The sequence below is a fragment of the Nocardioides sp. Z50_6 genome, from assembly GCF_058215755.1.
This window is the reverse complement of the sequence record NZ_JBZAJB010000002.1, coordinates 224594-279454: the sequence shown is the minus strand read 5'-3', so window position 1 is coordinate 279454 and position 54861 is coordinate 224594. Positions and strand designations below refer to the sequence as shown.

At 73.7% G+C, this 54861-nt stretch carries 55 protein-coding genes, 2 tRNA genes and 1 other RNA gene (2 of these 58 only partly in view); 30 read left to right on the top strand and 28 right to left on the bottom strand.

Annotated features, from left to right (window positions below; genetic code table 11):
* Together AC4BGE_RS06045 and AC4BGE_RS06040 are read right to left on the bottom strand one after the other, a co-directional pair.
* A protein-coding gene (locus AC4BGE_RS06045) for a GntR family transcriptional regulator (protein ID WP_490574672.1) crosses the window boundary here: on the bottom strand, window positions 1-138 show its 5' end (the start). Its footprint begins 225 nt before the window's first position; the window shows 138 of its 363 coding nt (coding positions 1-138); it begins with the start codon at window positions 136-138; the stop codon falls past the left edge of the window.
* 137 nt (window positions 139-275) lie between these two features.
* Window positions 276-364: transfer RNA gene (locus AC4BGE_RS06040), tRNA-Ser, on the bottom strand.
* 175 nt (window positions 365-539) lie between these two features.
* On the opposite strand from AC4BGE_RS06040, the gene ffs reads away from it, so the two are divergent.
* The 7 genes from ffs to AC4BGE_RS06005 all read left to right on the top strand — a co-directional run bounded on the left by ffs (window position 540) and on the right by AC4BGE_RS06005 (window position 7065).
* Window positions 540-629: signal recognition particle sRNA small type (gene ffs, locus AC4BGE_RS06035), an RNA gene on the top strand.
* A gap of 89 nt (window positions 630-718) precedes the next feature.
* Window positions 719-3037: a DNA polymerase III subunit gamma and tau gene (locus AC4BGE_RS06030; RefSeq protein ID WP_490574671.1), complete on the top strand. Its 2319-nt coding sequence runs from the start codon at window positions 719-721 to the stop codon at window positions 3035-3037.
* 76 nt (window positions 3038-3113) lie between these two features.
* Window positions 3114-3473 carry a YbaB/EbfC family nucleoid-associated protein gene (locus AC4BGE_RS06025; protein ID WP_490570585.1) on the top strand — a complete coding sequence of 120 codons (360 nt, stop codon included), beginning with the start codon at window positions 3114-3116 and terminating at the stop codon, window positions 3471-3473.
* Window positions 3474-3479: 6 nt separating this feature from the next.
* Window positions 3480-4079 (top strand): recombination mediator RecR, encoded by a 600-nt coding sequence (recR, locus tag AC4BGE_RS06020; protein WP_490570584.1) that lies wholly within the window; start codon window positions 3480-3482, stop codon window positions 4077-4079.
* A complete protein-coding gene (locus AC4BGE_RS06015; RefSeq protein WP_490570583.1) occupies window positions 4072-4695 on the top strand; it encodes a DUF5063 domain-containing protein in 624 nt (207 codons plus the stop codon). Before recR ends, AC4BGE_RS06015 begins: the two co-directional genes overlap by 8 nt.
* A gap of 64 nt (window positions 4696-4759) precedes the next feature.
* Window positions 4760-6031: an aspartate kinase gene (locus AC4BGE_RS06010; RefSeq protein ID WP_490570582.1), complete on the top strand. Its 1272-nt coding sequence runs from the start codon at window positions 4760-4762 to the stop codon at window positions 6029-6031.
* Complete coding sequence (locus tag AC4BGE_RS06005; protein ID WP_490574670.1) at window positions 6028-7065, top strand: aspartate-semialdehyde dehydrogenase; 1038 nt, start codon at window positions 6028-6030, stop codon at window positions 7063-7065. Before AC4BGE_RS06010 ends, AC4BGE_RS06005 begins: the two co-directional genes overlap by 4 nt.
* Window positions 7066-7245: 180 nt before the next feature.
* Here the strand turns inward: AC4BGE_RS06005 and AC4BGE_RS06000 are convergent.
* Together AC4BGE_RS06000 and AC4BGE_RS05995 are read right to left on the bottom strand one after the other, a co-directional pair.
* Window positions 7246-7319, bottom strand: a tRNA-Pro gene (locus AC4BGE_RS06000).
* Window positions 7320-7417: 98 nt separating this feature from the next.
* Window positions 7418-8341: a metallophosphoesterase gene (locus tag AC4BGE_RS05995; RefSeq protein WP_490574669.1), complete on the bottom strand. Its 924-nt coding sequence runs from the start codon at window positions 8339-8341 to the stop codon at window positions 7418-7420.
* Between the two features lie 26 nt (window positions 8342-8367).
* Here AC4BGE_RS05995 and AC4BGE_RS05990 point away from each other — a divergent pair, with 26 nt between their 5' ends.
* Window positions 8368-8826, top strand: a complete 459-nt coding sequence (locus tag AC4BGE_RS05990; RefSeq protein ID WP_490570579.1) for a GatB/YqeY domain-containing protein — start codon at window positions 8368-8370, stop codon at window positions 8824-8826.
* Between the two features lie 6 nt (window positions 8827-8832).
* On the opposite strand, the gene AC4BGE_RS05985 is transcribed toward AC4BGE_RS05990, so the two are convergent.
* Window positions 8833-11190 carry a transglycosylase domain-containing protein gene (locus tag AC4BGE_RS05985; protein WP_490574668.1) on the bottom strand — a complete coding sequence of 786 codons (2358 nt, stop codon included), beginning with the start codon at window positions 11188-11190 and terminating at the stop codon, window positions 8833-8835.
* A gap of 243 nt (window positions 11191-11433) precedes the next feature.
* On the opposite strand from AC4BGE_RS05985, the gene AC4BGE_RS05980 reads away from it, so the two are divergent.
* The gene (locus AC4BGE_RS05980; protein ID WP_490570577.1) at window positions 11434-11739 is read left to right on the top strand and encodes a WhiB family transcriptional regulator; all 306 of its coding nucleotides are present in this window, start codon (window positions 11434-11436) and stop codon (window positions 11737-11739) included.
* 9 nt (window positions 11740-11748) lie between these two features.
* Here the strand turns inward: AC4BGE_RS05980 and bagB are convergent, their stop codons facing one another.
* The 3 genes from bagB to AC4BGE_RS05965 all read right to left on the bottom strand — a co-directional run bounded on the left by bagB (window position 11749) and on the right by AC4BGE_RS05965 (window position 14957).
* Window positions 11749-12921, bottom strand: a complete 1173-nt coding sequence (bagB, locus tag AC4BGE_RS05975) for an ATPase BagB (protein ID WP_490570576.1) — start codon at window positions 12919-12921, stop codon at window positions 11749-11751.
* The gene (bagA, locus tag AC4BGE_RS05970) at window positions 12918-13961 is read right to left on the bottom strand and encodes an ATPase BagA (RefSeq protein WP_490574667.1); all 1044 of its coding nucleotides are present in this window, start codon (window positions 13959-13961) and stop codon (window positions 12918-12920) included. The genes bagB and bagA overlap by 4 nt, the downstream gene beginning before the upstream one ends.
* Before the next feature lie 213 nt (window positions 13962-14174).
* On the bottom strand, window positions 14175-14957 hold the full coding sequence (locus AC4BGE_RS05965; protein WP_490574666.1) for an IclR family transcriptional regulator: 783 nt from the start codon (window positions 14955-14957) through the stop codon (window positions 14175-14177).
* 129 nt (window positions 14958-15086) lie between these two features.
* On the opposite strand from AC4BGE_RS05965, the gene AC4BGE_RS05960 reads away from it, so the two are divergent.
* The 3 genes from AC4BGE_RS05960 (at window position 15087) to AC4BGE_RS05950 (ending at window position 17644) form a co-directional block, all read left to right on the top strand.
* Window positions 15087-15869, top strand: a complete 783-nt coding sequence (locus AC4BGE_RS05960) for a CoA transferase subunit A (RefSeq protein ID WP_490570573.1) — start codon at window positions 15087-15089, stop codon at window positions 15867-15869.
* Window positions 15869-16510: a CoA transferase subunit B gene (locus tag AC4BGE_RS05955; protein ID WP_490574665.1), complete on the top strand. Its 642-nt coding sequence runs from the start codon at window positions 15869-15871 to the stop codon at window positions 16508-16510. Before AC4BGE_RS05960 ends, AC4BGE_RS05955 begins: the two co-directional genes overlap by 1 nt.
* Before the next feature lie 177 nt (window positions 16511-16687).
* Entirely contained in the window at window positions 16688-17644 is a 957-nt protein-coding gene (locus AC4BGE_RS05950) for a hypothetical protein (protein ID WP_490574664.1), read from the top strand.
* A gap of 4 nt (window positions 17645-17648) precedes the next feature.
* Here AC4BGE_RS05950 and AC4BGE_RS05945 read toward each other — a convergent pair whose 3' ends face one another.
* From AC4BGE_RS05945 to AC4BGE_RS05925, 5 genes are read right to left on the bottom strand one after another with little or no spacing between them, the layout of a single operon-like run.
* Window positions 17649-19001, bottom strand: coding sequence for an MFS transporter (locus AC4BGE_RS05945; protein ID WP_490574663.1), 1353 nt, complete (start codon window positions 18999-19001; stop codon window positions 17649-17651).
* 45 nt (window positions 19002-19046) lie between these two features.
* The gene (gene ybaK / locus AC4BGE_RS05940; RefSeq protein WP_490574662.1) at window positions 19047-19544 is read right to left on the bottom strand and encodes a Cys-tRNA(Pro) deacylase; all 498 of its coding nucleotides are present in this window, start codon (window positions 19542-19544) and stop codon (window positions 19047-19049) included.
* Window positions 19545-19553: 9 nt separating this feature from the next.
* Window positions 19554-20054 carry a mycothiol transferase gene (locus tag AC4BGE_RS05935; protein WP_490574661.1) on the bottom strand — a complete coding sequence of 167 codons (501 nt, stop codon included), beginning with the start codon at window positions 20052-20054 and terminating at the stop codon, window positions 19554-19556.
* 50 nt (window positions 20055-20104) lie between these two features.
* Window positions 20105-22543: an ABC transporter permease gene (locus AC4BGE_RS05930; RefSeq protein WP_490574660.1), complete on the bottom strand. Its 2439-nt coding sequence runs from the start codon at window positions 22541-22543 to the stop codon at window positions 20105-20107.
* Complete coding sequence (locus tag AC4BGE_RS05925; protein WP_490574659.1) at window positions 22540-23310, bottom strand: ABC transporter ATP-binding protein; 771 nt, start codon at window positions 23308-23310, stop codon at window positions 22540-22542. Before AC4BGE_RS05925 ends, AC4BGE_RS05930 begins: the two co-directional genes overlap by 4 nt.
* Window positions 23311-23451: 141 nt before the next feature.
* Here AC4BGE_RS05925 and AC4BGE_RS05920 point away from each other — a divergent pair, with 141 nt between their 5' ends.
* Window positions 23452-23910 carry a hypothetical protein gene (locus AC4BGE_RS05920; protein ID WP_490570561.1) on the top strand — a complete coding sequence of 153 codons (459 nt, stop codon included), beginning with the start codon at window positions 23452-23454 and terminating at the stop codon, window positions 23908-23910.
* Window positions 23911-23913: 3 nt separating this feature from the next.
* Here the strand turns inward: AC4BGE_RS05920 and AC4BGE_RS05915 are convergent, their stop codons facing one another.
* From AC4BGE_RS05915 to AC4BGE_RS05905, 3 genes are read right to left on the bottom strand one after another with little or no spacing between them, the layout of a single operon-like run.
* Window positions 23914-24657: a hypothetical protein gene (locus AC4BGE_RS05915; protein WP_490574658.1), complete on the bottom strand. Its 744-nt coding sequence runs from the start codon at window positions 24655-24657 to the stop codon at window positions 23914-23916.
* A complete protein-coding gene (locus tag AC4BGE_RS05910) occupies window positions 24654-25340 on the bottom strand; it encodes a response regulator (RefSeq protein ID WP_490574657.1) in 687 nt (228 codons plus the stop codon). The genes AC4BGE_RS05915 and AC4BGE_RS05910 overlap by 4 nt, the downstream gene beginning before the upstream one ends.
* Window positions 25337-26494 (bottom strand): sensor histidine kinase, encoded by a 1158-nt coding sequence (locus tag AC4BGE_RS05905; RefSeq protein ID WP_490574656.1) that lies wholly within the window; start codon window positions 26492-26494, stop codon window positions 25337-25339. The genes AC4BGE_RS05910 and AC4BGE_RS05905 overlap by 4 nt, the downstream gene beginning before the upstream one ends.
* 75 nt (window positions 26495-26569) lie before the next feature.
* Between AC4BGE_RS05905 and sp36 the strand changes: the two genes are divergently transcribed.
* From sp36 to scpC, 6 genes are all read left to right on the top strand, one after another.
* Window positions 26570-26737: a Sp36 family protein gene (sp36, locus tag AC4BGE_RS05900; protein ID WP_490570557.1), complete on the top strand. Its 168-nt coding sequence runs from the start codon at window positions 26570-26572 to the stop codon at window positions 26735-26737.
* Window positions 26737-27192, top strand: coding sequence for a RidA family protein (locus AC4BGE_RS05895; protein WP_490570556.1), 456 nt, complete (start codon window positions 26737-26739; stop codon window positions 27190-27192). Before sp36 ends, AC4BGE_RS05895 begins: the two co-directional genes overlap by 1 nt.
* Before the next feature lie 3 nt (window positions 27193-27195).
* Entirely contained in the window at window positions 27196-28080 is an 885-nt protein-coding gene (locus tag AC4BGE_RS05890) for an NUDIX hydrolase (RefSeq protein ID WP_490570555.1), read from the top strand.
* On the top strand, window positions 28077-28922 hold the full coding sequence (locus AC4BGE_RS05885) for an MBL fold metallo-hydrolase (protein ID WP_490574655.1): 846 nt from the start codon (window positions 28077-28079) through the stop codon (window positions 28920-28922). Before AC4BGE_RS05890 ends, AC4BGE_RS05885 begins: the two co-directional genes overlap by 4 nt.
* A gap of 90 nt (window positions 28923-29012) precedes the next feature.
* Window positions 29013-29378, top strand: coding sequence for a VOC family protein (locus AC4BGE_RS05880; RefSeq protein WP_490570553.1), 366 nt, complete (start codon window positions 29013-29015; stop codon window positions 29376-29378).
* 42 nt (window positions 29379-29420) lie between these two features.
* Window positions 29421-30929, top strand: coding sequence for a succinyl-CoA:acetate CoA-transferase ScpC (scpC, locus tag AC4BGE_RS05875; RefSeq protein ID WP_490570552.1), 1509 nt, complete (start codon window positions 29421-29423; stop codon window positions 30927-30929).
* A 484-nt stretch (window positions 30930-31413) separates the two neighbouring features.
* Here scpC and AC4BGE_RS05870 read toward each other — a convergent pair whose 3' ends face one another.
* A complete protein-coding gene (locus AC4BGE_RS05870) occupies window positions 31414-32091 on the bottom strand; it encodes a Crp/Fnr family transcriptional regulator (RefSeq protein ID WP_490570551.1) in 678 nt (225 codons plus the stop codon).
* 180 nt (window positions 32092-32271) lie between these two features.
* Here AC4BGE_RS05870 and nth point away from each other — a divergent pair, with 180 nt between their 5' ends.
* From nth to AC4BGE_RS05850, 4 genes are read left to right on the top strand one after another with little or no spacing between them, the layout of a single operon-like run.
* Window positions 32272-32985, top strand: a complete 714-nt coding sequence (gene nth / locus AC4BGE_RS05865; protein WP_490574654.1) for an endonuclease III — start codon at window positions 32272-32274, stop codon at window positions 32983-32985.
* A complete protein-coding gene (locus tag AC4BGE_RS05860) occupies window positions 32982-33527 on the top strand; it encodes a TlpA family protein disulfide reductase (protein ID WP_490574653.1) in 546 nt (181 codons plus the stop codon). Before nth ends, AC4BGE_RS05860 begins: the two co-directional genes overlap by 4 nt.
* Window positions 33524-34240 (top strand): NUDIX hydrolase, encoded by a 717-nt coding sequence (locus AC4BGE_RS05855; RefSeq protein ID WP_490570548.1) that lies wholly within the window; start codon window positions 33524-33526, stop codon window positions 34238-34240. Before AC4BGE_RS05860 ends, AC4BGE_RS05855 begins: the two co-directional genes overlap by 4 nt.
* A gap of 4 nt (window positions 34241-34244) precedes the next feature.
* Window positions 34245-35420: a MarP family serine protease gene (locus AC4BGE_RS05850; RefSeq protein WP_490570547.1), complete on the top strand. Its 1176-nt coding sequence runs from the start codon at window positions 34245-34247 to the stop codon at window positions 35418-35420.
* Window positions 35421-35434: 14 nt separating this feature from the next.
* Here AC4BGE_RS05850 and AC4BGE_RS05845 read toward each other — a convergent pair whose 3' ends face one another.
* Window positions 35435-35836, bottom strand: a complete 402-nt coding sequence (locus tag AC4BGE_RS05845; RefSeq protein WP_490570546.1) for a phage holin family protein — start codon at window positions 35834-35836, stop codon at window positions 35435-35437.
* A 136-nt stretch (window positions 35837-35972) separates the two neighbouring features.
* On the opposite strand from AC4BGE_RS05845, the gene nhaA reads away from it, so the two are divergent.
* On the top strand, window positions 35973-37412 hold the full coding sequence (gene nhaA / locus AC4BGE_RS05840) for a Na+/H+ antiporter NhaA (protein WP_490574652.1): 1440 nt from the start codon (window positions 35973-35975) through the stop codon (window positions 37410-37412).
* 81 nt (window positions 37413-37493) lie between these two features.
* Here nhaA and acs read toward each other — a convergent pair whose 3' ends face one another.
* The 3 genes from acs to AC4BGE_RS05825 form a co-directional block, all read right to left on the bottom strand.
* Window positions 37494-39458 (bottom strand): acetate--CoA ligase, encoded by a 1965-nt coding sequence (acs, locus tag AC4BGE_RS05835; protein ID WP_490570544.1) that lies wholly within the window; start codon window positions 39456-39458, stop codon window positions 37494-37496.
* Between the two features lie 158 nt (window positions 39459-39616).
* Window positions 39617-41212, bottom strand: a complete 1596-nt coding sequence (locus tag AC4BGE_RS05830; protein WP_490574651.1) for a solute symporter family protein — start codon at window positions 41210-41212, stop codon at window positions 39617-39619.
* Complete coding sequence (locus tag AC4BGE_RS05825) at window positions 41212-41613, bottom strand: DUF485 domain-containing protein (protein ID WP_490570542.1); 402 nt, start codon at window positions 41611-41613, stop codon at window positions 41212-41214. Before AC4BGE_RS05825 ends, AC4BGE_RS05830 begins: the two co-directional genes overlap by 1 nt.
* Window positions 41614-41832: 219 nt before the next feature.
* Between AC4BGE_RS05825 and AC4BGE_RS05820 the strand changes: the two genes are divergently transcribed.
* Entirely contained in the window at window positions 41833-42933 is a 1101-nt protein-coding gene (locus tag AC4BGE_RS05820; RefSeq protein ID WP_490574650.1) for a PP2C family protein-serine/threonine phosphatase, read from the top strand.
* Window positions 42934-42966: 33 nt separating this feature from the next.
* Here AC4BGE_RS05820 and AC4BGE_RS05815 read toward each other — a convergent pair whose 3' ends face one another.
* From AC4BGE_RS05815 to AC4BGE_RS05790, 6 genes are all read right to left on the bottom strand, one after another.
* On the bottom strand, window positions 42967-44490 hold the full coding sequence (locus AC4BGE_RS05815) for a sodium/solute symporter (protein WP_490574649.1): 1524 nt from the start codon (window positions 44488-44490) through the stop codon (window positions 42967-42969).
* Window positions 44487-44879, bottom strand: coding sequence for a hypothetical protein (locus tag AC4BGE_RS05810; protein WP_490574648.1), 393 nt, complete (start codon window positions 44877-44879; stop codon window positions 44487-44489). Before AC4BGE_RS05810 ends, AC4BGE_RS05815 begins: the two co-directional genes overlap by 4 nt.
* Window positions 44876-45649, bottom strand: coding sequence for a LytR/AlgR family response regulator transcription factor (locus AC4BGE_RS05805; RefSeq protein WP_490570538.1), 774 nt, complete (start codon window positions 45647-45649; stop codon window positions 44876-44878). Before AC4BGE_RS05805 ends, AC4BGE_RS05810 begins: the two co-directional genes overlap by 4 nt.
* Window positions 45646-46770: a histidine kinase gene (locus tag AC4BGE_RS05800; protein ID WP_490574647.1), complete on the bottom strand. Its 1125-nt coding sequence runs from the start codon at window positions 46768-46770 to the stop codon at window positions 45646-45648. Before AC4BGE_RS05800 ends, AC4BGE_RS05805 begins: the two co-directional genes overlap by 4 nt.
* An 81-nt stretch (window positions 46771-46851) precedes the next feature.
* Complete coding sequence (locus AC4BGE_RS05795) at window positions 46852-48156, bottom strand: hypothetical protein (protein ID WP_490574646.1); 1305 nt, start codon at window positions 48154-48156, stop codon at window positions 46852-46854.
* A 70-nt stretch (window positions 48157-48226) separates the two neighbouring features.
* Window positions 48227-49198 (bottom strand): class I SAM-dependent methyltransferase, encoded by a 972-nt coding sequence (locus AC4BGE_RS05790; protein WP_490570535.1) that lies wholly within the window; start codon window positions 49196-49198, stop codon window positions 48227-48229.
* Window positions 49199-49225: 27 nt separating this feature from the next.
* Here AC4BGE_RS05790 and AC4BGE_RS05785 point away from each other — a divergent pair, with 27 nt between their 5' ends.
* On the top strand, window positions 49226-49954 hold the full coding sequence (locus AC4BGE_RS05785) for an oxidoreductase (RefSeq protein WP_490570534.1): 729 nt from the start codon (window positions 49226-49228) through the stop codon (window positions 49952-49954).
* 255 nt (window positions 49955-50209) lie between these two features.
* Here the strand turns inward: AC4BGE_RS05785 and AC4BGE_RS05780 are convergent, their stop codons facing one another.
* Window positions 50210-51004, bottom strand: a complete 795-nt coding sequence (locus tag AC4BGE_RS05780; RefSeq protein WP_490570533.1) for an HAD family hydrolase — start codon at window positions 51002-51004, stop codon at window positions 50210-50212.
* A 206-nt stretch (window positions 51005-51210) separates the two neighbouring features.
* Here AC4BGE_RS05780 and ssd point away from each other — a divergent pair, with 206 nt between their 5' ends.
* The 4 genes in view from ssd to AC4BGE_RS05760 are tightly spaced (each overlapping or abutting the next) and all read left to right on the top strand, a layout consistent with a single transcriptional unit that may run on beyond the window.
* A complete protein-coding gene (gene ssd / locus AC4BGE_RS05775; protein ID WP_490570532.1) occupies window positions 51211-52284 on the top strand; it encodes a septum site-determining protein Ssd in 1074 nt (357 codons plus the stop codon).
* Window positions 52281-53438 carry a TadA family conjugal transfer-associated ATPase gene (locus AC4BGE_RS05770; protein WP_490570531.1) on the top strand — a complete coding sequence of 386 codons (1158 nt, stop codon included), beginning with the start codon at window positions 52281-52283 and terminating at the stop codon, window positions 53436-53438. The genes ssd and AC4BGE_RS05770 overlap by 4 nt, the downstream gene beginning before the upstream one ends.
* The gene (locus AC4BGE_RS05765) at window positions 53435-54262 is read left to right on the top strand and encodes a type II secretion system F family protein (RefSeq protein WP_490574645.1); all 828 of its coding nucleotides are present in this window, start codon (window positions 53435-53437) and stop codon (window positions 54260-54262) included. Before AC4BGE_RS05770 ends, AC4BGE_RS05765 begins: the two co-directional genes overlap by 4 nt.
* A protein-coding gene (locus AC4BGE_RS05760) for a type II secretion system F family protein (RefSeq protein ID WP_490574644.1) crosses the window boundary here: on the top strand, window positions 54259-54861 show its 5' portion. It continues 159 nt past the right edge of the window; 603 of the gene's 762 nt are visible here — the first part of the coding sequence; its start codon is at window positions 54259-54261; its stop codon lies beyond the right edge, outside the window. The genes AC4BGE_RS05765 and AC4BGE_RS05760 overlap by 4 nt, the downstream gene beginning before the upstream one ends.

Here is a 54861-nt window from a genome sequence, read left to right as displayed (position 1 = left end):
GAGGCCCGCCGCGAGCTCCCGGGCCGGGGGCAGTCGCTCACCCGGGGCCAGGGTGCCGGAGGCGATCGCGCCGCGCACCTGCCCGGCGATCTGCTCAGCGAGGCCGGCGGGGCTGCCGGGGTCCAGACGGATCAACATAGTTTGCATCGTACTAGAACAATGCGTCTGAGGCGTCCGGCGGAGTCGCCGTGCTCCGCGTCGGGCCGCGACGGGGAGAAATGACGAACGCCGGGACGGTGAACCGTCCCGGCGTCCTGGGGCAGACGTGCTGCCGCTGGCGGAGGATAGGGGATTCGAACCCCTGAGGGCTGTTAACCCAACCCGCTTTCCAAGCGAGCGCCATAGGCCACTAGGCGAATCCTCCGCCGAGGAGGCTACCTGCACCCGGCCGGTCGCGGGAAATCGCCTCCCGCCTCCGGCGACCAGGGCGCCCCGCCGCCGGCCCGGCGTGGGTCCGGTGCCGCCCCGCTGCCGCCCGGTCCGCGGACGGCAGCGGCCCACGTTGGCGGCGTGAGGGCCCCTCACCTAGACTTTGCGCCAACCCCCCGTGCGGCGGCATCTCGTCGAATCCCCCAGGGCCGGAAGGCAGCAAGGGCAGATGAGCTCTGTCGGGTGCACGGGGGGCCTTTTCGTCCCCCGGTCGGTCCCGCCGGGAAGCGCGTCGGGCGGACTCCCCTCCGCGGTGGTCCCTGTCGGGTCTGGTGGTTAGGGTTCAGGCGTGGACTCCCCCCTCGCGCTCTACCGCCGCTACCGGCCGGAGACGTTCTCCCAGGTCATCGGGCAGGACCACGTCACCGAGCCGCTGCGCAACGCGCTCGCCGCCGACCGGGTGAACCACGCCTACCTGTTCTCCGGCCCGCGCGGGTGCGGCAAGACGACGTCGGCCCGGATCCTGGCGCGCACCCTCAACTGCGCCGCGGCGCCGGTGGCCGAGCCGTGCGGCAGCTGCGACAGCTGCCGCGAGCTGGCCACCGGGGGGAGCGGCTCGATCGACGTGATCGAGATCGACGCGGCCTCCCACGGCGGCGTCGACGACGCCCGCGACCTGCGCGAGAAGGCCTTCTTCGCGCCGGTGCGCGACCGCTACAAGATCTACATCATCGACGAGGCCCACATGGTCTCCAACCAGGGCTTCAACGCCCTGCTCAAGCTGGTCGAGGAGCCCCCGCCCCACCTGCGCTTCATCTTCGCCACCACCGAGCCGGAGAAGGTCATCGCGACCATCCGCTCCCGCACCCACCACTACCCGTTCCGGCTGATCCCGCCGCGGATGCTCAACGACTACGTCGTCGAGCTGTGCGCGCGGGAGGGGGTGGCGATCGAGCCGGCCGCCGTGCCGCTGGTGGTCCGGGCCGGGGCCGGCTCGGCCCGCGACACCCTCTCGGTGCTCGACCAGCTCATCGGGGGCTCCGGGCCCGAGGGCGTCACCCACCAGCTCGCGGTCAACCTCCTCGGCTTCACCCCCGACACCCTGCTCGACGAGGTGGTCGACGCCTTCGCCGCCGCCGACGGGGCCGCGGTCTTCGGGGTGGTCGACAAGGTCATCGAGTCCGGCCAGGACCCGCGCCGGTTCGCTGAGGACCTGCTGCGTCGCCTGCGCGACCTGGTGATCGTCGCGGCGGTGCCCGACGCGCCCGTGACAGGGCTGATCGACGTCTCCCAGGACCAGGGCGAGCGGCTGGTGGCCCAGGCCGCCCGCTTCGGCTCCACCGACCTCGCGCGCGCCGCCGACCTGGTCGCCACCGGGCTGATGGACATGAAGGGCGCCATCTCCCCGCGCCTGCTCCTCGAGCTCATCTGCGCCCGGGTGCTGCTCCCGGGTGCCGACCACGCCACCGAGGGCGTCCAGGCCCGCCTCGACAGGCTGGAGAAGCGCTTCGCCATCGTCGGCCCCGGCACCCCGGCCGCGGCGCTCTCCGCGCAGCCGGTGCTCCCGCCCGAGCGCACCGCGCCCGCCCAGCCCGACCCGCGGCCGGCCGCCCCCGCCCAGTTCGCACAGTCCGCCCGGCCCGACCAGCCCGTCGAGTCCGACCGGCCTGCCCCTCGCCCGGCCGCCGCCGACCGGCCCGCGCCCCCGGCGCCTGTCTCCACCCCCGCCCCTGCCGCCGCCCCTGCCCCTGCCGCCGCCCCTGCCGCCGCGCCGGCCCCCGCGCCGGCCCCCGCCGCAGTCCCCGCCGCCGGGCCGGCCACGGCTGAGGCGCCCCCCACCGCGGCGCCCGCCGAGCCGACTGGCTGGGAGCAGCCGGCCCGCCCCGGCGGCCCCGCCGGTCTCGCTGGCGCCGGGGCCCCGAGTGCTGCTGCTCCCGGTGCCGCCCCGGAGCCCCCTGCCGCAGCGCCCGCGCAGCCCAGTGACGCGCCCACCGCTCCACCCGGGGCCCCGTCCGGCGGGCTCTCGCTGGTCGACGTCCGTCGGCTGTGGCCGGACGTGGTGGAGGCGGTCAAGGGCCGTCGGCGGCTGGCCTGGATCCTGCTCACCCAGAACGCCCAGGTCAACGGGGTCGACGACCGCACCCTCACCGTGGGCTTCAACAACCCCGGCGCGCGCGACTCGTTCGTCTCGGGCGGCAACGACGAGATCCTGCGACAGGCGGCGATCGACGCGGTCGGCGTCGAGTGGCGGATCGAGTGCGTGGTCGACGCGGGGGTCCAGCCGCCCGGGTCCATCGCCGCCTCCCACCAGGTGCGCCAGCCCGCGGTCGAGAGCCGCCCCGCCGAGCCCCCCGCGCCCCAGCAGCCGCCCCAGCAGCCCGGTCAGCCCCAGCAGCCGGCGCAGCCGGCGCAGGAGCCGGGGAGCGACGGCGCGGCCGGTGCCCCCCAGGCGGGCGGGGCGGACCCCCAGGGCCTGGCCGCCGCCCGCGGCGCGATCCAGCAGACCCGCACGGGCGGGCGCACCGCGCCCGACACCGACCAGCGGGCCCTGGCCGACGCGGCCGCCCACCCGGACGACCCCGATGCCGACTCCCAGGGCATGGACAGCGCCGAGCTGCTGCGCCGCACCCTGGGGGCCGAGGTGATCGAGGAGATCGAGCACCGATGACCCCGGCCGCGCCCAGCCGGGCGACGGCCGCCACGACCGCACACCCCCACCCCACACCCGGAACGAGGACCACGCGATGACCCAGAACCCCTTCGACGCTCTCGGCGGGGCCGGCGGCTTCGACATGAACGCCCTGCTCGCCCAGGCCCAGCAGATGCAGGAGCAGCTCGCCTCCGCCCAGGAGCGGCTCCAGGAGGTGCGCGTCGACGGCACGGTCGCCGGCGGCTCCGTCACCGTGACCCTGAGCGGCTCCGGCGAGCTGGTCGCCGTCGCCATCAGGGCCGGCGAGTTCGACGGCAACGAGCCCGACGAGCTCGAGGACCTCGGCGACATGATCGTCGCGGCGTTCCGTGACGCCAAGGCCAAGGCCGACGCGATCGCCGCCGAGGCGCTCGGTCCGCTGGCCGGTGGCGGCGGCATCCCCGGACTGGGCTGACTCCCTTTGTACGAGGGCGTCGTCCAGGACCTCATCGACGAGCTCGGCCGGCTGCCGGGCGTCGGTCCCAAGAGCGCGCAGCGGATCGCGTTCCACCTGCTCCAGGCCGAGCCGGCCGACGTCCGCCGTCTCGCCGACGTGCTGATCGAGGTCAAGGCCAAGGTCAAGTTCTGCTCCGTGTGCTTCAACGTCTCCCAGGACGACCAGTGCCGGATCTGCCGCGACCCGCGTCGTGACCCCTCGGTGCTGTGCTGCGTCGAGGAGTACAAGGATGTGGTGGCGATCGAGCGGACCCGTGAGTTCCGCGGTCGCTACCACGTCCTAGGCGGCGCGATCTCGCCGATCGACGGGATCGGGCCCGACCAGCTCCGGATCCGGGAGCTGATGGTCCGCCTGGCCGACGGCACCGTCCAGGAGGTGATCCTGGCCACCGACCCCAACCTCGAGGGCGAGGCCACCGCGACCTACCTGACTCGGATGCTGCGGCCGATGGGGTTGCGCGTGACGCGACTTGCGAGTGGACTGCCAGTGGGCGGTGACCTGGAGTACGCCGACGAGGTCACCCTGGGCAGGGCTTTCGCTGGAAGGCGGTCCGCTGATGACTGACACGTCCGGAACGACCGGGGCCGACACGACCTCGCCCCTGACGGGCGACCTGGCGGAGCTCGCCGGACAGATCGCCGCGCAGGTGGAGACCTTCCTGGTCGCCCTCCAGGCGGTCGCGGCGGAGGAGGACGGCGGCCTGGCGATCCCGGTGCTGCTGCTCGAGACCGCGCAGATCTCCCTGGCCGGGGCCCGGCTGGGCGCGCAGGTCGACTTCCACCCCCGGGCGGAGTACCAGCCCGACGTGGGGCCCGAGCCCGACGTGGACCCCCTGCGCCTGGGCCTGGCCCGCACGCTCGGGCCGGTCGACACCTACAGCTTCGTCACCGACCCCTACCAGCCCGAGGTGGTGACCAGCCAGCTCTCCGACGACCTCACCAGCGTCGCCACCGACCTGGCCAACGGTCTGCGCCACTACGTGGCCGGCAACGTGATCGAGGCCCTGTGGTGGTGGCAGTTCTCCTACGTCTCCTCCTGGGGCAACCTGGCCGGGACCGCCCTCAACGCCCTGTGGTCGGTGGTGCACCACGACCGTCTCGACGCCGAGTTCTCCGGCGAGGACGAGCAGGTCGCGGCGGCGAATGAGATGTTGGAATCCGACGCGATCAGCGGAAGTTAGACTTGCTCCTTGGCCGGCACCGCCGGCCCTGTCAGGTGCGAAGAGACCGAGCAAGGGGTGTGGCGTGGGCATTGTCGTGCAGAAGTACGGCGGCTCCTCGCTTTCCGACGCCGACGCCGTCAAGCGCGTCGCGCGTCGAATCGTCGAGATGAAGAAGGCCGGGCACGACGTGGTCGTGGCCGTCTCCGCCATGGGCGACAAGACCGACGAGCTGATCGACCTCGCCCACGAGGTCTCACCGCTGCCGCCCGCCCGCGAGATGGACATGCTGCTCACCGCCGGGGAGCGGATCTCCATGGCCGTGGTGGCGATGGCGATCTCCGACCTGGGCTACACGGCGCGGTCCTTCACCGGCTCGCAGGCCGGCGTGATCACCGACGCGGTCCACGGCAAGGCCAAGATCATCGACGTCACCCCCGGCCGCATCACCGCGGCCCTCGCCGAGGGACACATCGTCATCGTGGCGGGGTTCCAGGGCGTCAGCGCGGACACCAAGGAGATCACCACCCTGGGTCGCGGCGGCACCGACACCACCGCGGTGGCGCTGGCCGCCGCGCTGGGCGCCGACGTCTGCGAGATCTACACCGACGTGGACGGCGTCTTCACCGCCGACCCGCGCATCGTCAAGACCGCCCGCAAGCTCGGCAAGGTCTCCTACGAGGAGATGCTCGAGCTGGCCGCCTGCGGGGCCAAGATCCTGCACCTGCGCTGTGTCGAGTACGGCCGCCGGCACGGCATCCCCATCCACGTCCGCTCGTCGTTCAGCCATCTGCAAGGCACCTGGGTCGTGGACGACCCCAGTGAGGGAGGCACCATGGAACAGCCCATCATCGCCGGAGTGGCCCACGACCGGAGCGAGGCCAAGATCACGGTCGTCGGTGTGCCCGACAAGGTGGGCGAGGCGGCGCGGATCTTCGAGGCGCTCGCCGACGCGCAGACCAACCTGGACATGATCGTGCAGAACGTCTCCGCCGTGGCGACGGGACTGACCGACATCTCCTTCACCCTGCCCCGCACCGACGGGCAGACCGCGATGGCCGCACTCGCCCGGATCCAGGCCGAGGTCGGCTACGAGAAGCTCCTCTACGACGACCGGATCGGCAAGGTCTCGCTGATCGGGGCCGGGATGCGCTCCCACCCGGGCATCACCTCGAAGTTCTTCGGCTCGCTGGCCGGGGCCGGCGTCAACATCGACATGATCTCCACCTCCGAGATCCGGATCTCGGTGATCGTGGCCGAGTCCGACGTCGACGACGCGGTTCGCGCCACGCACACCGCGTTCGACCTGGACGCCGACGAGGTCGAGGCCGTCGTCTACGGCGGGACCGGCCGATGACCAGCATCGGCATCGTCGGCGCCACCGGCCAGGTGGGGGTGGCGATGCGCCAGATCCTCGAGGAGCGCGACTTCCCCGCCACCCAGGTCCGGTTCTTCGCCTCCGCGCGCTCCGCCGGCAAGGTACTGCCCTTCCGCGGCCAGGAGATCGTCGTCGAGGACGCGGCCACCGCCGACCCCACCGGGCTCGACATCGCGCTCTTCTCGGCCGGGGCCACCACGTCGCGTGCCCAGGCGCAGCGCTTCGTCGACGCGGGCGTCATCGTCATCGACAACTCCTCCGCCTTCCGCAAGGTCCCGGAGATCCCGCTGGTGGTCTCCGAGGTCAACCCGGAGGCGATGGAGTCGGTGATCGCCGCGGGCCGCGGCATCGTGGCCAACCCCAACTGCACCACGATGGCGGCCATGCCGGTGCTCAAGGTGCTGCACGACGCGGCCGGGCTGAAGCGCCTGGTGGTCTCGACCTACCAGGCCGTCTCCGGCTCCGGCGTCGCGGGCGTGGAGACCCTCGCCACCGGTGTGGAGAACGCCGGGGACGCGCGCGGCCTGGCCTACGACGGTGCGGCCGTCCCGGCGGGGGACCCCGGCCCCTACGCCGAGCCCATCGCCTACAACGTGCTCCCGCTGGCGGGCTCGATCGTCGACGACGGCCTCAACGAGACCGACGAGGAGCAGAAGCTGCGCAACGAGTCGCGCAAGATCCTGGGCCTCCCCGACCTGTTGATCTCCGGCATCTGCGTGCGGGTCCCGGTGTTCACCGGCCACTCGCTGGCGGTCAACGCCGAGTTCGCCTCCGAGCTGACCGTCGACGCCGCGCGCAAGCTTCTCGCCGACGCCCCTGGCGTCGCCCTGGAGGAGATCCCGACCCCGCGGAAGGCGGCCGGCCAGGACCCGTCGTACGTCGGCCGGATCCGGCAGGACGAGGGCGTCGACGGCAACCGCGGGCTGGCGCTGTTCATCAGCAGCGACAACCTGCGCAAGGGTGCCGCGCTCAACACCGTGCAGCTCGCGGAGATCATCGCCGCCGCCCGCTGAGCCCATGCCGCGGTGGGGGCAGCCGAAGCACCGTTCCCGGTCCCGGGGGCGGTGCTTCTGCGTTCCGCCACCATGTGGCGGCAGAGCGGGCCGGGAGAACGCGCCCGGGGGAACGGGCGGGAAATGCAGCAGGCCCCCGGACCCTGACGGATCCGGGAGCCTGCTGCCGGGAAAACTCTGTCGGGCTGACAGGATTTGAACCTGCGGCCTCCTCGTCCCGAACGAGGCGCGCTACCAAGCTGCGCCACAGCCCGATCGTGGGCGTCACCGTGCCAGGCACGACTGCTCACGAGCAACGCGAGCATAGCGGAGCCTCGGGGGCTCCCCGAAATCGGGTGGGCGCCGTGGGCGCTCAGTCGCGGGGGAGCAGGGTGAGCAGCGTCGCCTCCGGACGGCAGGCGAGCCGCAGGCGGACGTAGGGGCTGGTGCCCAGCCCCGCGGAGACGTGCAGCCAGGACGAGCCGGGGTCGCCGTCGACCGAGTCCGCCGGGTGGCGGTGGAGCCCTCGGGCCCGCTCCGGCTCCAGGTCGCAGTTGGTGGTCAGCGCCCGGCCGCCCGGCAGGCAGACCTGCCCTCCGTGGGTGTGGCCGGCGATGATCGCGTCGTAGCCGTCGGCGGCGAACTGGTCGAGGACCCGCAGGTAGGGGGCGTGGCAGACCGCCAGCCGGAGGTCGGCGTGGGGGTCGGCGGGCCCGGAGACCCGGTCCAGGTCGTCGTAGCCCAGGTGGGGGTCGTCGACCCCGGCGAACGCGATCCGGGTGCCATTCACCTCGAGGGCGCCGAAGGCGTTGGTGAGGTCGAGCCAGCCCGAGGCGTCGAACGCCGACTTCAGGTCCGGCCACGGCAGCTGGGGGACGTCGGTGTGGCGGGACCCGTCGTCGGGGAGCAGGTAGCGCAGGGGGTTGCGCAGGCTGGGGGAGAAGTAGTCGTTCGAGCCGAGCACGTAGGCGCCCGGCACCTCCAGCAGACCGCCCAGCGCGTCGAGGACGACGGGCACCGCGCGCTGGTGCGCGAGGTTGTCGCCGGTGTTGACCACCAGGTCGGGCGCCAGGTCGGCCAGGGAGGCCAGCCACTCCTGCTTGCGCCGCTGGTCGGGGGTCATGTGGATGTCGGAGAGGTGCAGCACCCGCAGCGGGGCGTGGCCGGCCGGCAGCACCGTCACCTCGACCTCCCGGAGCGTGTAGGCACGCGCCTCCCAGGCGGCGTACGCCGCGAGGCCGGCACCGGCCGCCACTGCGAGGCCGGCGGCGCGGGGCAGGATCTCGCTGGGGGTCACCGCACCTAGGCTGCCACACTGGACCCATGAGCACTCTCAAGGACCGCCTCCGCGCCGACCTGACCACCGCGATCAAGGCCCGCGACGAGCTGCGCTCCTCCACGCTGCGGATGGTGCTGACCGCGATCACCAACGCCGAGGTCGCCGGCAAGGAGCACCGCGAGCTCTCCGACGACGACGTGATCGGCGTGCTCAGCAGCGAGGCGAAGAAGCGGCGCGAGGCCGCGGCCGCCTTCGAGGACGGCGACCGCCCGGAGCAGGCGGCCAAGGAGCGGGCCGAGGCCGAGGTGCTCGCCGACTACCTGCCGACCCCGCTGACCGAGCAGGAGATCGCCGACCTGGTCACCTCCGTGATCGCCGAGACCGGCGCGGCCGAGCAGGGCATGCGGGCGATGGGACAGGTCATGGGCCGGGTGCAGGCGCAGACCAAGGGTCGCGCCGACGGGGGCGCCGTCGCCGCGGAGGTGCGGCGCCAGCTGGGCTGAGCCGGCTCAGCCCCGGCCTCGGCGGCCCTTCCCCTTGCCCTTCTTCTTCTTGGGCTCGGGGACGAAGCCGGTCGAGGGGTGGTAGACGACCGTGTCGCCGGCGCTCAGCTGGGCACCGCTCTCGGGGGTCGTCTTGGCCACCGAGCCGTCGGGGATCTCGGAGTTGAGGTAGCCGCCCAGCGACGGGTTGAAGCCCGCCGCCCGCAGCGCGGCCTCGGCGTCGGCGACCGGCATCCCGACCACGTCGGGCACCGAGGTGAGCACCCCGGCGATCTGGGTGGAGTCGGGGCGCTGGAAGTCCTCGTCGGGCAGCGAGGCGGCGACGGTGCCCATCGCGTCACCCCACATGGGACCGGCGTTGCCGGAGCCCGAGGCCGAGGAGATGTAGGAGCCGCCCACCACCTGGCCGTTGAGGCTGACCCAGTGGCCCACGTCGTTGGCGCCGGCGATCATCGCGGCCGTGGCGAGGTTGGGGGTGTAGCCGACGAACCAGACCGCCATGTTGCCGTTGATGGTCCCGGTCTTGCCGGCGGCCGGCTGCGGCGGGGCGATCGCGGCACCGAAGCCGCCGGGCTCCACCACGCCGCGCAGCACGTCGTTGACCGCGTCGGCCACCGCACCGGGCAGCACCTGCTGGCACTTCTCCGGGTACTCCTTGAGCAGGTTGCCCTGGGCGTCCTCGATGGCGCTGACCGGCCGGGAGTCGCAGTGCAGCCCGCGGCCGGCGAAGGTCGCGTAGGCCTCGGCCATCTCCAGCGGGCTGGTGCTGGGGATGCCCAGGGTGAACGAGGCGACCCGCTCGGCGCCGAAGCCGTTCTCGTCGCCCTCGGGGTTGGTCAGCCGGATGCCCATCTGCTTGGCGAGGTTGAAGGGCTCGCAGATCCCGGTCTCCCGGATCAGCTGCACGTAGAAGGTGTTCACCGACTCCCGGGTGCCGGTGTACATGTTCTTGGTGCCGGACGTGGTGGAGTTGCTCACCGGCCACGGGCCGTAGTCGTAGGGCTTGCCGTCGCAGTCGATGAAGTCCTCGCGCCGGAAGACCATCGACTCGGGCGAGTTGAAGGTCTGGGTCAGCGACATGCCCTGCTTGAGGGCGGCGGCGAGGACGAAGACCTTGAAGGTCGAGCCGGCCTGGAAGCCGCGGGAGTCGCCGTACTCCTCGGGGACCACGTAGTTGAGGTAGGTCTGGCCGGCCTGCCGGTTGGCGCCCATGGGGCGGGACTGGGCCAGGGCCTTCACGTTGCCGGTGCGGGGCTCGACCATGGCCAGGCCGCCGATGGCGTTGTCGGTGGGGTAGACGTGGCTGCGCACCGACTCGTCGGCCGCCTGCTGGTAGCTCAGGTCCAGGGTGGTGCGGATGGTGAGCCCGCCGGACTTGATGAGCCGCTCGCGGTCGGCCTCGGTCTTGCCCAGGGAGCGGTCGGCGAGGAGGTACTTCACGACGTAGTCGCAGTAGAACGGGGCGGGGGAGTTCACGCACCCGTTGGCCGACGGCTGGATCTTGAGGCCCAGCTTCTGGCCCTTGAGCTTCTCGGCCTTGTCGCGGGGGATGACGTTGAGCTCGGCCATCCGGTCGAGCACGACGTTGCGCCGGGAGAGAGCGCGCTCGGGGTAGTTGGTGGGGTCGTAGCCGGTGGGGTTCTTCACCAGACCGGCCAGCGTCGCGGACTGCTTGAGGTTGAGCTGCTTGGCGTTCTTGTCGAAGAAGTGCCGCGCGGCGGACTGGATGCCGTAGGCGCCGTCGCCGAAGTAGGCGATGTTGAGGTAGCGCTCGAGGATCCATTCCTTGGAGTAGTTCTGCTCGAAGGCGATCGCGTACCTGAGCTCCTTGAACTTGCGCGCGTAGGTCTCGTCGGTGGCGGCGTCCGCCTCCTCGTCGTTCTCGGCCTGGTCGATCAGCGTCAGCTTGACCATCTGCTGGGTGATGGACGAGCCGCCCTGCACCACGCCGGCGCTGGCCTGGTTGGTGACCAGGGCGCGGAGCGTGCCCTTGAGGTCCAGGGCGCCGTGCTCGAAGTAGCGGTAGTCCTCGATGGCGACGATCGCCTCGACCATGTTGCGCGAGATCTGGTCGAGCCCGACGCTGATGCGGTTCTGGTCGTAGAGCGAGGCGATCAGGTTGCCGTTGATGTCGTAGACGGAGGTCTTCTGGGCAAGCGGCTTGGCCTCCAGCTCGGCGGGCAGCTCGTCGATGCCGCGGGAGACGTCTTCAGAGGCGGAGCCGAGCACGGCCGCGAACGGCAGCACGAGCCCCGCGGCGAGGACTCCGACGACGGTGGCCACCGCCGCCATCACCCCGAGGTGGGAGAGGATGCGACCGGTGCGCGGGTTGCCCTCTGCGGACCCCTGGGCAGGCTGAGACATGTCACCCAATGTACGGGAGAGTCGGGTGGGGGCCACCTCCACGACCACCCGTCGTTGGGCGCGCGGGTCGGCCCGGAGTGGCCGCAGGTCCCGCCGGGACTAGTCCGAGATGACTACTCAAAGTGGGCCATACGAGTCTGGCTGACAGGGGGTGCTGGTCCATACCTTTACACCAGATCACAAAAGCGTGAGTGGACTTCATGGGGATGTCCACCCGCATATTGAGGATCTGGGGAGAAAATCATGTGGGTCGAGGACTGGACGTCGAAGGCAGCATGTCGGGATTCAGCCCCCGACCAGCTCTTCGTGCGGGGTGCCGAGCAGAACAAGGCCAAGCAGCTGTGCAACAGCTGCCCCGTGCGCACCGAGTGCCTCGCGGAGGCGCTCGACAACCAGATCGAGTGGGGCGTCTGGGGTGGCATGACCGAGCGTGAGCGCCGCGCCCTCCTCCGCCGGCGGCCCGGTGCCAGCTGGCGCAACGTCTTGGAGAGCGCCCGCGAGGAGCACACCCGCACGGCGTCCCCGCTCACCGCCTCCGTCGACGTCTGAGCCCAGCCCTCACTCCTCGCCGGCGAGCAGCCCGCCGATGCGGCGCAGGCCGTCCAGGTCGTGCACGTCGGTGGGCAGCGCCCTGACCACCACCTCCGGCACGTGCGGGTGGGCGGCGGCGAAGCGCGTCACCAGGCGTCGCTCCCGGCCGACCATCGACAACCGGTCGGCGTGCAGCCGCAGCAGGCCCGCGGTGATCGACCCCGGGTCGGAGCGGCGCAGCCGGTCGGCCGCGGCCCCGGCCTCCTCGGCCGTGAGCGTCCCGCTGGTCGCCGGGCTGGCCCGGTTGACCACGAGCCCGGCCAGCGGCATGTCCTCCTCGGCGAGCCGCTCGACGAAGTAGGCGGCCTCGCGGAGCGCGTCCTCCTCGGGGGCGGCCACCACCAGGAACGCGGTGCGGTCGTCCTGGAGCAGGGCGAAGGTCTTCTCCGCGCGGGCGCGGAAGCCCCCGAAGAGCGTGTCGAAGGCCGCGACGAAGATCTGCATGTCCCGCAGCACCTGGGTGCCGAGGATCTTGGTCAGCGCGCCGGTCATCACCCCGACGCCCGCCGACATCAGGCGGGCCGGCCCCCGGGCCGGGGCGGTGAGCAGCCGGATGAAGCGTCCGTCGAGGAAGCTGGAGAGCCGCTCAGGCGCGTCGAGGAAGTCCAGCGCGGAGCGCGAGGGCGGGGTGTCGACCACGATCAGGTCGTAGGACCCGTCGGCCTCGGCCTTGCGGTAGATCTGGCCGAGCTTCTCCATCGCCATGTATTCCTGGGTGCCGGCGAACGAGCTGGACAGCGCGACGTAGAACGGGTTCTCCAGGATCTGCCGAGCCTTCTCCGGGGTGGCCTGGCTGCTCACCACCTCGTCGAAGGTGCGCTTCATGTCGAGCATCATCGCGTCGAGCGAGCCGCTGCCCCGCACGGTCGGCACCGGTCGCGGGGTGTTGTCGAGCTTCTCCACCCCCATCGCCTGGGCCAGCCGACGCGCCGGGTCGATGGTCAGCACCACGACCTTGCGCCCCCGCTCGGCCGCCCGCAGCGCCAGCGCCGCCGAGGTGGTCGTCTTGCCGACCCCGCCGGACCCGCAGCAGACCAGGATCCCGATGCCGGGGTCGTCGAGCAGGGTGTCGACGTCGAGGACCGGTGCCTGTGTGGGGTGGGAGGCCAGCGGGCCCACCCGGGTGCGTCGCTCGCTCATCGTCCCATCCCCTGTTCCTTGAGGCAGGCGGCGAGCTCGTACAGCCCGCCCAGGTCCACCCCGCCCGCCAGCAGGGGCAGGTCGTAGGTCGGGCGGCCCAGCTCGACGACCAGGGCGCGCTGGCTCTCCTCCAGGTCGCGACGCTCCGCGTGCTCGCGGCCCTCCTCGACGAGCTCCTCGACCAGCGCCGGGAGGTCGTCGTCGGCCTCGACGCCGGCCGCCACGAGGTCGTCGCGGATCCGGTCGGTGTCCAGGGTGCCGCGGGCGGCGGAGGACAGCGCCTCCTCGTCGAGGTCGCGGGGCCGGACCAGGTTGACCACCACCCCGCCGACCGGCAGGTCGGCCCGCCTGAGCTCGGCGATCCCGTCGGCGGTCTCCTGCACGGGCATCTCCTCCAGCAGGGTGACGAGGTGGACCGCCGTGCGTGGGGAGCGGAAGAGGGTCATCACGGTGTCGGCCTGGCTCTTGATGGGCCCCACCTTGGCCAGTCCGGCGAGCTCGCCGTTGACGTTGAGGAACTGGGTGATCCGGCCGGTCGGCGGGGCGTCCAGCACCACGGCGTCGTAGGTGACCGCGCCCTTGCTGCGGGCGTTGCGCTGCACGGCCTCGTAGACCTTGCCGGTCAGCAGCACGTCGCGCACCCCCGGCGCGATGGTGGTGGCGAACTCGATCACCCCGAAGCGGTCCAGCGCCTTCCCGGCCCGGCCCAGCTTGTAGTACATCGCCAGGTACTCCAGCAGCGCCGACTCGGCGTCGATGTGGAGCGCGTGGACCACCCCCGCCCGGCCCTTGCTGTCGGCCAGACCGCGGGCGACCCGGGTCTCGGCGTAGGGCAGGGGGTCGACGTCGAACATCCGGGCGATGCCCTGGCGTCCCTCCACCTCGCAGAGCAGGACGTTGCGTCCCGACGAGGCCAGCGCCAGGGCGAGGGCTGCGGCCACGGTGGACTTCCCGGTGCCCCCCTTCCCCGTCACGACGTGCAGGTCGACGCCGGACCAGTCGGTCCCGGACGCCTGGGTGGGTGCGCTCTCGTCGCTCACCCCAGCAGGATAGGCAGGCGCAGGTTGTCCGGGTCGTCCGGAGAAGGGCGTACGGATGTGCAAGTTGCGAAAACCGCCCGAATGTCCCCGGCGGCCTCCTTACGATCATCGGCTGCAGCACCAGGGACCCACGCTCCGGCGGCTCGCGGGGGAAGCCGCCGGAGCGGGGTCGCCGAGTGCCGCACCCGTGGACGCTCGGCCCGGGCCTGCTTTCTAGCGGCGCATCCTGCGGGTCAGCGCGTGGGCCTCCTCCAGCAGCAGGGCGCCCAGCTCACGCTGCCGGGCCGTGGCGAAGCGCTGCTCGATCCCGGTCAGGCTGAGCGCCCACGCCGGGCGGTCCTGGGTGTCGAAGACGGCCGCCCCCATGCCCCAGCTGCCCTCGACGAGGAGGCCCGGGTTGACCGCCCAGCCGTCGGCGCGGGTGCGGGTGATCCGCTCGCGCACCCGGGCGGGCGCGTGCGCCTCGCCGTACGCCGTGACCAGATCGGCGCGGCGCAGGTAGTCGTCGACGTCGGGGTCGGGCAGGTGGGCGAGGATCGCCAGGCCGGCCGAGGCGACCCCGAGCGGGAACCGGATCCCCTCGTGGAGCACGTGGGAGCGGATCGGGAAGCTGCCGTCCTCGCGGAGCAGGCAGACCGTCTCGTCGCCCCGGCGCACGGAGAAGAAGGCGCTCTCGCCGGTCGCCACGCTGAGCCGCCGGACGACGGGCTGCGCGAGCGCGGTCACGTCGTACCGCTCGGCGGCGGCGACGCCCAGCAGGTAGAGCTCGGGTCCGAGCACCCACCGCCCCGAGGCGGGGTCGCGCTCGGTCAGCCCCTGGTCGGCCAGCGAGACCAGCAGCCGGTGGGCGGTGGGGCGGGCCAGGCCGGTGGCGCGGGCCAGCTCCGAGGTCCCGGTGCCGTGCGGCTCGTGCACCGAGACGGCCTTGAGCAGTGCGGCGGCACGGCCGACCACGTCGACCGGGGTGTCCCGGAGCGGGGATGCGGGGGTGTCCACTCAATGAACGCTACCGCGGACCAGGGTCCGCTCAGCGAGAGATTCGCGTCAGCAGGGTGGTCGGGCGTTGACGCCGCGCGAAGCCGGGCATTGAATCGCCACACAGTTGCACCGAACGAGGAGGAGTCGATGGACAAGGTCGTGGCCAGCGCCGCGGAGGCGGTGGCGGACATCGCGAGCGGAGCCACCCTCGCCGTCGGCGGGTTCGGGCTCTGCGGGATCCCCTCGGTGCTGATCGAGGCGCTGCTGGCCTCCGGGGTCGACGACCTCGAGGCGGTCTCCAACAACTGCGGCGTCGACGACTGGGGCCTGGGCCTGCTGCTCGCGCAGAAGCGGCTGCGGCGGATGGTGTCGTCCTACGTGGGGGAGAACAAGGAGTTCGCCCGGCAGTACCTCTCCGGGGAGCTCGAGGTCGAGCTGACCCCGCAGGGCACGCTGGCCGAGCGGATGCGGGCCGGCGGCTCCGGGATCCCGGCGTTCTTCACCGCCACCGGCGGCGGCACCCAGGTCGCCGAGGGCGGACTGCCCTGGCGCTACGACGACTCCGGCAACGTGGTGGTCGCCTCCCCACCCAAGGAGACCCGGGAGTTCGAGCTCTACGGCGAGCGCCGCGACTACGTGCTCGAGGAGGCGATCGTCGCGGACTTCGGCCTGGTCCGCGCCTGGAAGGGCGACCGGCACGGCAACCTCGTCTACCGCGACTCCGCACGCAACTTCAACCCGCTCGCCGCGATGTGCGGCCGGGTGACGATCGCCGAGGTCGAGCACCTGGTCGAGCCCGGCGAGCTGGACCCCAACGACGTGCACACCCCGGGGGTCTACGTGCAGCGCGTCGTCGCGCTGACCCCGGAGCAGGCCGCGGAGAAGCGGATCGAGAAGCGGACCGTGCGTCCGGCCGGAGAGGACGCCTGATGACCGAGCCGACCGGCTGGACCCGTGAGCAGATGGCCGCCCGCGCGGCCTCGGAGCTGACCGACGGCTCCTACGTCAACCTGGGCATCGGGCTGCCGACCCTGGTCCCCAACTACGTCGCCGACGACGTCGAGCTGGTGCTCCAGTCGGAGAACGGCATCCTCGGCGTCGGCGCCTACCCGGTCGAGGGGGAGGAGGACGCCGACCTCATCAACGCCGGCAAGGAGACCGTCACCGTGCGCCGCGGGGCGTCGTTCTTCGACTCCGCGACCTCCTTCGGGATGATCCGCGGCGGCAAGATCGACGCCGCGATCCTCGGCGCCATGCAGGTCTCGGCCGCCGGCGACATCGCCAACTGGATGATCCCCGGCAAGATGGTCAAGGGGATGGGCGGCGCGATGGACCTCGTGCACGGCGCCAAGCGGGTGATCGTGCTGATGGAGCACGTGGCCCGCGACGGCTCCTACAAGATCGTGCGGGAGTGCTCGCTGCCCTACACCGGCCGCGGCGTGGTGCAGCGGATCATCACCGACCTCTGCGTCCTCGACGTCACGCCCGAGGGCCTGCGGCTCGTCGAGCTGGCGCCGGGGGTCACCGAGGACGAGGTGCGGGAGAGGACGGAGCCCGAGATCCTCGTCTGACCGCACCGCCCCGCGATCGCCTGGTTGGTGTGTCCCTCGGCCGATGCTCATCGACCCGTCCATCGCCTCCACCCTGTGCCGGAGACCCTCCAGTCCCGTCCCGGGACGCGGCTCGGCACCGCCTGCGGCGAGAAGGGGGGAAGACGGAGCCCCTCGTCCTGGCCTAGCGTGCAAGGCATGAGCCGACTCCTGCGTGCCGTCGCCCTGCTCGCCTCGCCCGCGCTGCTCGCCGGCGCGCTGGCCGCCCCGGTCCCTGCGGCGGCACCGCCGCCGGAGCCCCTCGTGGTGGTCCCGCCGGTCGGGGCACTGCCGCTCGGTGACCCGATCGCCGGGCCGCACCTGGAAGACCGGCGCACCCTGGTCGACGGCGACGTGCGGATCCCGGTCCCGGCCGACGTCTGGATCGTCGGCCGCACGGGGCGGGCGTACGTCGTGGAGGAGTACAAGCGCAACAACCTCGTCGACGTCCTGCGGGTCACCCGCGACGGGCGGCTCCGGACGCTCGCCAGCGACGTCGACGGCTCGCAGCTCTCCGCCGACGGCACCCTCCTGGCCACCAGCCGGCTGGTCCGCTTCCGCACCGAGGTGCGGGTGCGGGAGGCGCGCACCGGCCGGCTGCAGGCGAGCCGCACGGTGAACGAGGGGGTCTGGGCGATCGGCGTCGACGAACAGCGTGTGCTGCTCGGGGGCGTCGGCGGGGCCAGCGGGGGGACCCACCTGTGGAACCACCGGACCGGCCGGATCAAGCGGCTCAGCGGCCAGAGCGCGTACGCCGCCAACCTCGAGCGGGGCCTGTACGCGCGCCACACCGACGACGCCGACCAGTACAACGGCGGCTGCACGGTCATCGCCAGGATCGGCTCCGGGAAGACGCTGTGGCGCACCTGCGGTGAGTCGGTGGAGGCTTTCTCGGCGGACGGCCGGTCGGTGCTCACGATGGGCAACGGCGGATCGTCCGCGAGGGTGCGCACCGTGCGCGGCGAGCGGGTGGTCCGCTACGGGGTGCGCTACCCCGACGCGCTCCAGTACGCCGAGTGGGACACCGACGGGCGGGTGCTGCTCGGCATCGACGACGAGGACGGGCGCAGCTTCGTGGTGGCCTGCTCCGGGGCGGAGTGCCGGCGCACCTCCTGAGCCGTCAGCGGCGTACGGCGCCGGGGGAGGCGGTCCGGGAGGCGGCCACCACCGCGCCCACCGCGCAGAGGATCCCCACCAGGTAGACCGCGACGAAGGGGTCCAGCGCCGACCCGTCGGTGCGGGTGAAGACCACGCCGGTGACCGAGAGCGCGAGCGCCGCCCCGAGCGAGTCCGAGACCGCCAGGGCCGAGGAGTTGGCGCCCCGGTCGCGGTCGGTGGAGTGCTGCAGCATCGCCACGCCCAGCCGGGGGAAGCCGAAGCCCATGCCGGCGCCGGCGAAGACGTAGGCGAGCATCGCCAGCGGCGCCGGGGCCTCGAGCTGGATCACCACCGTGACCAGGCTGACGCCGAGCAGCACCCCCGAGGTGCCGATCACCAGGGCGCGGGTGTGCGAGACCTTCGGCAGCCGCGACTGCACCTGGCTGGCGGCCGCCCACACCACGCCGACCCCGGTGAGCGCCAGGCCGGCGGTGGCCGCGGCGATGCCCCAGCGCTCCTTGAGCACGAAGACGATGTAGGCCTCGGCGCAGAAGAACCCGGCGCTCATCAGGCCGCGGGTGGCGATCACCGCGGGCAGCCCGCGGGCCAGGCGCAGCGTCCCGGTCGGGAGCAGCCGCCCCAGCGCCAGCACCACCACGAGCAGGCAGCCCGCGGCCAGCGGGAGGGAGGAGTCGAGCAGCTTCACCCCGAGCGCGGCCACCGCGGCCACGACGGCCCAGGCCAGTCGGGAGAGGGGGACCCGGTCGGCGTGCTCGTTGCCCGCCGGCGCGGTGCGCAGCGTGGGCAGGAGCACCACCAGCGCCAGCAGGATCAGGGCCACCACGCCGAGGAAGACCCAGCGCCAGCCGAACGCGTCGGCGACCAGCGCCGCCAGGTAGGGGCCGAAGAGGGCCGGCAGCACCCACGCGGCGGCGAAGCTCGCGAAGATCGCCGGCTGGAGCCGCGGTGGGTAGAGCACCCCGACCATCACGTAGAGCACCACCGTCGCGGCACCCCCGCCGAGACCCTGCAGCACCCGGCCGGCGACCAGCACCTCCATGGTCGGCGCGGTCCCGCAGACCACCAGCCCGGCCGAGAGGGCGAGCAGGGCGGCCACCAGCGGCACGGTCGGCCCCCGGCGGTCGCTCCACATGCCCGCCGCGACCATGCCGATGACGCTGCTCGCCAGCGGGGAGGCGAAGGCCAGGGCGTAAAGCCCGACGCCGTCCAGCCGCTCGGCCACCTCCGGCATCACCGTGGTGACCGCCAGCGACTCGAAGGCGACGATCGCGATCAGGCCGAACGCCGCGACGGTGGTGGCGACGTACGCCGGGGAGAGGATGCCGCCGGTGTCCGGGGTCGGGGTGGTGCTCACCCGTGGAGGGTAGGCGGTGCCGGGGCGCTGCCTCTCAGCGGGCGATCAGCGGGCGATCGCGGCGTACGAGGCCCCCAGCAGCGCGACCAGGTCGTCGGGCGCGAGCTCGACGTCGAGGCCGCGCTTGCCGGCGGAGACCAGGATCGTCTCGTGCAGGATCGCGCTCTCGTCGACCACCGTCGGCAGCAGGGTGCGCTGGCCCAGCGGGGAGATGCCGCCCACCACGTAGCCGGTCGTCCGGGACGCGACGGCCGGGTCCGCCATCGTCGCCTTCTTGCCGCCCAGCGCGGCGGCGATCGCCTTGAGGTCGAGCTTGGTGGAGACCGGGACGACGCCCACCGCCAGCTCGGTGCCGCGGGCGGTCGTCACGTCGACCAGCAGGGTCTTGAAGACGCGCTGTGGGTCCACCCCCAAGGCCTCGGCCGCCTCCATCCCGTAGGACGCCGCGCGCGGGTCGTGGGTGTAGGGGTGCAGCGCGTGCGCCACCCCCGCCGCGTCGAGCACGTCGGTCGCCGGGGTGCCGCCGCCGGCCTTCTTCGCCATGGGCAGAGGTTAAGGCTCCTCGAGCATCCCGAGCGCGTAGCCGACCTGGCCGACGTGCTGGGTGACGTCGTTGACCACGCTGACCAGGCGGACGCCGAGGGTGACGGGCGGGTCCCAGGAGTCGTCCACGACCCGCTCCAGGTCGTCGCCGGCGAGCTGCTCCACGATCTCCAGGGTGCGGGCGTGCACGGCGTCCGCGTAGCCCAGCAGCTGCTCGGCGTCCGCCCGGAACTGCCCCACCTCCGCGGTGCTCTGCCCGTAGCCGTGGGCGTCGCGGTCGTAGGGGAGGCCGAACCGGTCCACCCAGCCCTCGTGCCACACCTGGGGCCTGGAGACGAGAGCGGCCAGGTGGTCGTCCTGCACCCGCAGCGCGTGCCAGGCGATCCACCCGACCGGGTTGGCCTCGGGCGCGGGACGGGCCACCAGCGTCTCGGGGGAGAGACCGGAGAGGTGGCTGTGCCACGACTCGTGCGTGCGGCCGAAGAGGTCGGTGACGAGGGCGGTCCACATGCTCTGCACGCTAGACCCGCCCCCGTCCCCGCGTCACCCACTGCTCCCTGCTACTCCAGCGCGAGCCCGGCCGCCGGCGCGACCCGGCTGGCTCGCCTGGCCGGCAGCACACAGGCGGCGAGTCCCGCCAGCGCCGCCACCGCGACCACCGCGGCCAGCTGGAACGCCGGGACGGCGAAGCCGATCTCGTCGGCCACCTGACCGACCATCACCTGGACCGCGACCCAGGCGAAGGTCAGGCCGATCGCGGTGCCCAGCACGGTGGCGACCAGCGAGAGCAGGAGTCCCTCGACGGCCATCGCCCGGCGCAGCTGGGCGCGGGTGAGGCCCATGGCCCGCAGCAGCGCGTTCTCCCGGCCGCGCTCGAGCACCGAGAGCCCGAGGGTGTTGGCGATGCCGACCAGGGCGATCACCACCGCGATCCCGAGCAGGCCGACCACCGCACCGGTGAGCACGTCGATCTGCTGGCCGACCCAGACCCGTTCGGAGTGGCTGTCGAGCAGGTCGGCGCCGGTGGTCGAGGCGAGCAGCGCGAGGTCGCCCCGCAGGTCCTCGGGGTCGGCCCCGTCCTCGGCCCGGACCCACAGTGCCGAGGGCGCCTGCTCGGGCGCGAGCTCCGACAAGGTGGCGTCCGAGACCAGGCCGGCCGGCCCCCAACCGCTGCCGCCCTCCACCTGGAGGTCGAGCTCGCGGTCCCCGACCCGGACGGTCACCGTGCCGTCCTCCGCCCGCTGCTTCGTGCCCCGCGGGTCGAGGGTGTTGAGCACGTCGAAGGGCAGGTAGACCACCCCGTCGTCCGGGGTCAGCCTCGACGGGTCGCGCGCCACCGCGGCGTCGCCCACCGCGACCAGCGAGACCTCCCCGGCGCCGACCACCTCGGCGGTGGTGCCGGGTAGGAGGACCGCCTCCCGCACTCCCTCGAGGGCCGCGGCGCGGGTCGCGGTGTCGTCCGCCAGCGGCTGGTCGACGGCGGTGAGCACCGCGTCCACTGGGTTGGACAGGTCCATCTCCTCGTCGACGATCGCCCGCGAGCTGTGCAGCCCGGTGAGCACCGCGGTGGTCAGGGTGACCCCGACCAGCAAGGAGGCGGCCGTGGTCGCCGTGCGCCGCGGGTTGCGCACCGCGTTGCCGGTGGCGAGCCGGCGCACCGGCCCGTCGCCCATCAGCCGGCCGGTCAGCCGGATCAGCGCGGGCACCAGCACCGGCCCCAGCAGCAGCACACCGAGGAAGGTCACTGTGCCGCCGGCGAACATCGGGACCAGCTCGTGCTGGGCCACCGCGACGGCGAGCAGTGCGGTGCCGCCGACCAGCGCGAGCGCCGCCATCCCCAGGCGCACCAGGCCGGCCCGCGAGGCGACCTCGACCCCGGTGTCGGGGCGGAGCGCGGCGAGCGGGGCGACCCGGGTGGCGGCCCGGGTGGGCAGCCAGGCCGCGGCCACCGTGACCAGGGTGCCGACCACCACCGAGCCGACCACCCAGCCGGGCCCGAAGGACGGGGAGCCGATCGCCGGGAACCAGCGGCCGATCAGCGCCACCACGCCGGTCCCGGCCAGCATGCCGAGCAGCACCCCGCCCGCGGAGGAGACCAGCCCGAGGGCCAGCGCCTCCAGCCGGATCGAGCGGCGCAGCTGGCGGCGGGTCACCCCGACGCAGCGGAGCAGGGCGAAGTCGCGCATCCGCTGGGCGAAGAGGATGGAGAAGGTGTTGGCGATCACCATCACCGCCACGAAGAGGGCGATCGCGACGAAGAGCAGCGCCATGATCGCCAGGTAGTCGACGCCGCGGACGATCTCGGCCTGTCGCTGGGCCACGTAGTCGGGGGTGCTCCACACCTCCACGTCCCTGGCGACGCGCTGGGCCTCCTCGGCGGTGCCGCCCCAGGCGATCGCGTCGACCCACAGCGACTCGTCGAACCGGCTCAGGTCGGCCCACGGGAGGTAGAGCGCGGCGCTGGTCATGGCCGGGGTGTCGACCAGTCCGACCACCTCGATCTCGACGGTGTCGCGCCCCGACCCGACGACCAGCGTGTCGCCGACCGTCAGGCCCTCCTGCTTCGCGGCGTTGTGGTCCGCCACCGCCTCGCCGGGGGCGGCCGGCTGCCGGCCGGCCTTGAGGTCGAGCCACTGCAGGCTCTCCTCGAGCGGCGCCTCGGAGATCTGGACGTCGTCGCCCAGGATCACCCCGTCGCGGGTGACCCGCTCCGTCGCATAGCCGTGGGTGGCAGCCGGGATGCCCCGCTCGGCGGCGTGGCTCATCAACCTGGCGGTGTCCTCGTTGCCCACGTAGCCGAGGACCACCTCGACGTTCTCGAAGGGTGCCCCGACGTCGGCGGTCAGGCCCTCGCGCATCGCGCTGGAGACCCCGTTGGTGACCATGATGAAGGTGACGCCGATCACCACCGCCACGGCGGAGGCGACGTACCGGCGGGTGTGGTGGCGCAGCGAGGCCAGCAGCACGGTCCGCATGCCCGTGGCCCTGCGGCGGCTCACCGCCGGACCTTGCGGCGCAGCGCGGTGACGAGCTCATCCTGGCCGGGGTCGACCAGGTGGGCGCTGATCGCGCCGTCGTGGATGACCACGACGTCGTCGGCGTACGCCGCGGCGTCGAGCTCGTGGGTCACCATCACCACGGTCATCCCCAGCTCGCGCACCGACCGGCGCAGGTGGCCCAGCACCTCCGCGCTGGCCTCGCTGTCGAGGTTGCCGGTGGGCTCGTCGGCGAAGACGATGTCGGGCTGGGTCACCAGGGCCCGGGCGATCGCCACCCGCTGCTGCTGCCCGCCGGAGAGCTGGCTGGGCAGGTGGCTGAGCCGGTCGGCCAGGCCGAGGACGCCGACCACCGCGTCGTAGCGCTCCCGGTCGACCGGGCGGCCGGCGAGCTCGAGCGGCAGCAGGATGTTCTGGCCGGCGGTGAGCATCGGCAGCAGGTTGAAGGCCTGGAAGACGAAGCCGATGTGCTCGCGGCGGAAGAGGGTCAGCTCGGTGTCGTCCATCCCGGCCAGCTCGCGGCCGGCGACCGAGACGGTGCCGCTGGTCGCGGCGTCGAGGCCGGCCAGGCAGTGCATCAGGGTCGACTTGCCGGAGCCCGAGGGCCCCATGATCGCGGTGAACCGCCCGGCGGGGAGGTCGAGGTCGACACCGCGCAGGGCGTGCACGACGTGGTCGGCCTGGCCGTAGGTCTTGGTCAGCCCGCGGGCGGTCGCGGCCAGCTGGGTCCGCGCCGGTCCGGCGAGGTCGGAGTGCTCAGTGGTGGTCATGGTGTCCAGGCTGCCGTGGATCCGGCCGCGTTCCGTCGGCCCGCGGGGCGAACGCGGGGTACGACGAGGGGCGGAGGCGCCGGTGCGGCGTACGACCTGGGGAGGACGGAGGCGCTGGTCCGGCCCCGGTAACCTCAGGCCATGCTGCTGAGCCGTCAGGACGTCCTCACCGCCGCTGCCACCGGGGCGGCCACGCTGATCGACCCCCGTCGCCTCCCCCCGCGGATGCGCCGCGGCTACCGGCTCGGTGCCACCGCCCTCGTCGCCGTGGGCGGCTACGTCGCCACGGGGCAGATGGAGGAGGACGTGCTGCTCCCGCCGCCGGCCCGCGCCGCGATCGCCGGCGGGATCGCCGCGGTGGTCTACGGGACCTTCGGCGGCGCCGAGAGGCTGGACGCCGCCTCGGTCGACTGGCTGGCCCGGCGCGGGGTGAAGCGGCCCCGCGTGGTGCTCGCCGTGGCCGGCACCGCGGCCACCCTGGGTATGACCGCGCTGGAGAAGTGGGGAGAGCGCCGGGAGGCCGAGAAGAAGGCCGCGGTCGACGCCGACGAGATGGTCGACGTCACGCCGGACCCGGCCGAGGGCGACCGCAGCGCCTGAGGCTCACACCTCCGGGTTGCTCACGCGCATGATCAGCAGCGCGAGCAGGAACGCCCAGCCCCCGGTGAGCCGCCGGGGGCTCCGGGGTGCCGGCAGGACGGCCGCGGCGCCCCCGAGCACCAGGTAGGCCACCGAGCCGACCGGACCGCCCAGCAGCACCAGCCAGGTCCAGGCCGCGCGGGTGGCCCGCTGAGGGCTGGCCTGCAGCCGCACCGCCGCGAACGTGCCGAGCCAGAGGACCAGGAGCACGAAGAGCGACCACATCGGCGTGCGCCAGCCGAAGAGAAGCGCGTGAGCGGTGCGGTGGCCCACCTCGACGACCTGCACGTCCGGGTCGAGGGCGGCCATCCGGTCGGCCAGGCCGGGCTCGACGACGGGGACCCGTGGTCCGTCCTGCTGCCGCTGACCCTGGCGGGCCTGCTGGGCCTGGCGGCCCGGGGTGGCCTCGATCGCCGAGGCCTCCCGCACGGTCCAGCCCGCGCGCCACACGAGCTGGACGCCGGCGTACCCCGTCGACCCCGGCTGGAGACCGCCCACGACCTCCACCCGCTCGACCTTCCCCGAGCGGAGGTCCGACTCCAGGCCCTCCAAGGTTGCGGGTCGCACCCCGACCAGGCTGAGCCAGACCACCAGCAGCACCCATGAGGCCAGGAGCAGCCGAGCCGCCCACCGGCCCGTGGTGGCCCCGCGCCGGTCCGACGCCGCCGCCTGCGAGGGGGCGGTCGTCGTCCCGACCGTGCCGGTCACGGCGTGACCAGGCCGGTCTCGTAGGCGAGCACCACCAGCTGCACCCGGTCCCTCGACCCGGTCTTCGCCAGGATCCGGCCCACGTGCGTCTTGACCGTGGTCTCGGCGACTACGAGGTCCTGGGCGATCTCGGGGTTGGTCCGGCCGCGCGCCACCAGCCCGAGCACCTCGCGCTCGCGCTCGGTGAGCGCGGTGAGCCGGTCGTCGGCCGGTGCCGCGGCGCCCGGCTCGGGCAGGGCGGCGAAGTGGTCGAGGAGTCGCCGGGTGGTGCTCGGCGCGACCACCGCATCACCGGCGTGCACCGCCCGGATCGCCCCGAGCAGGTCGGGCGGGGTGGCGTCCTTGAGCAGGAACGCCGAGGCGCCGGCCCGGATGGCGGCGAAGGCGTACTCGTCGAGGTCGAAGGTGGTCAGCACGATGATCCGTGGGCCGCCCGGAGTGGCGGCCAGTCGCCGGGTCGCCTCCACGCCGTCCATCCGCGGCATCCGCACGTCCATCAGGACCACGTCGGTGGCGGTCACCGCGAGCCGTTGGAGCGCCTCGCCGCCGTCACCGGCGTCGCCGACCACGACCATGTCGTCCTGGCTCTCCACCAGCATCCGGAAGCCGGCGCGGACCATCTGCTGGTCGTCGACCAGGAAGACCCGGATCGGGCCGCCGGCGACGTCGTGCTCAGGGCTCACCGGGGGATCCTCGCACGCACCTCGAACCCGCCACCAGGAGCCGGGCCCGCCTGCACCGACCCCCCGTGCACGGCGGCCCGCTCCCGCATCCCGACCAGGCCGTGGCCGCCGCCCTGGGGTGCCGCGGCGCCGCGTCCGTCGTCGCACACCTCCACCAGCACCTCGCGGCCGACCTCCACGCAGACCCGCACCTTGGCCGAGGGGCCGGCGTGCTTGCGGACGTTGGTCAGGGCCTCCTGGACGATCCGGTACGCGGCCAGCCCGACGCCCTCGGGCACCGCGGCGGCCGGCGCGGGGTCCGGCAGCCGCGCCTCCAGCGCCATCCCGGCCTCGCGCGCCTCCTCGACCAGGTGCGGCAGGTCGCCCAGGCCCGGCTGCGGCCGGACGCCGGAGTCCCCCGAGCGCAGCAGGCCGAGGAGCCGGCGCATCTCGGTCAGCGCCTCGCGGCCGGTGCCGCCGATCGTCTCCAGGGTGCGCACCGCCACCTCGGGGTCCTTCTCCGCGGCATACCTGGCACCGTCGGCCTGCACCACGATCACGGAGAGACCGTGGGCGACCACGTCGTGCATCTCCCGGGCGATCCGGGAGCGCTCGTCCTGGGCGGCCAGCTGCACCTCCCGCTCCGCGATCCGCTCGGCCTGCTCGGCCCGCTCGAGCAGGGTGGCCACGTGCGCCTCGCGGGTGCGGCCCACGGTGCCGAGCGCCCACGAGGTGACGACGATCGCGCTGATGCTGAGGAAGTTGGGCAGCAGGGTGGACCAGGTCAGGTCCAGCGAGGAGCTCCAGTCGACGGTCGCGACCGCGGCCGCGGCGACGCTGACGCCCAGCGCCGTCCAGGCTGCCGCCGCCGTCCCGAAGCGCGCCACCGAGTAGAGCGCCACGGGGAAGGCCAGCTGGCTCCAGATGGGGGAGTCGATCACCAGCACCTGGCAGGCCGACGCCACGGCCACGGCGGCGAAGGCCGCGAGCGGGTGGCCGCGCCGCCACCACAGCGGCACGACCTGGGCGAACCCCAGGATCGTCCACCACGGGTCCGCTCCGGAGACGGCGATCACCAGCACGGGCAGGAGGAGCCCGGCCACCAGCAGACGGTCGAAGTAGCGCCGCCCCCGTGCCCCCAGCTGCCAGGGCGCGCGGGAGGTGGGCTGGCTCATGCCGGTCAAGGTAGCCGGAGACAGGGCCTCACACGTCAGACCGGAGGAGGATCTGTGCGCAGGTAAGGTCCACCCATGACCAAGTGGGAGTACTTCACGGCACCGATCCTCAACCACGCCGCCAAGCAGATCCTGGACAACTTCGGCCAGGACGGCTGGGAGCTGGTCCAGCTGATGCCGGGGCAGACGCCGGACAACTATGTCGGCTTCTTCAAGCGCCCCCTCGGCGGGGGCGCGGGCTGATGCACCCCGAGGAGCGGCTCGCGGAGCTGGGCCTCGCGGTGCCGGAGGTGGCGAAGCCGGTCGCGGCCTACGTCCCCGCCGTCCGCACCGGCTCGCTGGTGCTGACCTCGGGCCAGCTGCCCGTTCGCGACGGCGAGCTGATCGCCACCGGCAAGGTCGGCGCCGAGGTGAGCCCCGAGCAGGCCGTCGAGTGCGCCCGGCAGTGCGTGCTCAACGCGATCGCCGCCGTCAAGGCCGAGATCGGCGACCTCGCGATGGTCCAGCGGGTGGTCAAGGTGGTCGCGTTCGTCGCCTCCACCCCCGACTTCACCGGACAGCCACAGGTGGCCAACGGCGCCTCGGAGCTGCTCGGCCGGGTCTTCGGCGACGCCGGCGTGCACGCCCGCTCCGCCGTCGGCGTACCGGTGCTGCCCCTGGACGCGCCAGTCGAGATCGAGATCATGGTGGAGGTCTGAGCGGTGCAGCACATCGCGCTGCCCGAGCAGCTGGTCGTCCAGGCGCTGCGGTACCGCGACGGTGAGGCGACGCCGGCCGAGCCCCGCGACGCCGCCACCGTGGTGCTGATGCGCCCGGGCGACGACGAGCCCGACGTCTACCTCCTGCGCCGCCAGACGACGATGGCCTTCGCCGGCGGCATGTGCGTCTTCCCCGGCGGGGGCGTCGACCCGCGCGACGACGACCCGGCGGTCGGCTGGGCCGGACCGTCTCCCGCCGAGTGGGCGGAGCGGCTCTCGGTCGGCGAGGAGAAGGCCCGCGCGCTGGTCTGCGCGGCGGTCCGCGAGACCTTCGAGGAGTCCGGGGTGCTGCTCGCCGGCCCGTCTCCCGACACGGTCGTCGCCGACACCACCGGCGACGACTGGGAGGCCGACCGGGTCGCGCTGGAGTCCCGCGAGCTGCTCTTCAGCGACTTCCTGGTGCGCCGCGGCCTGGTGCTGCGCAGCGACCTGCTCGGGGCCTGGTCGGGCTGGCTGACCCCGGAGTTCGAGCCGCGCCGCTACCGGACCTGGTTCTTCGTGGCGGTGATGCCCGACGGGCAGGTCACCCGGCACGTCGGCACCGAGGCCTCCTCCGTGCGCTGGGTCGCCGCCTCGGAGGCGGTACGCCGCGTCGAGGCCGGCGAGATCGGCATGCTGCCGCCGACCTGGCTGACCTGCCTGGCGCTCTCCCGGCACGCCGACCCGGCCGCCGTGCTGGAGGCCTGCCGAGGCCGCCGGGTCGAGATGTTCACCCCCGCCCTCCACCAGGAGGGGGAGGAGTGGACGCTGACCACCCACCCCGACTACGTCGAGCTGCTCGCCGACCACCAGCGCCGCGCCCGCGGCGGGGCGGGCTCCTCGCGATGAGCTGGGACGGCGGCAGCTTCGGCGAGCGCGCGCGCTGCGTGCTGGCGCCCAACGCCAACGCGATGACGCTGGACGGCACCAACACCTGGGTGCTGCGCGAGCCCGGCGCCGCGCGCTCGGTGGTGGTCGACCCCGGGCCGTCGATCCTCAGCCACCTCGACCAGGTGGCGGCGTACGCCGAGCAGGTGGGGGTGGTGCTGCTGACCCACCACCATCTCGACCACAGCGAGGCGGCCAAGGAGTTCGCCCAGCGGATGGGCTGCGGCGTACGCGCCCTGGACCCCGCCCACCGGCTCGGCTCGGAGGGGCTCGCCGACGGCGACGTGGTCGAGGTCGACGGCCTGGAGGTGCACGTGGTGGCCACCCCCGGGCACACCTCCGACTCCCTCTCCTTCCTGGTGCCGGGCGACCGGGCGATCCTGACCGGCGACACCGTCCTCGGCCGGGGCACCACCGTCGTGGCCCACCCCGACGGCGAGCTGGGCGCCTACCTGGACTCCCTGGACCGGCTGCACGCCCTGGCGGACGCCCGCGAGGCGCAGGCGATCTGGCCCGGGCACGGCCCGGTGATCGAGGACGCGCTCGGTGCCCTGGACTTCTACATCGCCCACCGGCGCCAGCGCCTCGCCCAGGTCGAGCAGGCGCTGCTCGACCTCGCCCAGCAGCCGACCCTCGCCGCGGCCCTGACCGAGCTCGACCTCGCGCCCGGCAGCGGGGCGACCGTCTCGCCGCGCGCGGTCGTGGAGCGGGTCTACGCCGACGTCGACCCGGTGCTGTGGGGGGCGGCCGAGCTCTCTGTGCGCGCCCAGCTCGCCCACCTGGTCGGGCGTGCCGGCAGCTGAGCCGAAGGAGCGGCCGTGGGCTCGCCCGGGTCGGGCGGTCGAGCAGATCGGGGGGTGACTCCCTTCGGCGGCCCGCGCCATACTGGCGCGATGGGGGAGAACGACGAGCAGCACCACCGACTCGACTACGTCGAGCTCCCGGTCACCGACTTCACGGTGGCCAAGCGGTTCTACGCCGAGGCGTTCGGCTGGGAGTTCAACGACTACGGTCCCGGGCCGAGGTACGTCGGGATCAAGGGCACCGGCGAGGACGAGATCGGCGGCTTCCGCCTCGAGCCGGAGGTCGTGACGGGCGGGCCGCTGCTCATCCTCTTCTCCACCGACCTCGAGGCGAGCCTGGAGGCGGTCCGACGTGCCGGCGGCGAGCTGGTCGAGGGCCCGTACGCCTTCCCGGGCGGGCGGCGCTTCCACTTCCGTGACCCGTGCGGCAACCAGCTGGGCGTCTGGGCGGAGTGAGGGCGGCGCGAACGGCCCTCGTGGGTTTGCGATGATGAAAGGGTGAACACCCGGATCACCGACCCCCTCCTCCTCTCCCGCGTCGTGACCGCGGAGGAGGCGGTCTCCCACATCAGGCCCGGCGACAACGTGGGGATGAGCGGGTTCACCGGGGCGGGCTACCCCAAGGCGGTGCCGGCGGCACTCGCCGAGCGGATGGAGGCGGCCCACGCCCGGGGCGAGGAGTTCCAGATCGGGCTGTGGACCGGTGCCTCCACCGCGCCGGACGCCGACGGCGTGCTGGCCGAGGCCCGCGGCATCTCCCAGCGGCTCCCCTACAACTCCGACCCGACGCTGCGGGCGCTGATCAACGCCGGCGAGGTCGACTACGTCGACGCCCACCTGAGCCACTCGGCGCCGCACATGTGGTTCGGCTTCTACGGCCACCTGCACGTCGCGGTCGTCGAGGTGACCGCGGTACTGCCCGACGGGATGCTGGTGCCGGGCAGCTCGATCGGCAACAACAAGACCTGGCTGGACCGCGCCGACAAGGTGATCCTCGAGGTCAACCACTGGCAGCCCCGGGAGTTCGAGGGGTTCCACGACGTCTACTACAAGACGGCGCTGCCCCCGCACCGGCTGCCGATCCCGCTCGACGACCCCACCGACCGGATCGGCGAGCCGTACCTGCGCGTCGACCCCGCCAAGGTGGTCGCCGTGGTCGAGACCCGGGCACCGGACCGCAACAGCGACTTCACCGCGCCGGACGCCGTCTCCGAGGCGATCGCCGGGCACGTGCTCGACTTCCTGCGGCACGAGGTGTCGGCCGGCCGGATGCCGCCGGAGCTGCTGCCGATCCAGTCCGGCGTGGGCAACGTCGCCAACGCGGTGCTCGCCGGTCTCGGGGGCAGCGAGTTCACCGACCTGGTCGCCTACACCGAGGTGATCCAGGACGGCATGCTCGACCTGCTCGACGACGGCACCCTGCGCTTCGCCTCCGCCACGTCGTTCGGCCTCTCCAACGCCGGGGTCAAGCGGTTCATGGACGGGATCGACCGCTACAAGGGCCGGATCCTGCTGCGCAGCGAGGAGATCTCCAACCATCCCGAGCTGGTCCGCCGGCTCGGGGTGATCGCGATGAACGGGATGATCGAGGCCGACATCTACGGCCACGTCAACTCCACCCACGTGATGGGCTCGGCGGTGATGAACGGGATCGGCGGCAGCGGCGACTTCGCCCGCAACGCCTACCTCAACTTCTTCGTCTCGCCCTCGACCGCCAAGGGCGGGGCGATCTCCGCGGTCGTGCCGATGGCCAGCCACGTCGACCACACCGAGCACGACGTGCACGTGATTGTCACCGAGCAGGGGCTCGCCGACCTCCGTGGCCTCTCGCCGCACGACCGGGCACGGAGGGTGATCGCCAACTGTGCCCACCCGACGTACCGCGACCGGCTGAGCGACTACATGGACCGGGCGATCGCCGCGCGGCCCACCGCCCGGCACACCCCGCACCTGCTCGACGAGGCGCTGAGCTGGCACCAGCGCTACCTGGACACCGGGAGCATGTGAGTCAGCGGGCGCGGCGGCGGAGCAGGTAGGCCGAGGCGCCGGCCGGCATCACGAGTGTCACCGCGAGGGGTCGTCGACCCACCCGAGCGGGAAGACCTCTGCCCCCTCCTCGTAGAGGCCGAGGTCCTTGGCCAGCGGCCGCTCCGCGACCGCGCGGCCGCGAACTCGTGGAACTCCTGCTCGTCGCCACCCCCTTCACCCATCCTGACGCGGAGGGACCCCGGCTGGGGGGGGCACCCACGCCGAATCTCTCCCCCACCCCGCGGGACGTCATCGGGGGTGGTGGCGGGGGCGACCGCTGGTGATGACGTCCGGGGGGACGCCGGGCAGCGGTGCGGGACGTCATCGGGGGTGGTGGCGGGGGCGACCGTTGATGATGACGTCCGCCGGGACGGCGCGCGACAGCGGCGGCGCAGCGCAGCGCGACGGACGTCCGACGGCGGTACGGCGGTACGGCGGTACGGCGGTACGGCGGTACGGGGCGTCAGCGGGCGCGGCGGCCCAGGCGCTCGATGTCCATGATCACCACGGAGCGGGGCTCCAGGCGGACCCAGCCGCGGGAGGCGAAGTCGGCCAGCGCCTTGTTGACCGTCTCGCGGGAGGCGCCGACGAGCTGGGCCAGCTCCTCCTGGGTGAGGTCGTGGTGCACGTGGACGCCGTCGTCGGCGGTCCGGCCGAAGCGGTCGGCGAGGTCGAGCAGCGCCTTGGCCACCCGGCCGGGGACGTCGGAGAAGACCAGGTCGGAGACCACGTCGTTGGACTTGCGCAGCCGGCCGGCCAGCTGGGAGAGGAGGCTGCGGGCGACCATCGGCCGGCCGTCGAGCCACTTGAGCAGGTCGTCGTGGGAGAGGGAGGCGAAGGCGGCGTCGGTGACCGCGGTGACGGTGGCCGAGCGCGGGCCGGGATCGAAGAGCGAGAGCTCGCCGAACATCTGGCCGGGACCCATCACAGCCAGCAGGTTCTCCCGGCCGTCGGCGGACGAGCGGCCCAGCTTCACCTTGCCCTCGACGACGATGTAGAGCCGGTCGCCGGAGTCGCCCTCGTGGAAGAGGACCTCGCCGCGGCGCAGTCGGGTCTCGGCCATCGAGTTGCGCAGGGCGCTCGCCGCCTCGTCGTCCAGACTGCTGAAGAGCGGTGCCTGGCGCAGCACGTCGTTGTCCACGAGAAGTCCTCCGGATGGTTAGCGGCCCGTCCGCTGATCGTGCACCGGACAGGTGTCTCCTTCGATCCTAGCCGTGGTGGGGGTCACAAGGGGATAAGTGGGTCATCCGGGGTCCTGGTCAGGCCTCCGCGGCGCGTCGCCGGGGTCGGTGCTGTCGGCGGCCCCCCGTACGCTGGGCGCGTGCCCGCCGCCCCACCCGTCCGCCCCGACACCGCCCTGGTCCGCCGTGCCCGCAAGATCGACCGGGTGCTCGCCGAGACCTATCCCGACGCCCACTGCGAGCTCGACTTCGACGACGCCTTCCAGCTGCTGGTGGTCACGGTGCTGAGCGCCCAGACCACCGACCGTCGCGTCAACGCGGTGCGCCCCACCCTCTTCGCGGCCTACCCCGACCCCAAGGCGATGGCCGCCGCCCCGCGGGAGGACCTGGAGCGGATCGTCGGGCCACTGGGCTTCTTCCGGGCCAAGACCGAGGCGCTGCTCAAGCTGAGCGCGGCGATCGTCGAGCGGTACGACGGCGAGGTGCCGGGCCGCCTCGACGACCTGGTCACCCTGCCCGGGGTCGGCCGCAAGACCGCCTTCGTGGTGCTCGGCAACGCCTTCGGCGTCCCCGGGATCACCGTCGACACCCACTTCGGCCGGCTCGCGCGCCGCTTCGGGTGGACCACGGAGACCGACCCGGTCAAGGTCGAGCACGCCGTCGCGGCGCTCTTCCCCAAGAAGGACTGGACGATGCTCTCCCACCGGGTGATCTGGCACGGTCGCCGGCGCTGCCACGCCAAGAAGCCGGCCTGCGGCGCCTGCCCGGTGGCCAAGCTCTGTCCGTCGTACGGCGAGGGTCCGACCGACCCGATCGTGGCGGCCGCCCTGGTCAAGACGCAGGGTCCGGCGTGAGCCGCGCGCGGGCCGTGGCAGGCCTCCTGCTCGCCCTCGGGCTGCTCGCGGGCTGCAGCGACGACGGCGCGGGCGACGCCGAGGCGGGCAGCGGCCAGGCTGCGAGCAGCCTGCCCGCCCCTCTGCCCGCCGTCGAGCTGGCGTCCTTCGACGGCGGCGAGCCCCTCGACCTGTCGACCCTGGAGGGGCCCGCCGTGGTCAACCTCTGGGCCTCGTGGTGCGGCCCCTGCCGGGACGAGATGCCGATCCTCGAGGAGTTCGCGCGCAAGCACGCCGACAGCGTTTCCGTCGTCGGGATCGACTTCCAGGACCCGCAGTCGCAGAAGGCGCGTGACCTCGTCGAGGAGACCGGGGTGACCTACCCGCTCTACACCGACCCCGACGGCGACCTCGACCGCGCGGCGCCCTTCCCGCACCTGCGCGGGCTCCCCTTCCTCGCCTTCGTCGACGCCGAGGGGCAGGTCGTGGCGCAGCAGTTCGTCGAGATCAGGGATCTCGAGCACCTCGAGGGGCTCGTCGAGACCCACCTGGGGGTGGCGTGACCGAGACCCCCGACCCCGGCCGCTTCCCCGAGTGGCTGCGCCCCGTCGTCGAGCGCTGCCACGAGGTGACCGCCGACCACCTCACCCGCTTCGTCGTGCCGCCCGGCGGCGACCCGCGGCGCGGTGCGGTGCTGATGGTCTTCGCCGAGTCGGCCGACGGCGAGCCGGAGGTGCTGCTCACCGAGCGCGCCCACCACATGCGCAGCCAGCCCGGCCAGGTCTCCTTCCCCGGCGGGCACATCGACCCCGGCGAGAGCGTGGTCGAGGCGGCGCTGCGCGAGGCCTGGGAGGAGATCGGGCTCGCCCCGGCCGAGGTGGAGGTCTTCGGGGAGCTCCCCGAGCTGTGGCTGCCCCCGGCCAACTTCGCCGTCACCCCGGTGCTGGGCTACTGGCGCGACCGGGGCGAGGTGAGCGTGGTGAGCCCCGACGAGGTGCACGCCATCCACCACGAGCGGATCTCCGAGCTGCTCGACCCCGCCCACCGGATCAGCGTCCGGCACCCCTCGGGATGGGTCGGCCCCGGCTTCCTCATCGGCGACGACAAGGAGCTCATCCTGTGGGGGTTCACCGCCGGGATCATCTCGCGGCTCTTCGAGTTCCTCGGCTGGGGCACGGAGTGGGACAGGTCCCAGATGCGCGATCTTCCGCCCCACATGCTGCAAGGTGTGCAGACGCGGGCCGACCTCGCGCCCAACACCAACCTTCGGGAGTAGTCGCGTGAACGTCCTGGACTGGGTGCTCGTGGTCGTCGCCGCCACCTACGCCCTCTCCGGCTACTGGCAGGGCTTCATCACCGGCGCGAGCGCCACCGCCGGGCTCCTGGTCGGCGGGCTGATCGGGGTCTGGCTGGCGCCGCTGGCGCTGGGCGACGCCGCGCCCTCGCTGTGGGTCTCGCTGGGCGCGCTCTTCATCGTGATCGTCAGCGCCTCCCTCGGGCAGGCCCTCATGCAGTACGTCGGCGCCCGGATCCGCGACGTCCTCACCTGGCAGCCGGTGCGGGCGCTGGACGCGGTCGGCGGGGCGGCGCTGAGCGCGTCCGCCGTGCTGCTGGTGGCCTGGGCGCTGGGGGTCGCCATCTCCGGTTCACGGATCGGCGGCGTCACCCCCCTGGTGCGCGGCTCCACGGTGCTGGCCGAGGTCGACGAGGTCCTGCCCGACCGTGCCGACCGGGTGCTCCAGGCGTTCAACAACGTGGTCGGCACCACCTTCTTCCCCCGCTACCTCGAGCCCTTCGCGCCCGAGCGGATCGTCGACGTGCCGGCCGGCGACGCGCGGATGCTGGAGGACCCGGACGTGATCGCCGCCGCCGGGGCGGTGCTCAAGATCTACGGCAGCAACGACTGCGGTCGCGGCATCGAGGGCACGGGCTTCCACTACGCCCCCGGGCGGCTGATGACCAACGCCCACGTGGTCGCCGGCGTCGAGGAGCCCGAGGTGGTGCTCGCCGACGGGCCGGTGCCGGCCACGGTCGTCCACTACGACCCCGACCTCGACGTGGCGGTGCTGGCCTTCGCCGCCGCCGGGCTGCCCACGGTGGGCTTCTCCACCGAGATCGCTGCCAAGGCGCCGGTGGCCGTGCTGGGCTACCCGCAGGACGGCCCGTACGACGTGCAGACCGGGCGGGTGCGCGCCGAGCAGCGCCTCCGCTCGCCCGACATCTACGGCGACGGCGCGGTGATCCGGCAGGTCCTGTCGCTGCGAGCCCTGGTGCGTCCCGGCAACTCGGGGGGCCCGGTCGTCGACTCCGACGGCAAGGTCGTCGGGGTGGTCTTCGCCGCCTCGGTCTCCGACACCGAGACCGGCTACGCCCTCACCTCGGCCCAGGTCGCGGAGAGCGCCACCCTGGGCGTGCGCGGCGACGAGCCTGTCGAGACCGGCGACTGCGCGGGCTGAGAGCCCGCCCAAGATCAGCCGCGCTTGAGGATGTCCTTGGTGGCCTGGGCCTGGTGGATGGCCCGCTCCGGTGCCCGGACCTTGCGGACCTTGCGGTAGCCGACCAGCCCGAGGAGGGCTGCGACCAGCACGTAGAGCACGGTCACGATCAGGAAGGCCCAGTGCAGGGCGAGGCCGCTGCCGCCCCAGTGGATGAAGTAGACCAGGGTCCACGAGAAGAGGATGAGCGCCAGCAGCCCGACGAAGGCCGCGCCGGCGAACAGCCCGAGACCGGTGCCACCGGCCTTGACGCTGACCTTCAGCTCCGACTTGGCGAGCTGGATCTCCTTGTTGATGAGCGTGGAGATGTCCCGGCTCGCGTCGCTGATCAGTCGGCCGATGGTCGGATCGGTGTCCCTGACCGGTTCGGTTGCCATGACGCGACCCTACACAACTCGGGTGAAGCAGGACACACGGCCGTTGCTAGGCTGGGACCCGGAGTGCCGGGAAGTCTGGTCGGCCCGCCGCGCTTCGCGGTGGTCAGCCAAGCCGTCGACCCCTGAGAGGCCCCAGATGACCAGCCCCACCCCAGACGACCGACCTCACGGGGTCGATGACCGAGTCTGGCGCTCCGGTCCGCTCTACAGCTACAGCGACCGCCCGCTGGCCCGGCTGGTGGCCCGCCCCCTGCGGGAGTTCCTGCGGATCGAGGCGTCCGGCTCGATCCTGCTGCTGGTGGCAACCCTGGCGGCGCTGGTCTGGGCCAACTCGCCGGCCGCGTCGTCCTACGACACCTTCTGGCACACCCCGATCACCCTGGATCTGGGGATCGTCGAGCTCTCCGAGAGCCTCCAGCACTGGGTCAACGACGCGCTGATGGTGATCTTCTTCTTCGTCGTCGGCCTGGAGATCAAGTACGAGATGGTCAACGGCGACCTGCGCGACCCGAAGACGGCCGCCCTGCCGATCGTCGCCGCCCTCGGCGGGATGGTGGTGCCGGCGCTGATCTACACCGCGGTCGTGGGCGGCGGCGACGGCTCGTCCGGCTGGGGCATCCCGATGGCCACCGACATCGCGTTCGCGGTCGGCGTCCTCGGCGTCCTGGGACGTCGCATCCCGTCGGCCGCCCGGCTCTTCCTGCTGACCCTGGCCATCGTCGACGACATCGGGGCGATCATCGTGATCGCGATCTTCTACACCTCCGACCTCGCCCTGGGGTGGCTCGCGGTGGCCGCCGCGCTGCTGGCGGTGATGGTGCTCATGCGCGTCATGAAGGTCTGGGCCACCTGGGCCTACGCGGTCGTCGGCGTGCTGCTGTGGTTCGCCATGCTGGAGTCGGGGGTGCACGCCACCCTGGCCGGCGTCGCCATCGGCCTGCTCGCCCCGGCCGTCGCGCTGCTCCGCGAGGACGTCGCGCGGGACTACGCCCAGCAGGCGCTGGCCGACCACGAGCTCGACCCCGAGGAGCTGGTGCGGTTGCGCTTCCTGCTCAACGAGTCGGTCCCGGTGGTCGAGCGGCTGCAGATCGCGCTCCACCCGCTCTCCGCCTACGTCGTGCTGCCGATCTTCGCCCTCGCCAATGCCGGGGTGAACCTGGGCGGTGGCGTGCTCGGGGAGGCGCTGGAGTCGAGCGTGGCCCTGGGGATCGTGGCCGGCCTGGTGGTCGGCAAACCGGTGGGCATCCTGCTCTTCAGCTTCGTCGCGGTGAGGATCGGCCTGGGCCGGCTGCCCGACCGCACCACCTGGCCGATGCTCACCGGCCTGGGCGCGGTGGCCGGCATCGGGTTCACCGTGAGCCTCTTCATCGCCGGGCTCTCCTTCCCCGGCGTCGAGCAGCTCACGGAGGAGGCGAAGGTCGGCATCCTGGGTGCCTCGCTGATCGCTGCGGTGGTCGGCGTGGCCCTGCTGCTCGTGTTCTCCCCCCAGGACGCGGAGACCGAGCTCGACCAGGACCCCGAGGGCGACGGCCCGGCGCCCGCCGTCTCCCCGGAGTCGACCACCGACCACGCCTGAACCTCCCACCCGCCCAGACGTGCCACGCCCGCCCGGCCCAGCGCGCGACTGCTGGGCGGGGCGGGCGTGGCGGGCGGGCGGCTACTCCTCCGAGGCGGCGGGGCCGGACTCCTTCTGCTTGATCAGGTCCATCACGGTGGAGTCGGCGAGCGTGGTGACGTCGCCGACCTCGCGGTTCTCCGCGACGTCCTTGAGCAGGCGGCGCATGATCTTGCCCGAGCGGGTCTTCGGCAGCTCCGGCACGATCATGATCTGCCGGGGCTTGGCGATCGCGCCGATCTCGTGGGCCACGTGGGCACGCAGCTCCTCGACGATGTCGGCGCCACCGTCGCCCGCGGCGTCGCGCAGGATCACGAACGCGCAGACGGCCTGGCCGGTCGTCTCGTCGGCGGCACCCACCACCGCCGCCTCCGCGACCTTGGGGTGGGAGACCAGGGCAGACTCGATCTCGGTGGTGGAGAGGCGGTGGCCCGACACGTTCATCACGTCGTCGACGCGGCCCAGCAGCCAGATGTCGCCGTCCTCGTCCTTCTTCGCGCCGTCGCCGGCGAAGTAGAGGCCCGGCCAGCGCGACCAGTAGGTGTCCTTGAAGCGCTGGTCGTCACCCCAGATGGTGCGCAGCATCGCGGGCCACGGCTCCTTGATCACCAGGTAGCCGCCCGACCCGTTGGGCACCGACTTCGCCTCGTCGTCGACCACGTCGGCGACGATCCCGGGCAGCGGCGTCATCGCCGAGCCCGGCTTGCCGGCGGTGACGCCGGGCAGCGGCGAGATCATGATCTGGCCGGTCTCGGTCTGCCACCAGGTGTCCACGATGGGCGCCGTGTCGGCACCGATGTGCTTGCGGTACCACATGTAGGCCTCGGGGTTGATCGACTCACCCACCGAGCCGAGCAGCCGGATCGAGGAGAGGTCGAACTTCGCCGGGATGTCGTCGCCCTGCTTCATGAAGGTCCGGATGGCGGTGGGGGCGGTGTAGAAGATCGTCACGCCGTACTTCTCCACGATCTCCCACCAGCGGCCCTTGTGCGGCGAGTCGGGCGTGCCCTCGTACATCACCTGCGTCGCGCCGTTGGCCAGCGGGCCGTAGACCAGGTAGGAGTGGCCGGTGACCCAGCCGACGTCGGCGGTGCACCAGTAGACGTCGGTCTCCGGCTTGAGGTCGAAGACCGCCTGGTGGGTCCAGGAGGTGCCGACGAGGTAGCCGCCGGTGGTGTGCAGGATGCCCTTGGGCTTGCCGGTGGTGCCGGAGGTGTACATCACGTAGAGCGGGTGCTCGGAGTCGTGCAGCTCGGCCGCGTGCTCGCTCGAGGCGGAGTCGACCACGTCGTGCCACCAGACGTCGCGCTGGTCGTCCCACTCCACCTCCTGACCGGTACGACGCACCACGAGCACCTTGTCCACGATGCCGGCCTTGCGGCACGCCTCGTCGACGGCGGGCTTGAGCGCCGAGGCCTTGCCGCGCCGGTAGCCGCCGTCGGCGGTGATGATCACCTTCGCGTCGCAGTCGGTGACCCGGGAGGCCAGGGCGTCGGCGGAGAAGCCGCCGAAGACCACCGTGTGCGGGGCGCCGAGCCGGGCGCAGGCGAGCATCGCGACGACCGTCTCCGGGATCATCGGCATGTAGATCGCGACCCGGTCGCCCTTGCGCACCCCGAGCTCGGTCAGCGCGTTGGCGGCGCGGCAGACCTCGTCCTGGAGCTGGGCGTAGGTGAGGTCCCGGCTGTCGTCGGCGGGCTCGCCCACCCAGTGCAGGGCGACCTTGTCGCCGCGGCCGGCCTCGACGTGCCGGTCGACGCAGTTGACCGAGGCGTTGATCGTCGCCCCGGTGAACCACTTGGCGAAGGGCGGGTTGCTCCAGTCGAGCACCTGGTCCCACTTCTGCCCCCAGTCGAGGCGCTCGGCGGCGTCGGCCCAGAACGCCTCACGGTCCTGGGCGGCGCGCTCGTAGGCCTCGGCGGTCACGTTGGCGTGGGCGGCCAGGTCGGCGGGCGGCGCGAAGCGACGGTTCTCGTGCAGCAGGTTCGACAGGGTCTCGTCAGCCATGGGGAGTGGGCTCCTGGGGGATCGCGGGGTGGCTCGGTGTGATCGGGGTCTCGCTGAGGACGGAATCTACCTACGCTCCCCCCGGGACGTCATGGGGGAGGTGCGCCGGAGCGCCCCCCTCCCCATGACGTCCGCGGAAGGTGCGTGGGGGTGGTCGGTCAGTGCACCACCGCCCGCTCGGCCCCCGCGCCGGTCAGCGCCCGGACCTCCAGCTCGGTGTAGCGCTCGGCGGCGTCCGGCTCACGCGAGGTGATCGACCCGATGAAGCCGAGCAGGAAGCCCAGCGGGATCGAGACGATGCCGGGGTTCTGCAGCGGGAACCAGGCGAAGTCGGCGTTCGGGAAGAGCGCCGTCTCGCTGCCCGAGAAGACCGGCGAGAAGATCACCAGGCCGACGGCCGAGATGAGGCCGCCGTAGATGCTCCACACGGCCCCGCGGGTGTTGAAGCCCCGCCAGAACATGTTGTAGAGGATCGCCGGCAGGTTGGCCGAGGCGGCCACCGCGAAGGCCAGCGCCACCAGGAAGGCGATGTTGAGCGACTGCGCCGGGATGGCCAGCAGGATCGCCACCAGCCCGATCACGCCCGCCGCGATCCGCGACACCTTGAGCTCCTCGGCCTCGGTGGCCTCGCCCTTGCGGATCACCGCGTTGTAGATGTCGTGAGCCACCGACATCGACGAGGTCAGGGTGAGGCCGGCCACCACGGCGAGGATGGTCGCGAAGGCGACCGCCGCGATCAGGGCGAGCAGGATCGCCCCGCCGACCGTCCCGACCCCGCCGCCGACGACCTCGGCGAGCCGCGGTGCGGCCAGGTTGCCGGCCGCGTCGAAGTCCTCGGGGTCGATCAGGGCCGCGGCGCCGAAGCCGAGGACCAGGGTGAAGAGGTAGAAGGTGCCGATCAGCCCGATCGCCCACAGCACCGACTTGCGGGCGTCCCGCGAGGTGGGGGTGGTGTAGAAGCGGATCAGGATGTGCGGCAGGCCGGCGGTGCCGAGCACCAGGGCGAGACCGAGCGAGATGAAGTCGATCTTGCTGGTCATGTCCGCCCCGTAGCGCAACCCCGGCTCCAGGAAGGCCTGGCCGGCGCCGTTGTTGCTGGCGGCGGCACCGAGCAGGTCGGAGATGTTGAAGTTGAACTTCATCAGCACCAGGACGACGATGAGCGCCGAGCCGGTCATCAGCAGGACGGCCTTGACGATCTGCACCCAGGTGGTGCCCTTCATCCCGCCGACGGTGACGTAGAAGATCATCAGCGCGCCGACCACGAAGATGGTGAAGTTCTTCACCCAGCCGCCCTCCACGCCGAGCAGCAGGGCGACCAGCGCGCCCGCGCCGACCATCTGGGCGAGCAGGTAGAAGATCGAGACGGCCACCGTGCTGACCGCGGCGGCGGTGCGCACCGGGCGCTGCCGCATCCGGTAGGCGAGCTGGTCGGCCATCGTGTAGCGGCCGGAGTTGCGCAGCACCTCGGCGACCAGCAGCAGGGCCACCAGCCAGGCGACCAGGAAGCCGATGGAGTAGAGGAAGCCGTCGTAGCCGTAGAGCGCGATGGCTCCGGAGATGCCGAGGAACGAGGCCGCCGACATGTAGTCGCCGCCGATGGCCAGGCCGTTCTGGAAGCCGGAGAACCCGCGGCCGCCCGCGTAGTAGTCGGCCGCGCCGGAGGTCTGCCGGCTCGCCCAGAAGGTGATGGCGACGGTGAGTGCGACGACCGCGAGGAAGAGCCCCGCGGTGAGGATCTGGTTGCCGTCCATCAGACGTCCCCTCCCTGGCCGGCGCTCTCGTGGCCGGGGCGCGGGCTGCCGGTGACGCCGCGGGAGGCCCGGTCGGCGTCGAACGCCTCGTTGAGCTGGCGGGCCAGCGGGTCGAGGTGCTTGTTGGAGTACTGGCTGTAGAGGTAGGCGATCCCGAAGGTCGTGACGAACTGCAGCAGCCCGAAGACCAGCGCCACGTTGATGTTGCCGAAGAGCACGTGGTTCATGAAGCCGGGCGCGAACATCGACATCACCACGTAGAGCGCGTACCACCCCATGAAGACCGCGGTGGCCGGGATGATGAACCTGCGGTAGAGGTGACGCAGCCGCGCGAACTCGGGTTGCTCGGACAGATGGTCATAGATCGGGTCGTGGCGCGCGGCCTGGTCATGGGGACTCACGGGGGCTCCTCGAGGGTCGAGGCTCGGGCTGGATGATCGCCGAGCTGTGATCCCCGTCACGGTGGCGCAGGTCGCACGCGCCGCGCGAGGGGTCCACGGTCGGCGGTCGCCGAACGGGTACGACGGCGCGCCGAACGGTCGGTGCCGCGCGACGAGCGGCGCACCCCGAGGGTCGACGGTGGCTGGGGGTCACCGACGGCCCCGAGATAGCCTGCACCTGTGAGGACCAGGAGCGAGCTGGTGGGTGGCGCGAGCGCGCTCGCGACCCTGATCGCGCTCATGGTCGCCGACGTCGCCGTCACCGAGGGCTCCAGCGTCGTGCTGAGTCCACTGTTCGCGCTCTCCCCGCTGGTCGCGGCCACCGTGCTGAGCGCCGGCCCGACCGCCGCCTACGCGGGCGCGGCGCTCGTGGCCGCCGTCGCGTCGGGGTGGTGGAACGGCGACGCGGACACCGCGCAGCACCTGGTGCGTCTGGTCGACGTGGCGCTGATGGGCCTGGCCGCGGTCGGGGTGTCCGCGTTCCGGGTCTACCGCGAGCGTCAGGTCCTGCGCCTGACCACGCTCGCCACCGTGGCCCAGCGGGCGGTGCTCCCGGTGCTGCCCGTCCACGCGCGGCGCACCGACATCGCCGCGCGCTACGAGTCGGCGGCGCGGGACGCGGTGATCGGCGGCGACCTCTACGACTGCTACCACTCCCGCAGCCACACCCGCTTCCTGCTGGGCGACGTCCGGGGCAAGGGGATCGGGGCCATCGAGCAGGCCGCCCGGGTGATCCGCGCCTTCCGCCAGGCGGCCGGCATCCAGTCGGGCCTCGGGGCGGTGGCCGAGGACATGAGCAGCTACCTGATCCCGTTCTTCGACGACGAGGAGTTCGTCACGGCGGTGCTCCTCGACACCACCGACGCCGACCGGCCGGTGCTGGTCAACGCCGGCCACCCGCCGCCGCTGCTGGTCCGACCCGACGGGACCTGCGAGTTCGTCGAGGTCCCCGCGGACCTGCCGCTGGGGCTGGGCACGGCCTACGAGGCCCACGAGTTCGCGTGGCGGCCAGGCGACCGGCTGCTGATCTACACCGACGGGGTCAGCGAGGCGCGCGACGCCGGCGGCGAGTTCCTCGACCTGCGAGAGGTCGCCCCGCTGCTGGTCGGCGGCCCGCTGGAGGAGGCCCTGGACCGGCTGCTGGACGGCGTACGCCGGCACGCGGCGCTGGGCGAGCTCAACGACGACGTCGCGGTGCTGCTGCTCGAGCACACCGCCGTCGGCGACTCCTACCTGCCGGAGTCCGGCGAGCACGACTGGCGGACGTCGCTGACCCGGTAGCCGCCGTGCCGCCCGCGCGGCACCAGCGGGGGTCTACCGCTCCAGGTCGAGCGCCTCCGGCGTGTGCAGCCGCACCATGAACCGGTCGGTGCCCGCCGGCGTCCGGTGCCGGGTGAGGCGGGAGACCAGCACCATGGCGGCGAAGGCGGCCGGCACGCTCCACGCCGCCGGCTGGCCGAGCAGCACGGTGGCCCACCCCTCGGTCGCCGTGGTCAGCAGGGTCCACCCGACGGCGAACCCCGAGCCGAGGCCCCCGACGAGCAGGCCGGCCACCGCGCCCGGCGCCGTCAGCCCGCGCCACCAGATGCCCAGCACCAGCAGCGGGCAGAAGGTCGAGGCCGCGACCGCGAAGGCGAGCCCGACCACCCGGGCCACCCCGACGTCCATCGAGGCCAGGGCCAGCACCGCGGGCACGACGACGGCGAGCACCGCACCGACGCGGAACGCCGCCACTCCCGAGAGGCGCCGCTCCCCGAACCGCCGGCCGGTGACGTCCTGGCCCAGCACGCCGGCCACCGCGATCGTCAGCCCGGAGGAGGTGGAGAGGAACGCCGCGAAGGCGCCGGCCGTCAGCAGCCCGGTGAGCACGTCGCCGCCGAGGCCCGGCAGCATCAGGCGGGGCAGCTCGAGGACGAGGGTGTCCGCAGCGCCCGAGGCGGCCAGCTCGGTGGCGTAGACCCGGCCGAGCGCGCCGTAGACCGGGGGCACCAGGTAGAAGAGCCCCAGCAGGCCCAGCACGACCAACGTGGTGCGCCGCGCCGCCCGCCCGTCGGGGTTGGTGTAGAAGCGGACCACCACGTGCGGCAGGCCCATGGTGCCCAGGAAGGTCGCCACGATCAGCGAGTAGGTGACGTAGAGCCCCTGCGCCCCGCCGTCACCCAGCGGGATCGACCAGAACCCCGCACCCCCGGGCGGCCCGGCGTCCGCGGGGTTGAGGGCCCCGTCGCCCACCCAGACCGCCAGCAGCACCGCCGCGGGGATGAGCAGCGCGGTCAGCTTGAACCAGTACTGGAAGGCCTGGACGAAGGTGATCGAGCGCATCCCGCCCGAGGTGACGTTGGCCAGCACCACCAGGCCCACCACCAGGGTGCCGACCCACGGCGGCGCCCCCACGGCCTGGCGCAGCACCAGCCCGGCGCCCTGGAACTGGGGCAGCAGGTAGAGCCAGCCGATCGCCACCACCAGCACCGAGCAGGCGGCCCGGGCGGTGCGCGACTGGAGCCGCGCCTCGGCGAAGTCGGGCAGCGTGTAGGCCCCCGAACGGCGTAGCGGGGCGGCGACCAGGACCAGCAGCACCAGGTAGCCGGCCGTCCAGCCCACGGGATACCAGAGCATGTCCGCGCCGAAGGTGAGCACCAGGCCGGCCACGCCGAGGAAGGAGGCGGCGGAGAGGTACTCGCCGCCGATCGCGGAGGCGTTGAGACCGGGGCGCACCGTGCGGGAGGCGACCATGAAGTCGCTGGTGGTGCGGGAGAAGCGGAGCCCCCAGGTGCCGATCGCCAGGGTGGCGACGGCGACCCCCACGACGCCGACGAGCGCGGCCCAGGAGTCGATCATCCGTCGTCCGGCTCCGGCGGGCGGGCCTCGGAGACCAGCTCGCTGAAGGCCCGTTCGGTGGCCTCGACCCGGCGCAGGTGGAGCCAGCCGAGGAGCATCAGCCACGGGTAGACGAGGACACCGAGCAGCAGCCACGGCACCGGCATCCCGAGCACCCGCACCTCGGCCAGGTGCGGGGCGAGATGGAAGACCAGCGGCCACGAGCCGACGCTGAGCGCCAGCGCCAGCAGCGTCTGCCAGGCCAGCCGGCGCTGCGCGGTCAGCAGGCTGCCCATCAGGATCGCGCCGATCCGGGTGCCGGCGTCGATGTCGCCGGTGCCGGGCCGCCGGGCGCCGCCGTGGTGGCGGGGCGGGCCGGTGACCCGGACCCGCGGGGCAGGGGCGGTCACGGTCCGGCCCGGCGCAGCAGCAGGTCGCGCAGCTCGCGGGTGTGCCGGCGGCTGACCGCGAGCTCGCGCCCCTCGACCACCACCGAGCAGCGGCCGCCGTCGGTGCGCAGCTCGGTCACGTGGGCCAGGGAGACCAGCAGGGAGCGGTGGATCCGGACGAACCCCGCGCCGGCCCACTCCGCCTCCAGGGTGGAGAGCGGGGTGCGCACCAGGAACGAGTCGTCCCGGGTGTGCAGCCGGGCGTAGTCGCCCTGGGCCTCGACGTGGCTGATCTCGCTGCGCGCCAGGAACCGGGTGACCCCGCCGCGCTCGACCGCGACCTGCTCCTCCTCGCTCGGCCGGGCCGGGCGCCCCGCGTCGGGCTGCCGGCGCTCGACGACGCGGCGCATCGCCTCGCCCAGGCGCTCCTCGCGGACCGGCTTGAGCACGTAGTCCACCGCCGCCAGCTCGAAGGCCTCGAGCGCGTGCTGCTCGTGGGCGGTGACGAAGACGATCGGGGGCGGCGTCTTGAACCGGCCCAGCACCTGAGCCATCTCGAGCCCGTTGAGGCCCGGCATCGAGATGTCGAGGAAGACGGCGTCGGCCTCCCACTCCGGCAGCACCAGCAGGGCCTCGGTGGCGGTGGCACAGGTCCGTACGTCGCCGACCCGCGGGTCGCGGGAGAGCAGGAACCCGAGCTCGTCGAGGGACGGGCGCTCGTCGTCGACCACGAGCACGCGCAGGCCCGGGCGGGTGGGCGCGGGCGTCCGCGCGGGTGGCTGCTGGGTCATGGGTGCACTCCGGGGGCGAACTTGGGCACCCGCACGATCACCTTGGTGCCGGCGCCCGGGGCCGTCTCCACGACGAGACCGTAGCCGTCCCCGAAGGCGTTGCGCAGCCTCGCGTCCACGTTGCCCAGGCCCACGGAGTCCAGGGAGTCGTCGCCGGCCAGGGCGCGGCGTACCCGCTCGGGGTCCTCCCCGACCCCGTTGTCCTCGACCTCGATCAGGCACTCGTGGTCGGCGTCGCGGGCGACGATGCTCAGCCGGCCCACGCCCTCCACCGCCTCGAGGCCGTGGCGCACCGCGTTCTCGGCGAGCGGCTGGATGCAAAGGAAGGGGACCGTCACCGGCAGCACCTCGGGGGCCACCTGCAGGGTCACCCGGAGCCGGTCGCCGAACCTGGCCTGCTCCAGCACCAGGTAGCGCTCGATCGAGCGCAGCTCCTCGGCCAGGGTGGTGAACTCGCCGTGGGAGCGGAAGGAGTAACGGGTGAAGTCGGCGAACTCCAGCAGCAGCTCGCGCGCCCGGTCGGGGTCGGTGCGCACGAAGCTGGCGATCGCGCCCAGCGAGTTGTAGATGAAGTGGGGGCTGATCTGGGCCCGCAGGGCCCGCACCTCCGCGGCCATCGCGCGGGTGCGCTGGGCGTCGAGCTCGGCGAGCTCCAGCTGCCCGCTGACCCACTGGGCGACCTCGTGGGTGGCCAGCACCAGCCCCGCCGCCGGCTCCGGCGCGAAGGCCATCAGGATCCCGACCAGCCGGTCGTCGACGACCAGCGGCGTGGCGATCGCGTGCCGCACCGGGCAGGTCGGGTCGTCGCACGGCAGGTCCGAGGCATCGGCGGTGTGGGTGTCGCCGTGCTCGAGCGCGGGGCCGATGAGCCGCGCCACCTGGCCGGCGTGGTGGCTGCCGTCCCCGTCCCAGGCGAGCAGGCCGACGGTGTCGGTGAGCGCCACGGCCGGCGAGCCCAGCAGGGCGCGCAGGTGGCGCACGGCCAGCGCCGCGCTCGCCGGGGTCAGGCCCTCGCGCAGGGCGGGGGAGGCGAGCCCGGCGGTGTGCAGCGTGTGGAAGGTGGCGCGGTCGGCCTCGGTGCCCAGCGGCGTACGACGCAGGAACCGGGGCCAGGCGCTCATGTGACGCAGGTTACTGCGACCTGGCCGCCGGTCGTGCCCCACCGCGCCTGAGGGCAGTGGCCCGAGCCGACGGCCGCACCGTCAGCGGCGCTCGCAGCTCTTCCGCTTCTCGGCCTGGCACAGGTCGCGTCCCTCGCCGCCGTTGGCCCGGTCCTTGCCGGGACCGCCGTAGAGCTTGTCGCGGCCCTCGCCGCCGGCGAGCCGGTCGCGGCCCGGGCCGCCGAGCAGCTTGGAGCGCTTGCGGCAGGAGAAGGCGTCGCTCTCCAGCCGCTTGAGCACGTCGGCGCCCCCGAGGCCGTAGGCGCGGACGGTGCAGCCGCCGACGCTGAGCCGGTTGCCCTGCCCGTCGCCCTTCGCGGTCGCGTTCCTGGCCCACACGGTGGCGTCGGTGAAGCCGGTGACGCTGGCCGCGACGGCGCCGCGCTTCTTCCCGCCGCGCCACAGGCGGGCCGCGGTGAGGTCGACGGTCAGCCGCTCGCCGGGTGAGGAGACCGCGATCTCGTCGCGGCCGTCGCCGCCGTCGTAGGTGCTGCTCGCGGGGGCCTGCGGGGCGACCGTCAGGTGGTCGTTGCCCGCCCCCATCGTGACGGTCGTCGCGCCCACCGGGCCGCCCGCCGGGTCGGCATAGGAGAGCCGCTCGTTGCTGGGGCTGCCGCGGAAGATGAAGCGACCCGCGGTGGGGATCACGTCGAACTGCTCGAAGGCCACCCAGGTGTACTGGCGCTCCCTGTTGCGGTTGGCGATCCCCTTGTTGTTGTCGATGTACCACGGCGCCTTGCCGGAGAAGTCGAGGTCGAGCGCGTCGCTGTTGCCGCCGCCCGAGATCGAGCCGCCCTGCCCCCTCGTCACCCCGCGCAGCACCAGGCGGTCGTTGCCGTCGCCGAGGTCGACGGTGTCGGCGTTGGGCTCGCCGGGCGCCCCCGACTGCACGACGTCGTCGCCGCCGCCGGTCAGGATCGTGTCGGCGTCCAGGTCGGGGACCAGCCCTTCGCCGTGGGTGCCGACGGTGTCGGGGCCCTCGCCGCCGTAGAACTGGTCCGGGCCGGCTCCCAGCCACACGCTGACGGCCGCGCCCCCCGCGCTGACGGTGTCGACCACGTCGGCGCCGGTCGCGGTGTCGACGTACGGCGTGCCGCCGGTGACGCAGACGATGTCGTCGCCACCCAGGGTGCTCACCACCGTGGCGCCGTTGGTGACCACCACGTCGTTGCCCGGCGTGCCGGTCAGCGGGGTGCCGGGGGTGCCCAGGATCGTCGTCACCGCTCCGCGGCAGGTCTCGGCCGAGTGGGCCGGCGAGCCGGTGGCGACCGCCAGGCCGCCGGCGGCCAGGCAGGCCGTGGTCAGGCCCGCGAGCAGGCGGTGGGTGGTCTTCTGGCGTGCGTGCATGTGCTCTTCCCCCTGGAGTGCCCGAGTAGGTCGGCGCGAGCATGCCCCGTCGGGGGGAAAGGAAACCCGCCTAGCGGAAGTCGATGAGCAGCATGTCGGTGTCGGTGCCGTCGGAGCGGAAGATCTCCAGGCTGCGGGCCCGGCGCGCGGCGTCCGGGTCGGTCGCGTCCGAGGCGGCCTCGCCGGCAGCCGCCGCGGCGTCCCCTGCGGCGTCCCCCGTGGAGGGGTCCGTCGGGGCCGCGGCCGGCACCACCGGGGCGGAGTGCGTCACGACCTCGGAGCCGTCGTCGAAGAGGCCGGGCTGGTGCACCACCTGGGTGCGCAGGCAGCGGACCAGGTAGGGCAGCTGCATGCCGTCCATGCCGCGTCCGTACTCGGCGTAGAGGTCGAGCACGTCGTCGACGCGCTCCTCCTGCCGCTCCGGCGGCAGGGAGGCGACGTGGGGGCGGGAGAGGACCAGGTCGCGCACCGACTCGGCGTTGACGTCCTGCCAGGACTTGAAGGTCCGCTCCTCGACGAAGCTGAAGAGGGGGGAGCCGACGAGCACCTCCTGCAGCGGCTCGCGCTCCTCCTCGGGGCCGTCCAGCAGCCGCCCCAGCCGTCGGACCCACGGGATCCGCGAGTCCGGCTCGTTCCACACCACCGCCAGGTGGCCGCCGGGGCGCAGCGCCCGGGCGATCGTCTCCAGCGCCGTGGGGGTGTCGAAGAGGTGGAAGGAGGCGGCGCAGACGACCACGTCGACCGAGCGGTCCGGCACGCACGACTCCTCGGCGCGGGCGGTGCTGGTCCGGACGCCGGGGAGCTCCTCGACGAGCGCCTCCAGCATCGCCGGCTCGGCGTCGGTGGCGAGCACGTCGTGGCCGGCGGCGACCAGGTGCCCGGTCAGCTGCCCGGTGCCGGCGCCGAGCTCGAGCACGCTCCTGGCCTGACCGGCGACCAGCCAGTCGGCCGCCTGCCGGGGGTAGCCGGGCGCCCCACGGTGATAGAGCCGCGCCGCCGCTCGGGCGGAACGGTCTCGGTCCGGGGGTTGCTCGTGGTTCATTGCCCCGAGGCTACTAGCGTGGCCCGCGTGAGCAGGGACCCCTTGGCGTGGTTGGCGGCGCTCGAGGGCGTCTCCTCGGCCCTCGCAGCCACCCGCGACGGCATCGACGTGATGCTGCGCGACCGTGGACTGCGGCGTACCTCCCCGGAGATGACGGGGGAGTCGCTGATGCGCGGCGCCCACGCCTCCGCGGTCCTGGAGGGGTCGGGCTCGCAGCTCTCCGACCTCGCCGAGGGGGGCGGCGACCAGGTCGCCCAGGACGCGCTGCGCCTCTCCGCCGTCCTGCTCGCCAACGCGCCCCTGCTCAAGACCGCGCCCCTGCAGGCGCTGGCCCGGCTGCACGCGGTGGCCGCGGCCACCACGCTGCCCGAGGACCAGCTCGGCCGGCCACGCGACGCCGCGTCGGCCGAGCGGCTGCGCCGGGTCTCCGAGCTGCTGCTGGCCCGCACCGAGGCGCCTGCCCTGCTGGTGGCCGCCGTGGCCCACGCCGAGATCGCGACCGGAGCGCCGTTCGGCTCCCACAACGGCATCGTGGCCCGCGCGGTGGAGCGCCTGGTGCTCGTCTCGCGCGGCGTCGACGCCAAGTCGCTGGTCGTGCCCGAGGCCGGCCACCTGGCGCTGCGTCCGCAGTACGAGTCGAACCTGCGCGGCTACCGGGACGGCGGGGAGCGCGGGGCACACGCCTGGGCGCTCTACGCAGCCGAGGCGTTCGCGGCGGGTGCGGAGGCCAGCCCGCTGCGGCGGTCCGGCAGCTGAGGGTCACGAGCGTGCGAACGGCACCCGCGCCGCGTGGGTGGGTGCCGTCGCTGACACATGAGCCTGGCTACCAAGCGTGCATCGAAGTGTGGCCTGGCGGGCGTGCCGCTGTGACCAACGCCCTTTCGAAGGGATGATCGCCGCGTGGGTACCGGGACCATGTGCTGCTCTGTGGAGTTCTGACTCCTTTCTACGCCCGTGCGGGCGTAGAAACAAGGGTTTGACCGAGCCCCTCTCGACCTGGTTCAGCCTGGTTCAGGCAGGGCCGCGGTGGCGCCGGCTGTTGACCCAGACGTAGCCGCCGACGGCCACCGCGCCGCCCACCGCGAGGGCGGCCAGGGCCTGCTTGGCCGGCAGCGGGACCCGGGAGCCGAGCCGCACCGGGCGGGTGAAGGTCAGCACCGGCCAGCCGCGCTCGGTGGCCACCCGGCGCAGCTCCTTGTCCGGGTTGACGGCGAAGGGGTGACCCACCGCCTGGAGCATCGGGACGTCGGTGATCGAGTCGCTGTAGCCGTAGCTGGTGTCGAGGTCGTAGCCGCACTCCTGCGCCAGCGCCTCGATGGCCCGCGCCTTCTCCTCGGCGTAGGCGTAGTACTCGATCTCGCCGGAGTACTTGCCGTCGACGATCTCCAGCCGGGTGGCCACCACCCGGTCGGCGCCGAGCAGCTCCGCGATCGGCCCGACCACCTCGGTGCCGCTCGCCGAGACCACCACCACGTCGCGGCCGGCGGCGTGGTGCTCCTCGATCAGGTCGACGGCCTCGTCGTAGACGATCGGGTCGACCACGTTGTGCAGGGTGTCGGCGACGATCTCGCGCACCGTGGCGACGTCCCAGCCCGCGACCAGCTGGGACATGAAGCCCCGCAGCCGCTCCATCTGGTCGTGGTCGGCACCGCCGATGAGGTAGACGAACTGGGCGTACGCCGAGCGCAGCATGGCTCGCCTGGTGATCAGCCCGCCGGCCTGGAAGGGGCGGCTGAAGGCGAGAGTGCTCGACTTGGCGATGATCGTCTTGTCGAGGTCGAAGAAGGCCGCAGCCGCGCCAGGCATGCCTTCATGCTAGGCGGCGCGTCCTCGCCGGGTCGCCGAACGCCGCGGAAGGCTGGCCCGGTGGCCGCCTGAGCCGTCGCTCGGAGCGGGCTCCGCGGGCCGCTCGGCCCCCACAACCCGTGCCGTCCCGGACGCCGGGGCCTGCTCCTCCACAGGTGCCGCGGTCGGTTCGGCGGCCCGCCCGGCCGGCCGGACAGGGTGGCGTCATGAGGGAGTCGAGCGCGGGCAGGTCCGGCACGGAGCAGGGGGCACGGCTGCTGGTGGTGAGCCGCGACCCGCGGCTGGTCGAGGAGGTCCACCGGCTGGCCGCGGGGGTGGGGGTGATGCCGTACGTGGCCGAGGGCAGCGCGGAGGCGCTGGCGTGCTGGCAGGAGGCGGGTGTGGTGGTCGTCGGCACGGACCTGGCCGCGGACCTGGCCCGGTCGGCACCGCCCCGCCGGCGCGGCGTCCACCTGGTGGGGTGCCGCGCGCCGGAGGAGGCCGACTTCCGCCGTGCGGTCGCGCTCGGCGCCGAGGCGGTCCTCGAGCTGGACCTGGCCGCGGGCTGGCTCGCCGGCCTGATGACCGACCTGGTGGCGGCCCCGCGGCACGGCCACGTCCTTGCCGTCCAGGCCGGCTCGGGCGGGGCCGGGGCGACCACCCTGGCCTGCGCCCTGGCCCAGGTGGCCTCCCGCTCGGGTCCGGTGCTGGTGGTCGACACCGACCACGGGGGCCCCGGGGCGGACCGGGTGCTGGGCTTCGACGGCGAGCCGGGGCTGGGCTGGGAGGCGCTCGTGGGCGCCACCGGACGGCTCAGCGGGGTCTCGCTGCGTGACGCGGTGCCCCGCCGCGGGACGCTCGGGGTCCTCACCTGGGGGAGCGGGGCGCCGGAACCGCCGACCCCCGAGGTGGTGCGGGCCGCCGTCGAGGCCGCGCGCCGGGTCCACGACCTGGTCGTCGTCGACCTGCCCCGGCTCCGCGGCGACCTGGTGGAGGAGGTGGTCACCCGCAGCGACCGGCTGCTGCTGGTGCTGCGTCCGACCCTGACCGGCGTCGCCGCCGCCTCGCGCGCCCTGGAGGCCCGGGCGGGCCGGGCCTCGCTGGTGCTGCGGGGCCGGGGGCTCTCGCCGGGCGACGTCGAGCGGGCGGTGGGCGCACCGGTGCTGCTGGCGATGGCCGAGCAGCGCGGGCTGGAGGAGTCGGTGGAGCTCGGGCTGGGTCCGGCCCGTGCCCGCCGCGGGCCCCTGGCGCGGGCCGCCGCACAGCTGCTCGCCGGCCTGGGAGAGCCGTGGACGGCATGAGCCTGCCCGGTCCGGCGACGGTCGAGGCGGTCCGTGAGCAGCTGGCCCGCGAGCACGGCGAGGTGACGCCGCACCGGGTCGCCGACGTGCTCCGGCGCCAGGGTCGCCCGGTCGGCGACGACGCGGTGCGCGCGATCCACGAGGTGCTGCGACGCACCGCCTTCGGGGTCGGGGTGCTGGAGCCCCTGGTGCGCGACGAGACGGTGACCGACGTGCTGGTCAACGGGCCGGGGCCGGTGTGGGTCGACCGGGGGCAGGGGCTCGAGCGGACCGAGGTCGAGCTCGCCGACGAGGAGGAGGTGCGCCGCCTGGCCCAGCGGCTGGCCGGCCTCGGTGGGCGGCGGCTCGACGACGCCACCCCCTGCTGCGACGTCAGGCTGCCGGACGGCACCCGCTTCCACGCCGTGCTGGCCCCGGTGGCCCGGCCGGGGACCCTGATCTCCCTGCGGGTGCCGCGCTCGGCCGCCTTCACCCTCGACGACCTGGTCGCCGCCGGGGCCCTCACCGCTCCGGGCGCGCGGCTGCTGCGCGACGTGGTGGCCGGACGGCTGGCCTTCCTGGTCAGCGGCGGCACCGGGTCGGGCAAGACCACGCTGCTGGCCACCATGCTCAGCCTGGTCCCGCCCGACGAGCGGATCGTGCTGGTCGAGGACTCCTCCGAGCTGCGGCCCGACCACCCGCACGTGGTCGCCCTGGAGGCCAGGCCGGCCAACGTCGAGGGGCAGGGGGCGCTCGACCTGCGACACCTCGTCCGGCAGGCGCTGCGGATGCGCCCCGACCGGCTGGTGGTGGGCGAGGTCCGCGGCGCGGAGGTGGTCGACCTGCTGGCCGCCATGAACACCGGCCACGAGGGCGGCGCCGGCACCCTGCACGCCAACGCCGCCACCCAGGTCACGGCCCGCATCGAGGCGCTGGCCGCCACCGCGGGCCTCGGCCGGGCGGCCACGGCGAGCCAGCTGGGCGCGGCGGTCGACCTGGTGCTCCACGTGGTCCGGGGGCCGGACGGCGTGCGCCGGCTCGGCGAGGTCGCCGTGCCGCAGCGTGTCGACGACCGGGTCGAGATGGTCCCGGCGCTCACCTTCGGCCGTGACGGGACCCTGCGGGAGGGGCCGGCGGCCGACTCCCTGGCCGACCGACTGGCAGGACGACCGTGACGGGGTGGGTGGCCGCGGTCCTGCTGGGTGCCGCCGTGGTGCTGGCCGGGCCCCTGCCCGCGGTCGGCCCGGGCGCCGGGCCACGCGCGCCGGGCCCGGGCGGGCCCCCGGACGGAGCCCCCGACGAGCCGGCGCCGGGCGTCCGGGCGGCGGCCCGACTGGTGCTGGTGTGCCTCGGCGGGATCCTCGCGGGCGTGGTCAGCGGCGCCCTGGGCCCCCGGGGTGCGGTGCACGCCGTCCTCGCCGGCGGCGTGGTCGCCACCGTGCTGGGCCTGCTCGCGCGGGGGCGACGGCGGCGCTCCTCGCGGGTGCTGGCCGACCAGGTCCTCGAGGCGTGCGGCGCGCTGGCCGACGAGCTGCGCGCCGGCCGCAGCCCCGAGCGGGCGCTGGAGCTGGCGGCCCGGGACTGCCCCGAGCTGGCCCCGGCCGTGCGCGCCTCGCGCCTGGGGGCGGACGTGCCGGGAGCCCTGCGCCGCGGCCGGCACCCCGACCTGCGGCTGCTGGCGGGAGCCTGGCAGGTCTCCCACCGCAGCGGCGACGGCCTCGCCACCGCCCTCGGCAGGGTCGCCGACGGGCTGAGCGCGGCCCGGGCGACCCGACGGGTGGTGGCCTCCGAGCTCGCCTCGGCCAGGTCGACGGCGCAGCTGCTGGTGGCCCTCCCGGGGCTCGCGCTGGTCGGCGGCGCGGGGAGCGGCGCGCGGCCCTGGGAGTTCCTGCTCGCCACCTGGGTCGGCACCGGCTGCCTGGTGGGCGGCCTGGCCCTGGGCCTGGCCGGCCTGTGGTGGATCGAGGCGATCGCCGCGGACGTGGAGGACGAGCTGTGACAGGCTCCGTCGACCCGGCCCTGGTGGCGGCCGGACTGGTGGGGGCCACCGTCCTGCTGGCGTCGCGGCCCTCGCCGGTGCGGGAGCGCCCGGAGCCGGCCGTCGCCGGTCCCGGCGGCGACGTCCGCGGCTGGGGGAGGCGGGCCGTGCTCTGCGTCCTGGCGGGAGCCGGCGCCCACCTCTTCGTCGGCGGACTGCCGGGCCTGGCCGCCGGGCTCCTGGCCGGGGGGATGTGCTGGCACACCCTGGGCCGGGTCGAGGCGCCCGGGGTCCGTCGGGCCAGGGCCCGTGCGGCGCGCGACCTGCCGCACCTGGTCGGCCTGATGGCGGCCGGGCTGCGCGCCGGTGCCCCGCCCGCGCACGCCCTGGCGGCGGCCTGCGGCGCCCTGCCGGGGGAGGCCGCCACGGCGTTCGCCCCGACCCTGGCGCGCCTCGCGCTCGGGGTCGACCCGGCGGTGGTGTGGGCCGAGCTGGCCGCGGCGGACCCGCCGGACCGGGACGGGGTCGGCGGCGCCGGGGTGGCGGTGCTCGGGCGCACCCTGGCCCGCGCGCACCACACCGGCGCCTCGGTGCGCGAGACCGTGGAAGGGCTGGCCGAC

Excerpts from the sequence above, each read along its gene's own strand:
- AC4BGE_RS05770 (WP_490570531.1), top strand. The coding sequence starts at position 52,281 with ATGAGCCTGCCCGGTCCGGCGACGGTCGAGGCGGTCCGTGAGCAGCTG.
- AC4BGE_RS05800 (WP_490574647.1), bottom strand. The coding sequence starts at position 46,770 with ATGAGCGCCTGGCCCCGGTTCCTGCGTCGTACGCCGCTGGGCACCGAG.
- AC4BGE_RS06005 (WP_490574670.1), top strand. The coding sequence starts at position 6,028 with ATGACCAGCATCGGCATCGTCGGCGCCACCGGCCAGGTGGGGGTGGCG.
- AC4BGE_RS05955 (WP_490574665.1), top strand. The coding sequence starts at position 15,869 with ATGACCGAGCCGACCGGCTGGACCCGTGAGCAGATGGCCGCCCGCGCG.
- AC4BGE_RS05980 (WP_490570577.1), top strand. The coding sequence starts at position 11,434 with ATGTGGGTCGAGGACTGGACGTCGAAGGCAGCATGTCGGGATTCAGCC.
- acs (WP_490570544.1), bottom strand. The coding sequence starts at position 39,458 with ATGGCTGACGAGACCCTGTCGAACCTGCTGCACGAGAACCGTCGCTTC.
- ybaK (WP_490574662.1), bottom strand. The coding sequence starts at position 19,544 with ATGGCGAAGAAGGCCGGCGGCGGCACCCCGGCGACCGACGTGCTCGAC.
- ssd (WP_490570532.1), top strand. The coding sequence starts at position 51,211 with ATGAGGGAGTCGAGCGCGGGCAGGTCCGGCACGGAGCAGGGGGCACGG.
- AC4BGE_RS05795 (WP_490574646.1), bottom strand. The coding sequence starts at position 48,156 with ATGCACGCACGCCAGAAGACCACCCACCGCCTGCTCGCGGGCCTGACC.
- AC4BGE_RS05780 (WP_490570533.1), bottom strand. The coding sequence starts at position 51,004 with ATGCCTGGCGCGGCTGCGGCCTTCTTCGACCTCGACAAGACGATCATC.
- AC4BGE_RS05935 (WP_490574661.1), bottom strand. The coding sequence starts at position 20,054 with ATGTGGACCGCCCTCGTCACCGACCTCTTCGGCCGCACGCACGAGTCG.
- AC4BGE_RS06025 (WP_490570585.1), top strand. The coding sequence starts at position 3,114 with ATGACCCAGAACCCCTTCGACGCTCTCGGCGGGGCCGGCGGCTTCGAC.
- AC4BGE_RS05960 (WP_490570573.1), top strand. The coding sequence starts at position 15,087 with ATGGACAAGGTCGTGGCCAGCGCCGCGGAGGCGGTGGCGGACATCGCG.
- AC4BGE_RS05950 (WP_490574664.1), top strand. The coding sequence starts at position 16,688 with ATGAGCCGACTCCTGCGTGCCGTCGCCCTGCTCGCCTCGCCCGCGCTG.
- AC4BGE_RS05845 (WP_490570546.1), bottom strand. The coding sequence starts at position 35,836 with ATGGCAACCGAACCGGTCAGGGACACCGATCCGACCATCGGCCGACTG.
- AC4BGE_RS05815 (WP_490574649.1), bottom strand. The coding sequence starts at position 44,490 with ATGATCGACTCCTGGGCCGCGCTCGTCGGCGTCGTGGGGGTCGCCGTC.
- AC4BGE_RS05790 (WP_490570535.1), bottom strand. The coding sequence starts at position 49,198 with ATGAACCACGAGCAACCCCCGGACCGAGACCGTTCCGCCCGAGCGGCG.
- AC4BGE_RS05985 (WP_490574668.1), bottom strand. The coding sequence starts at position 11,190 with ATGTCTCAGCCTGCCCAGGGGTCCGCAGAGGGCAACCCGCGCACCGGT.
- AC4BGE_RS05880 (WP_490570553.1), top strand. The coding sequence starts at position 29,013 with ATGGGGGAGAACGACGAGCAGCACCACCGACTCGACTACGTCGAGCTC.
- AC4BGE_RS05885 (WP_490574655.1), top strand. The coding sequence starts at position 28,077 with ATGAGCTGGGACGGCGGCAGCTTCGGCGAGCGCGCGCGCTGCGTGCTG.
- AC4BGE_RS06015 (WP_490570583.1), top strand. The coding sequence starts at position 4,072 with ATGACTGACACGTCCGGAACGACCGGGGCCGACACGACCTCGCCCCTG.
- AC4BGE_RS05905 (WP_490574656.1), bottom strand. The coding sequence starts at position 26,494 with ATGAGCCAGCCCACCTCCCGCGCGCCCTGGCAGCTGGGGGCACGGGGG.
- AC4BGE_RS05925 (WP_490574659.1), bottom strand. The coding sequence starts at position 23,310 with ATGACCACCACTGAGCACTCCGACCTCGCCGGACCGGCGCGGACCCAG.
- sp36 (WP_490570557.1), top strand. The coding sequence starts at position 26,570 with ATGACCAAGTGGGAGTACTTCACGGCACCGATCCTCAACCACGCCGCC.
- AC4BGE_RS05830 (WP_490574651.1), bottom strand. The coding sequence starts at position 41,212 with ATGGACGGCAACCAGATCCTCACCGCGGGGCTCTTCCTCGCGGTCGTC.
- bagB (WP_490570576.1), bottom strand. The coding sequence starts at position 12,921 with ATGAGCGAGCGACGCACCCGGGTGGGCCCGCTGGCCTCCCACCCCACA.
- AC4BGE_RS05920 (WP_490570561.1), top strand. The coding sequence starts at position 23,452 with ATGCTGCTGAGCCGTCAGGACGTCCTCACCGCCGCTGCCACCGGGGCG.
- nhaA (WP_490574652.1), top strand. The coding sequence starts at position 35,973 with ATGACCAGCCCCACCCCAGACGACCGACCTCACGGGGTCGATGACCGA.
- AC4BGE_RS05990 (WP_490570579.1), top strand. The coding sequence starts at position 8,368 with ATGAGCACTCTCAAGGACCGCCTCCGCGCCGACCTGACCACCGCGATC.
- AC4BGE_RS05895 (WP_490570556.1), top strand. The coding sequence starts at position 26,737 with ATGCACCCCGAGGAGCGGCTCGCGGAGCTGGGCCTCGCGGTGCCGGAG.
- AC4BGE_RS05805 (WP_490570538.1), bottom strand. The coding sequence starts at position 45,649 with ATGACCCAGCAGCCACCCGCGCGGACGCCCGCGCCCACCCGCCCGGGC.